Origin of the sequence: Pseudomonas sp. FYR_2, from assembly GCF_043106425.1 — a bacterium.
GTDB lineage: Bacteria > Pseudomonadota > Gammaproteobacteria > Pseudomonadales > Pseudomonadaceae > Aquipseudomonas > Aquipseudomonas monteilii.
Map to the genome: position 1 here is coordinate 1 of NZ_JBICMM010000045.1, position 57,671 is coordinate 57,671.

Sequence of the window (57,671 nt, forward strand, 5' to 3'; positions counted from 1 at the left end):
TAGTGCCGGTTACATGGTGACTTGAACTCACCATTTCTGCCGGCGTAAACCTGTAGCGATTGCCCCTGTAGGTGAAGGTATTACTTTCATCCTTTCTAGCCGGCACGATAATTAGCGAGGGAGAATTGGCTCTTCCACTCGCGAATTCCGACGATAGATCATGCATCAAAGAGTCCCTGACAGATCGCTTCGATAGCGTGGGGAGATCGTTTGCTCTCAATGCCTTACCTAATCCTGATGAAACCCTCAAAGGTAGCTTGACGCCTAAAATTTTGACATGCGCTTCCCCGGAAGGATCATGGAAGTTGATGGGATCTGCAGAGCAGTAGCAATAGGCATTCATACCCCCACGGTCAAAAGGGCTCTGCGAGTCAGGAGCAAGGAACCGCATGAGCCTTGGCCTATAAAGACGTTTACCTTGACCCAGCGGGTAACTGTCCATCAACACGTCGCGCCACTGCCCATTGAACCCCACCGGCGTCAGCGCTTGTCCCGACGACGACGCACCATATGGGGAATAAGCCTCCCGAGTTAAAATGCCTGACTCCCATACAGCGACCACAGAATTGCGCCCGATGGTTTGAACCAGCCCTGCTCTCTCTCGCTGCTGCGACAACAGCCGATCGTTTGCGTAGAGCAGCCGTGTGTGAGCAGTACCGACCTGACACACCAAAGACCGCCCCTCATAAAAAAGCTTTTCGACGTATTTCTTCATTTGTGTAATTCCCATACACAGCAATCCGAATGTCTGTTGCTTCATTATCCGGATATACTTGAGCATGTGGAACTAGCAGTTTTATCAGGCCCACTAACACTCTACGAATGCAACCGCCAAACCGCCGCGCGAAGTTTCCTTGTAATTGGCATGCATGTCCGCCCCGGTATCACGCATGGTGCGGATTACCCGGTCAAGTGAGATGAAGTGCTCGCCATCCCCACGCAACGCCATCTGTACGGCATTGATCGCCTTTACCGCAGCAATCGCATTGCGCTCGATGCACGGCACCTGCACCAGGCCACCGACCGGGTCGCAGGTCAGCCCGAGGTTGTGCTCCAGCGCAATCTCGGCGGCGTTCTCAAGTTGTGGCGGTGTTGCACCCAGCACTTGCGCCAGGCCGGCAGCGGCCATCGAACACGCTGAGCCCACCTCGCCCTGGCAACCGACTTCGGCCCCCGAAATCGACGCGTTTTTCTTGCACAAAATACCGACCGCTGCGGCGCCGAGCAGGAAGTCCACCACATCCGCGTCATTGGCACTGGGGTTGAACTTCATATAGTAGTGCAGCACCGCCGGGATAATACCGGCCGCACCGTTGGTTGGTGCAGTGACCATGCGCCCACCGGCAGCATTCTCTTCATTGACCGCCAGGGCGAACAGGTTCACCCACTCCATGGCGCTGAGGGTCGAGCCAATCACGTTGGGCTTGCCCAGTTCCTGCAAGCTGCGGTGCAGCCGCGCGGCGCGGCGTTTGACGTGCAGCCCACCCGGCAGGATGCCTTCGTTGCGCAGGCCGTTCTGAACGCACGCCTGCATGGCGGCCCAGATACGCAGCAAACCTTCACGCACTTCGGCTTCCGGGCGCCAGGCACGTTCGTTGGCCATCATCAGTTGCGCAACGCTCAAACCGTGCGTTTTGCACAAGGCCAGCAGCTGGGCCGCACTGTCGAATTCGTAGGGCAGGACCACTGCGTTGCTTTCGGCGGCAGGGGCATCGATTTCGGCCTGCTCGACGATAAATCCACCGCCCACTGAATAGTAGGTCTGGCACAGCAGGCTGCCCTGCCCGTCCAGCGCCTCCAGGCTCATGGCATTGGGGTGATAAGGCAGGTTTTCGTCGAGCAGCAACATGTCACGGCCATACTCGAAGGTCATCGGGTGGCTGCCATCCAATATCAGGCAATGCTCCTGCAGCACCTGGCTGATACGCGAATCGATGGTGGTCGGATCGATCCGGTCTGGCCATTGGCCCATCAGGCCCAGCAGGCAGGCGCGATCGGTGGCATGGCCAACCCCGGTAGCCGACAGCGAGCCATACAACCGCACTTCAACGCGCGTGACCCGCGTCAGCACCCCCAGCTCACGCAGGGCCTGGGCGAACGTCGCGGCTGCCCGCATCGGGCCGACGGTGTGAGAGCTGGACGGCCCGATGCCGATTTTGAAAAGGTCGAAAACACTGATAGCCATGCTAATGCCTGACCATGCCCTGAGATGAATCCACGGCACGGTTATCTGAAGAAATTGAGCGGTATTGCGATTTTGCGCGATACTGACGCGCTCATTCACGAATGACCAACGAATCTTTCTAAGCAAGGCTTTAGTGGTGCTAAACGATGCGACGACAACTCAATGGTCAGGTGTTCGTCTGGCTGCATGTATTCGCCTGCGCAGCCCGGCACCTGTCCTTCACCCGCTGCGCCGAAGAGCTGCACATTACCCCAGGTGCTGTCAGCCAGCAGATGCGCCAGCTGGAAGAGCGCCTGGGTTACCGGCTGTTCCTGCGTCGGGCACGGGGTGTGGAGCTGAGCGCCGAAGGGCAACGCCTGGCCCAGACGGTGACAGAAGCCTACGGCAGCATCGAGGCCGAATTGTTGCGCCTGGATGCCGGTGAAATCCGCGGCACCTTGCGCGTGCGCTCGATCCCGTCTTTTTTGGCCAAATGGCTCACCCCGCGCCTGCCGCGTTTTCAGCAGCGTTACCCGGACATCGAGCTGCGCCTGGTGGCCGAGGACAGTGCCCAGGCATTGACCCCAGGCGATTTCGACCTGGCTATCGACCTGAACGATGGCAGCTACCCTGGCATGCTCTCGACCCCGCTGCTGGACGAGCAGATCTTTCCGGTGTGCTCACCTACCCTGCTACGCGGGCGCCCGCCGCTGCATGGGCCGGCGGACCTGGCGCACTACCCGCTGCTGCACGACATCACGGCATGGCGTGGCAGTTCGGAGTATGCGGAGTGGGAGTTCTACCTGGAGGGTATTGGCGCCGCCGGCCTGGATGTGCGGCGTGGGCACACCTTCAACCGCAACCACCTGACCATCGAAGCGGCCATCGCCGGCATCGGCGTAGCGATCGCCCGTCGCACACTGTTGAATGACGAACTGGAGCGCGGCGCATTGATCGTGCCGTTCGGCGTGCCGATCGCCAACCACAAACGCTACGTGGTGCATTACCCGCCAGGCGGGTTGAACCAGCCTGGGGCCCGGGCGGTGCATGACTGGCTGGTGGAGGAAGCGCGAGGATTCCGGGAATTGCACCCGCTGAACAAGGAATAGCCAGCCTGTACACGGCCGCTCCTACAGGGATCTCGCCAGCTTTCAATAACTAGTAAGCCTGCTTGCCGGTAAAGGCATTAAGGGTGCGCACCAGAATCACGAAGTCCAGCCACAGCGACCAGTTGTTGATGTACTCGATGTCAGAGTCCACCCGCTGGATCATCTGCTCGATATCCTTGGTCTCTCCCCTGAAGCCACGTACCTGGGCCAAGCCGGTCATGCCCGGCTTGATGTTGTGGCGGGCAAAGTAATCAACGATGTCCTGGGAATACAAGGTGTCATGCTGCAGCGCATGCGGTCGCGGCCCGACCAGCGACATTTCCCCGGTCAGCACATTGAACAGCTGTGGCAATTCATCCAGGCTGGTGCGACGAATGAAGGCGCCAATCCGGGTAAGCCGCGGGTCATTCTTCTGTGCCTGCTTGACCACATCACCTTCGGGCTGGTGGACATGCATGCTCCTGAATTTCCAGATCCTGAACGACTCCCCGGTCCAGCCCGTGCGTTCCTGGCGGAAGAACACCGGGCCGGGGCTGGTGAGTTTGATGGCCAGCGCAACCGTCAGCAATACAGGCGAAGCGCACAGTAGAATGACTGCTGCCAGCACCCTGTCCTCAAGGTTTTTTAGAAAAAGGCTCATGCCCGTCAGGGGCGTTTCCGACAAGGTCAGCACAGGAATCCCGGCAATTTCCCGCACACTGTGGTTGATCAGGCGCAACGAAAAGATATCCGGCACCCAGTTCACCGCGATGCACTTGTCGAGCAACTTGAAGTACACATCGTTGATGACCTCGGAGCCACCGAGCGGCGTAACCAGGTAGACGGTGCGTATACCATGCTGGGCGACGATTTCATCCAGGTCTGCAATGTGCCCCAGCACAGGCAGGCGCTGCTTGCCCTCGCCGTTGTCACGCCCCTGCCCGTCGCCCTTGCCGAGCAGTACGCACCCCAATACCCGTTCACCAAACCAGGGGTTGTTGCTGATTTTCTGATAAAGAAAATTCGCCAGGTCGCCGTCGCCGATAATCAGCGCGTTATCCAGACGTGCATGGGCAGTAAAACGCTTTTGCAATTCACGAACGGTAAAGTGCAGGAACAACTGCGCGATGTAGCCAATGATGAACAACTGCACCACCAACAACCGCGAGTACGTTTCACTCTGCTTGGTCAGGAAGGCCATGACCACGAGAAAACAGAACGTTGCCGACCAGGCCTTGAACAGGCGGAAGGCTTTGATCGAAAGCCCGACATTGGTGCGGTAGATCGCATAATGGTCGTAAATGACGGCCAGTGCGCCAATCAGCAACAGCAGCATGATTACATAATCGGAGGTAATGTAACCAAACTGATCGTAGATGAGATACCAGGCAATACTGGTGACTGCAATGCCATCGAGCCCTGCCTGAATGGCGTTACTTACGCTGCTTCTTCTTTGGAGTAAGGAACGACTGCTTCTGGGTTCGAAAACCATTTCAGACCTCATGTGTGTGAGCGTAGCCAGTGCCTTCCATCAAGCATCAAGTCTTGAAAACAGCGTGTACAACGGCAGATAAGCAAGATCGTGCAGCCCCCAAGCCACTGCTCTCACTGTAGCAGCCACCCGCCATCAGCGCGGATTTTGGCCGATTCACACAGTGCCACTGGCCGAATCGGCGGCCTTGCGGTAAAGCAGGGTGCGCAGCAGGAACAGCGGGTTGCCCACCACATAGCGCATGAACAGGCGTTTTGGCTCGCGCAACAGCCGGTACGCCCACTCTCCCCCCAGCCGCCTTAGCCAATGCGGTGCCCGGCTGACCTTGCCGCCGAGAAAGTCCAGGATTGCCCCACCACACACGATCAGGCACGGCCCGCCAACGGCTGCCAACCTGGCCGCCACCGCCTCCTGCTTGGGCATGCCCATGCCCAGCACGATCAGTTCGGGCTGCTGTTCACGGGCCAGCTGCAGGTAGGTTTCGAGGCTGGCGAAACCGTCATGTACCGACACGGGTACTACACCAAACTCGGCTTCACACCGCTGCACGGCCTGGTTCAGGTAAGGTTGTCGGGTGCCCCAGAATGCGACCTTGCGCCCACGGTATGCGGCCATGAGCCTGGGAATGAAGTCAGTCCCGTTCATGTTAAGCCCGGGTGCTAGGCCCAGGCGCCGATACAGGATGGCCATGCCGGAGCCGTCCCGCAGCAGCACGTCGGCTGCCGACAGTGCCTGGCAGTAGGCGCCGTCACGGACCACCAGATTCATCGCATGGGCATTGACGAAGCCCAGCACGGTCGCGGCTTGCGGGGCAGCCAGCCTGTCGAGCAGGCGCTGTGCCGCGCCGCTGTCGGGCACCACCTCTAGCGCGTCGATTATGCGTTGCCAGCGATTCTGCCATTGCCACAGTGCCATCACTCGTCATCCCGTTTTGAGCGCACCCACTCGACCTGGCGCTTGATCAGGAACCCCAGGTACAAAGGGATTTTCTTTGCTGCGTAGAACGGTGCGTAAAGCAAGACGGAAAACGGGATCAACTCACGGCAGAAGCGCGCCCAGGCCAGCAATACCGCAAGGCTGAGCATGGCCAACGCTATCAGGGCGATCCACGCTGGCGCGGCAACATCGAACAGCAAGTACGCAAGCCAGGCCACCAGATTGAGCCCCAGCAGGGTCAGTACCAACAACGCCAAAGGCGGTACCAGCAAGTCGAGGGTCATGGCCAGCAAGCTGCCATTGCCTTGGCTCACGGCGGCCAACGCACGCTTGGGTGCATCGGCCAGCATCAAGCCCAGGTGACCATGCTCCCAGCGGGTGCGCTGGCTGTTCAGGCCTTGCTGGCTGGCAGGAAACTGGCTGGTGACCAATGCCTCAGGGCAGAACACGGGAGGCTTGCCCTGCTGACACAGGTCCAGGCCCAGTTTCACGTCCTCTACCAGGTGCCCATTGGCAAGGTTGATCAAGCTCAGGTCGTGCCAACCGAATGCCATGCCCGCACCCATCAATTGGCAGGGTAACCCCAGCCGCGCCCAGCCACGCGGGCGCACCAGGTTTTTTACCCGCCAGGCAAACTCGGCGACCTGCACTTTCAGCCCGGCCCCCCCGGGCGCACGCATCAGGTACAGCGCCTGTACCGGGCGCTGGGTCTGGTGATAGCGACGCGCGAGGCAGTCAATCGCCCCCTCACCCACCTGGCAATCGGCATCCACCACTATCACCACCTCGGGAGGCTGTTCAGCCAGGTGACGCACGCCGAAGTCCAGCGCATAGCCTTTGCCACGCAGCACCGAGTCGAAGCGTTCCACCACCTCGGCGCCGGCGTCGCGGGCCAGCTGCGCGGTGTCATCGGTGCAGTTGTCTGCCACCACCAGCAAGCGGTCACCCTCAAGCAATTGCGGGGCAATGCTCGCCAGCGTTGCGCGAATGATCGCAGCCTCATCGTGGGCAGGTACCAGCACCGCTACCCGGGGGCGCCGACTATGACCCAGATACTGCGAGCGTGGTGGCAGACATGCCAGCAGCATCTGTACAAAAAAAATCGACACAGGCACAAGGACGATGACCGTCAGCAGGCCCAGTAACCAACTCAATACACTTATCATGCGGATGCCTTGAAGTAAGCGGCCAGCCGGGCTGCTTCGGTGTCGATATCATGCCGCTGCAGCACACGCTGGTAGGCGGCCTCGCCCATGCGCTGCAGCACGTCGGCCGGTTGGCACAGGCAATCCGCCATGGCTTCAGCCAGCTCGTCGACAGCGCCAGCGGGGAACAGCCAGCCGTTCTCACCCGGGCGCACCAGTTCGGGGATGCCCGCCACATAGGTGGTCAGCACGGGCCGGCGCAAGGCCATGGCCTCCATGATCACTACCGGCAGGCCTTCGGCGAAGCTGGGCAATACCAGCGCGCGGGCGCCAAGGATTTCTTCGCGCACCTGTGCACTGCTGATCCAGCCAGTGATGCGTACGCGCTGCTGCAGGCCATGCCGGGCAATCAGGGCCTCGATCTGCTGGCGCATTTCACCGTCACCCGCCAACACCAGTTCGAAGTCAATCGACTGTGCAGCAAGCTGACGCGCCGCCTCAAGCAACAGCAGCTGGCCTTTCTGCTCACACAGGCGCCCCACGCAAACAAGCCGTGGTACCGACGGCACATCGACCGGCGCCACCTCATGGAAACCCCGCTCCAGGCCGCAATGCACCACCTTTACCTTGGGCCAATGCTCGTGCGCCACCCAGCGGAACAGTTGGCTGCGCCCGTACGAACTGACCGCTGCGACAAAGGCGGCTCGCCGCACCTTTTCACCCATGTGCAGGAACTGTGGTTTGTCGAACTCTTCCGGCCCATGCACGGTAAAACTGTAAGCCGGCCCGCCCAGTTGGTTGGTCAGCATGACCACCTCGGTGGAGTTGGTGCCGAAATGGGCATGCACGTGTTTCGCCTCACTGCCCTGCAGCCACTGCAGCACCTGGCAAGCTTCGGCCAGGTAGACCAAGTGGTAGGGCCAGGCGCGGTCGGCGCGAAGGCCAAGGCGCATGGCCAGCCACAGGGCCTGGAAAAACCGCCCGGGCTGTGCTCGCAGCACCTGTAACGTGGGCCTGAGCAAGCCCTTTACACCAGCCCGCAGCACATAACGGGTCTTGTCGCGCTCGGCCGTATCCTCGGCATCCTGCAACTCGGCGTCCCATCCCCGCAGGGCGATGCGTTGCACCTCTACACCCTGACGCTCCAGCGCCAGGATCTCGCGGCGGATGAAACTGTGGCTGACCTTCGGGTACTGATTGATGAAGTAAGCAATGCGCATACGAATCCAGATCCCAACCCGCTTGATGACCGGCCTCCCCTGGCAACCTTCACTTCAGGCTGTCGACTACGGGTGGTCTGTCTACTGCCGATGCACTCACAGCAAATGCATCCCCCTGTTTTCCTTGTAGTCCAAGGTTGTGACTGCTGCCCGGCAATGCGGCCTGCAGGCGGATAAAAACATCGTCGAGCAGCGCCTGGCGGCGGCGGTACATCGCACGCTTTTTGGCCGGGATGTCTTGCTCGGCCCGTTGTGCCGGTGCCAGGGTGATAGTGAAGAAGTCGTCGCGGTTCGACGCCGTAGCGCCATTTTCCTGCCAGATGACGTCGTAGTTGGCCGCCAGATCGTGGGCCTTGTCGCTGCCAAAGTACGGGTGGCGATGGTGCCGGCAGGCATCGCTGACGGCATACAGGTGCGCAACGCCCAGCATGCGGGCCAGGCATTTCAACGCTTCGAGCAGCAGGCTGCGCGGGCGCAGCCCTTCAAAGTCCTTGGTCAGGTCACGGTAGATGGCCAGCGAGGTTTCACTGTCGATGCCCTTGTGAATGCCCTGGACGGCACCGATGAACATCGACAGCACCCCCTGATCGCGGCACAGGGTAAACGCCAACGATGCCACGCGCAGGTCGCCCTGGAACAGATTCAGTACCAGTTCACCTTCGCGCTTGAACCAGATCGGCCGGTCCAGCACCAGGCGGCAGCCCGGCGAATAACTAGCCAGTTCGCACAGCGTCAGGCTTTCGTCTCGCCCCAGTAGCAACAGCGCCGGAAACTGCCCGGCCAGCACTTCGAAGTGCGAAGCCACCACCTCCATGCGCTGCGGGGCCTCCCAGCATTTGCTGAGGTAAGGCCACTGCACCACGCCGATGCAATCCACACCCAGCCGCTGCAGCCCCTGCTGACCCAGCGCCGCCGTCATGCGCTGCATGAAGGCGTTCAGCTCAGGCCATTGTCTGACAATCTCTCGGGTCAACTTGTACTTGTTGTTCAATGCCCGCAACGAGTAGCCCGGTTGCAGGGTAAACACGCTTTTCACGAGGGCGCCGAGCATCATGGGTCTCTCTCACTTGTACTCGATCAAAGCCGATTTGCCAGCCGCGAAGCGGTGGCGCATGAATTTCAGCTGGCCGAGCATTTCCGGGAACTTGCCCAGCACCAGGAATACCGCCTGCAGCCAGTTCTCGCGCGCCGATTTGCCACCACGCCGGGCCAGGCGCACAGCCTGCAGTGGATAAATCAATAGCAAAAGCAGGCACCAGCCACCCAACAGCAGGCAAGCCAGCACTATCACCACAGGAATGCCCAAGCCCCACAACCAGGCCCGGCGTGACTCGCGTAACCAGTGCTGCTCTGGCGGCTGCCCATGCAGGTAGGCCCCTTCGGCATAGGCATGGCCGGCACGCAGGCTGCGCCGCCACCATTGGCTGAAACGGGTCATGGCCGCGTCGTGCAGGGTCATCTCGGCGTCCAGGCGCCAGACTTTCCAGCCATGGCCTCGCAAGCGCACGCACAGCTCGGGCTCCTCGCCAGCGATCAGGTCAGCGCGGAAGCCGCCCGCGGCAGCGAAGGTATCTGCGCGCATCAACGCATCGCCGCCACAGGCCTTGGCTTCACCGATGGGGGTGTCCCATTCCAGATCGCACAACAGGTTGTACACCGATCGTTCCGGGAAGCGCTCACGGCGGCGGCCGCACACCACTGCCACCTCGGGGTGCTGATCGAGAAATGCCTGCGCCGTGGCCAGCCAGCGGGCATCCACCTCGCAGTCACCATCGACGAACTGTACCAGCTGCATCGACGGCAACAGCCGCTGCAAGGCGCTAAAGCCTTCGTTGCGGGCGCGCGCGGCAGTGAACGGAACACGCATGTCCAACGCCAGTACCTCCACACCCAGGCTGCGGGCCAGCTGCGGCGAACCGTCGGTGGAACCCGAGTCGACGTACACGACCTTGCCCACACCTTGCATCAGCGAACGCAGGCATCGCTCCAGGCGTACGCCTTCGTTGCGGCCGATGACCACCACACCGATTACCGTTGCCATAAGCCTCACTCAACGGGCGCCGTGCCAGCCGGCTGCCTGGTCTTGATGGTGGCCGGCACCCCTACCGCCAACGCGTTGTCCGGCACATCCACCAGTACCACGGCATTGGCGCCGATGATCACGTTGTTGCCTATGCGAATACTGCCCAGCACCTTGGCCCCGGTGCCGATATCGACGTTGTTGCCGAACACCGGGGCAATCGGCTCGTCGACATTCTTCAGGCCCACCACCACGCCGTTGCGGATGCGGCAGTCATCGCCAAAGCGGGCATAGCCGCTGACAACGATGCCGCCAAAATGGTCGATGACGAAGTTGCGGCCAATCACCACTTCGCACGGCAGTTCGATGCCGGTGATGATTTGCACGAATTTGAACAGCACCTTGTAGATCAACGAGCACAGCTTGCGCAGCAGCGCCGGGCGCACGGTATAGCGCCAGCGGCCAAAGCGATACACCAGCAGTACCCAAAACCCCTGGGCGCCCCAGTCACCGCCGTGGGCCCGCAGGTCAGCACGAATATTCTCGAACATGGCTCCACCTACCTTGTCGCCTGGCTGGCGTACCGGGTCTTGAACAACAATGACCAGGTTGCCTGGCAATGACGCCAGCAGGCCTGTATCGCGCCCCTGCCGCGTCGTTTCAACAGCGCCTTGAGTGCCAGCACCAGGTCACCCAAGGTGACCAGCAGCATGTGCAGGGCCAGCCCCGCCACTCCGTGGTGCTTGCGGAAGTACAGCAACTCGCTTTCGATCTGGTACGCTGAGATCTGTCGGCTTGCCGCCTCCAGCTCGGCCACCGATTTGGAGCTTTCACCGCCGATGTGCACCACGGTTGTATGCGGATAGAACACCACCTTCCAGCCCGCCGCCTTCACCCGCTTGCAGTGGTCCACCTCTTCGTAATAAAGGAAGTAGCGAGGGTCGAACAGGCCCACCTTGTCCAGCACTTCGCGGCGTACCAGGTAGAAGCAGCCGGGCAACCAGTCACATTCGCGAACCGATGCGTGGTCCCAGTTCATTTCGTCGACCATTTTCAGCCCCGGGAAAAACCGCCCCAACCCGGTACGCCCGACAAAAACATTGAGCGGCGTGGGGAAGTAGCGGCAACTGGGCTGCAGGTCACCGTCTCGGCCCTCAAGGCGCACTCCCAGCACGCCGCACTCCGGGTGGGCCTCCATGTAGTCCAGGGTTTTCTGCAAGGAGTCGGCGGCGACAAAGGCATCGGTATTGAGCAGCAACGCGTACTTGCCCTTCAGGTGTGCCAGCAGCTGGTTGTTGGCCCGGCCGAACCCCACATTCTGTTGGTTGCTCAGCAGCAGTGCTTCGGGACACACCTGGGCCATGCGCTGCACCGAGTCATCGCGTGATGCGTTGTCCACCACCAGGTAGCTGGCCAGCCGCTCGCCGTCGGCGCGGCGCAGGGCGTCGAACATCGGCTGCAGCAGCCCGGCGGTATTGAAGTTGACCACCATGACATCCACAGGTTTGCTAGCCATTTTTGCTGTCTCCGAAGAAATACTGACGCCTTTGCGCCATCAGCAGCGGCTCCACTTCCGGGTCGTAGGCGCCATTGCGCTGCTTGACCAGGTCGATCCACGGGTAGGCTTCGCAACGCGCTTCCACCCGTTGGATCAGCTGTTCGGTGGTACAGATGAATTCAGCCGGGTTGCCGCCGTAGACAGTGCCTGGCGGTACATCCTTAGTCACTACCGCGCCGGCAGCCACGATCGATTCCGGCCCGATGGTCACACGGGGCATGATGATCGCACCGTGGCCGATGAAGCAGTTGTCCTTGATATCGATGAACCCGACTGAATCCAGGTGCTTGCCGAAGCGATGCTCGATCAGCAATACCACCCCGTCATGACCGATCAGCGTGCAGTCGGAAAGGCCCACACTATTGCCAATGCGTACCAGCGACGGGTCGAGGAACTTGCAGCCTGTATTGACAAAGAAGTTGGTGCCGACCGAGTGAAAGTTGCCCCAGCGGGCGAGGTAAGCGCCCCATTCAAGCCCTGAAGGCCTGCAGAACCGCCTGTAGAACGTGCCGCCCCGCCCGGTTGCATGGGCATAATGCGCCACTGCCTTGCGTATCCATCCCTTCATACTGCCTGGCCTCGCAATCAAATCCGTCTGGAATGTCCCTGAGGCGTTCCGGTCTCGTTCTTCTGGTTGCTGACCGCAGCGCTCTCAACCCGTGTACAACTAGCGTCACGCCACGGCGCCTCTGGCCGCCGTCATCTTGGCATTGAGGTGGTCGGCCAGCCGCACGGCAAACTGCAGCAGCGGCATGGTCGGGTTGGAGGCGCCGCCCTTGGCGAAAATACTGCTGCCGGCGATGTACAGGTTTTCGGTACCGAACACCTTGCAGTTGGTATCGACCACACCGTACTGCGGCGAGGCGGCCATGCGCGTGGTGCCCATGTGATGGGCATGCGGGGCCATTTTCAGCGCGATCGACGTGTCGTAGACAAAGTCGTTGAGCTTGACGAAGCCCAGGTCCATGTCGGCGAACTGCTTGGCCAGCTCGCTGCCAATGCACTTGATGGTGTGCCGGTCATCGGCAGTCAGTGCCCAGTTGACATTGACCTTGGCAACGCCCAGTGCGTCCTTCTCGTCCAGCAGCGAAATACGGCTGTGCAGGTTGGGGAATTGCTCGATCATCGTACTGATCACGCCATCACCGGGGCAGCTGAACTTGGCAACGAACGCTACCTTGCTGGCGAAGCCCCAGTCACAGGCCAGGTTTTCGAGAAAATGTTTAACCTCGGCGGTACGCCCATAGGTTTGCACATCGGCCAGCAAGGCGGCGGTGACGTTGCCTTTGCCGGCCTTGTACTCATCGACGAAGGCATCGGTGGTGTAGTACTGGCGTGGCTCCGGGTCCTGCCCGGACTTGAGGATGAAGGTCCCCAGGTCGATGTTCAGGTGCTCCATGAAGCACCCGCCAACCAGCCCGTCCTTGTTCACCACGCCCGCGCCCACCAAGGTTTCACTGTTGAGCAACTGCCGGGCATTCTCGATGGCACCGGTGGCCAGAATGAAGTTGCTTGCCACCAGGCGCTGCCGATTGCGTTCGTAGTCGGACAGGATCACGGCGGCCAGGTGCCCGGACCCCTTGTCGAACTCCAGGTCCACGCAGTTGCAATTGATGAACACGTCCAGGCCTTTGGTCTGTTCAAGGGCCGTGGCGTATTTCTGCGCAAAGCGCGTGGGTGTGCTCAGCAGGAAACGATCGGGTTCGAAATCGCCACCGTTGAGGCCGGTATTCATGGCACGAAAATCCGCCCCGGCCGGCAGGTCGACGATATCCATGGCCGCAGGCAGGTAGCCTTCGATCTCCGAATAGGCGATGGGCCAGCCAGGCAGGTCGCCTGGCGGGGGGATAGAAAAGTCGGAGGGCGTAAAAGGACGACAGCGGCCAGCCCAATGGTTGGATGTACCGCCCAGGTAACGCAGGCGGGTTTCCTCGGCGTACAGTTCAAGGCCCGTGGACGCGCAGGCATACAAGCCTTGCGAGTGCGGCGCATACTCACGCCCGCCGCCCTCGGCGAGCAACACGCTCCAGCCCGCGGCGGCCAGGCGCAGGCCCAGGGTAATACCTGCCGGGCCAGCGCCGATGATGCAAAAATCGTAATGATCGCGCAGCACCTTATGCTGCTGATAGTCCTTGATCATGCTGGCTCGTTCCGGAAGTAACGGGACGGCAATACCCAGCCGTTGATCACCACGAACCCCGGCTTTTCGACAGGTTTGCCAGCAACGGCTGCAGAAGCGCCGAATACGGCGCCACCGACGCCCAGCAAGACACAACTCTGGAGAAAGCCCCTACGCCCCAGTTGCGCATTACAAAAAATAAGCTTCCCCATGATCCCGTGACCTGTACCCATTGAATTTACACCCAGCACGCTGCATCACAGCCAGTTGAAAAAGGCCGTCAACAGCGCCCCGCACAGTGCCCCGACCAGTAGCATCGGCAGCACCACCAGCTCACGTTTGAGACTGAAGATACCTAGCTTGCAATTCACGTACACAACCAGCACCAGCGTGGGCACGGTATGTAGGGCAACACCCCAGATGGCCCATTCCACACCGCCAATCGCCAACAGCAACGGTAGCAGCCCCCACAGCGAGACTAAGCGGATGATGTTGTCCATGGCCTGATACTTGGTCAGGCCCAAGGCGATCCACACCTGATGAGCCAAGGTATAGCGCAATACGATGAACGACAGCGAAAGAATCGCCAGCATCGAGCCTGCCTCACTGTATCGCTCGTCGTACATCCAGCCGATCAGCAGAGGGCTGGCGGTCAGGAAGCCACCGCAGATGAACAGCACCAGCAGGTCGACCAGCAGGCGGAAGCGGTGATACAGCGCTTTAAGCCGCTCTTTGTCAGCGGCCCGGGCCGCTTCGCTGAAGGCAGGAAGCGCCACGGCGCCGACAATCTTCATCAGTGCGGTCTGCACCGCGCCCAGGATCAGCACGGCAATCGAATACACCCCCAGCTGCGCCGCCGACATGCTCGCACCAAACAGGATGCGGTCGCCGTACATGGCCAGCACGCCCACCATCGACGACAGCAGGATCCAGCGGCCAAACACGATCAGTTCGGTAAGCGCCGTACGGTCCCAGCGCAGGTGGTTGTTCGGCCCCTCCAACGCCGTGTGCCCCAGCACGGTCCAGGCCACGGCAGACACCAGGCCGGCAATGACCAACGCCCAGATGGAATGGGTCAGCAAGCCCAGCACCAGCATCACCACCAAGCCGGCTGCTTGGGACGCCAGGTCTACCAGTACCACACGCTTCTGTTGGAAAGTGCGTACCGCCACGTCTATCTTGGTGGACTGGAACCCCCAGATGACCGCCGACAGCCCGGTAACCGCCAGCACCATCGGCAACACGGGCGCGGCATAGGTGGAATCTGCCGGCCACAGTTCTTCGACCTGCGCCACCCAGGCACACAAAGCCAGCAACAGGGTCAGGCCGAACAGTACGAAGCCGCGGATGATCTGCACGGTCCATGCGGTATTGAGAAAGTCCGGGTCGTCACCCCGTTGGCTCTGGATGATGTTCTGGCGCAGGCCGACATCGGACAGCAGGTGCAGCAGTACCGAAACGGTGGTGGCAATGACCATCACCCCGAACATTTCCGGCAGCAGCAAGCGGGCCATGATCAGGTTGCCGCCAAGGCGCATGACCTGTGACGCCACCTGCGACACCAGGTTCCAGGACCCGGCCCTCATGGCCCGCTGACGCAGGCTTGCGGTGGCTGACACATCAATCGACGGCATGACTTCAATCTCTGACTGATTGGCTAAAAGTCACTATAGTTTCAATTAGCCACGATGCTAGCCGTTGCCCACCGAGGGAAAGGTGTACATAGCCGATGCCTGAACATTTTCGTGCGTTGATCGTCATCCTGTTTTTGGCGAGCGTGGTCTTCCTGCTTGCGCGGCGCCCTGCCACCGACCTGATTCCGCTCGCGGATTTCAAGCGCCGGCGCAACTTGTGGTTCCTGCTGACGGTGCTGGCTTTCGTCTCGCACAGCTTCTGGCTTTATCTGGGCGCGGGCGCGGTCATCCTGCTGATTGCCGGGCGCCGCGAACACAACCCCATGGCACTGTTCTACATGCTGTTGTTCCTCATCCCGCCTGCGTCAGTGCAGGTGCCCGGATTCGGCGTGGTCAACTACCTGGTCGACCTGAACCACATCCGCCTGCTCACCCTGTGCGTGCTGCTGCCCGCCGCGCTGCAGCTAAGCCGCCAGGCAGGCACCCTGCGCTTTGGCCGCACCTGGGCCGACAAGCTGCTGGCGGCTGGCCTGGTGCTGATGAGCGTGCTGTATTTGCGCGAAACCACCCCCACCGACACCCTGCGCCAGGCGCTGTACTTGTATGTCGACGTCCTCCTGCCGTATTACGTGGCCAGCCGCGGCCTGCGCCAGATAAGCGACTTCAAGGACGCCATGCTGGCCTTCGTGCTCACGTCCTTCGTCATGGCACTGATCGCCGTGGCCGAATATGTACGCCACTGGCTGCTGTACAGCGCCCTGGTCGATGCCATGGGCGTGCCTTGGAGCATGTCGGGTTACCTCAGCCGCGGCGGCGCACTGCGGGCCAGCGTCACCACCGGCCAGGCGATTGCCCTGGGCTATGTGATGAGTGTGGCGATCGGCCTGTTCCTGTTCGTCCAGGGCTATGTGCAACGCCCGCTGCACAAAGCCATGGGCGCCCTGCTACTGGCCGCCGGGCTGTTCGCACCGTTGTCACGCGGCCCGTGGATCGGCGTCGTGGTCATCGTGGTGGTGTTCATTGCCCTGGGCAAAGGTGCCGTCAAGCGCCTGGCGCTACTGGGCGCAGCCGGCATGCTGGCCCTGCCCTTGCTCACCATCGTGCCCGGCGGCGAAAAGGTGCTGGACTTGCTGCCCTTCATTGGCAACCTGGAAAAAGAAAACATCACCTACCGCGAGCGGCTGATGGACAACGCCTGGATCGTTATCCAGCGCAACCCGCTGTTCGGCTCGTTCGACTTCCGCAACACCCCGGAAATGCAGTCGATGATCCAGGGCGAAGGCATCATCGACATCGTCAACACCTACATCAACCTGGCGCTGCGGGTCGGGCTGGTGGGGCTCGGGCTGTTCGTGGCGTTCTTTGCCGTGGTACTGCGCGGGATCCGCAGGGCCATGCTCAGCTTCGCCGACAAGGATGATGAACGACGACAGCTCGGCCGGGTGTTGCTGGCGACACTGATCGGCATTCTGGTGATCATCTTCACCGTCAGCAGCATCACCTTCATCCCGGTGGTGTACTGGTCCATCGCCGGGCTGGGCGTGGCTTACATCCAGATGGTTCGCCGGCTGCACGACAGCCAGGCCATGGAACTGGCCGAACCCGGCCTACAACCCAGGTAATGTTCATGAACGTGCTTTCCCTGCGTCATATCGTACGCCTTTCTGCCATTGCCGGCCTGGTCTTGCTGCCATTGGCCGGCTGGGGCTCCGGCTGGCAGGTCAGTGTCGACGAACAGAATGGGCTGCCCACCGTGACACACGGCGGTGGCCCGGTGATGAAGGCCAAGTTCGACTTCTGGGCCGCCAACTGGAGCTGGACCGGCTTCTATACCGACTTCAAGGTCAGTGGCCCCTATCAGTACACGCTGCGGGGCAAGAACAAAGAGCTGGACTTCGACCTGGCGGCTGATATCCGCAAGGAGCAAGCACAAACCCTGAGCTGGGCCTTCGACCTGGATGCCCATAGCCGGCAGACCGGGGTGATGGGTGGCGGCATGGTGTTCCAGTTCGACCCGGCGCAAATCGCCGGCGATATGGGTGCGCCCCAACTGCTGGCCGACAACCGCGGCTGGTCCTGGGGCAAGGCTGACCAAGGCCGGCGCATCGAGATGCGCTTCGACCCGCCGCTGGCCAAGGTGTATTTCGAGCGTGGCAACCCGTCCGAATTGCGTGCGTTCCTGTACAAAGACCTGATCAGCGCCGGCAAGCAACAACTCAAGGCTGTACTCAACGTGACCGGCGACATCGAGCTGGGGCCCACGCCCACTGAGCGCTTCGGCCTGGCCGACCCTGCCAGTTGGCCGGATGACCAGCTGGACTGGCGCACCTCGCCGGTGGACCTGTCGTTCCTCAACGCGGCGGAAAAACCCGCAGGCAAACATGGGTTCGTCAAGGCCGTGGGTGAACAACTGATGTTCGAAGACAACACCCCCGTGCGTTTCTGGGGCACCAACCTGTCTGCCTATTCGCTGTTCAAAAGCCCCGACGACGAAATTCGCCAACAGGCCAAGCGCCTGTCCGCCCTGGGGTTCAACCTGGTGCGCCTGCACCACCACGACTCGCCCTGGGTCAGCCCGAACGTGTTCGGCGACGGCACCCTGGTGCGCGACACCCAGCAGCTCAGCGCCGAGTCACTGCGCAAGCTCGACCTGTGGATCAAGGCGCTCAAGGACGAAGGCATCTACATCTGGCTGGACATGCACGTACAGCGCGCACTTACCGCCAACGACAACATTGACGATTTCGATGAGCTGCCCAAGAAGGATGACCGCGTCGACCTGAAGGGCTATGCCTATGTGAACAACAGTATTCAAGCGGCGATGAAGCGCTTTGCCGAGCAGTACCTGACCCATGTGAACGCGTACACGGGCCTTGCCTACAAGGACGACCCGGCCATCGCCGCCGTGCTGATCACCAACGAGAACGACCTTACCCAACACTACGGCAACGCCCTGATGCCGAACAAGGATGTACCGCGCCACAGCGAGCGCTACATGGCAGCGGCCAAAGCCTTCGCCAGGCAGTACAACCTGCCCGTCGACCAAACCTGGCACGCGTGGGAGCACGGCCCGTCGAAGCTGCTCCTCAACGACCTGGAACAGCGCTTCAACGCCGACATGATCGCTCACCTGCGCAGTGTGGGGGTAAAGGTGCCGATCGCCACCACCAGCACCTGGGGCGGCAATGGCCTGAGCGCATTGCCGGCCCTGACCGCAGGCGACGTCGTCGATGCCCACAGCTACGGCGCCATCGGCCAACTGGAGAAGAACCCGTTGACCAGCGACGGCATGATCGACTGGATCGCCGCCGCCCAGGTCGTGGGCAAACCACTGACCGTCACCGAATGGAACGCCGAGCCTTTCCCACTGCCCGACCGCCACTCGCTGCCGCTGTACGTGGCCGGCACTGCCAGCCACCAGGGCTGGGACGCGCTGATGCAATATGCCTACAGCCAGCAGGCCTTCAACCCGGGCTGGCGCACAGCGGACAACTGGCACGCCTACAACGACCCCGCGATGATCGCCACGCTGCCCGCTGCCGCCCTGCTCTATCGCCGTGCCGATGTGAAGCCTGCCACCACCCATTACGTATTCGCCCCGACGCCCGCCACCCTTTACAACCAAGAGATCACCCCACGAAACTCGCCTTTGTTGCGCACAGCCATGGAGAAGGGCCAACTGCAGATTGCCCTGCCGCAAACCCCGGAGTTGCCGTGGTTGAAACCGGCCGCCATTCCCGCAGGTGCGCAAGTGCTGCAAGACCCGGGGCAATCGCTGCTGGCCACCGATGCTACCGAGTCGGTAACCGACACCGGCGAGCTCAAGCGCAACTGGCAACAAGGCATCTACACCATCGATACACCACTGACCCAGGCCGCCACCGGCTGGCTGGGTGGCCGCTCGATCAGCCTGGGGGCCATTCAGGTGCAAACGAAAACGCCTTACGCCAGCGTCGCGGTACAGAGCCTGGACGGCAAACCGCTGGGCCAGTCACGGGAGCTGCTGCTGTCATTGGGTACCCGCGCCATGCCCAAGGCCGATGACAAGACGCCATTCAATGTCGAACCCTTCGAGGGCAGCCTGACCATCAAGGCACCCGCCGGGCTGAAGCTGTTCGCGCATGATGCGCAGATCCAACTCAAGCCGCTGCCGGCAACGTACAACGACGGGCATTACGTCATTACGCTCGACGGCAACTACATGTCCAACTGGCTGTTCTTGAAATAGGGCATCTGGCCATCTACGCTCAAGTCACCTGTAGCTGGCCAATTCACCTGTACTGTTCAGGGACGGTTCACTGCGTCTGTAAATCAGCGGGTCACAGGAGGTGCGGATGAAGTTCCTGGTTGTCGGTGGCGCCGGCTACATTGGCTCGCACATGGTCAAGCACTTGATCGCTGCAGGCCACGAGGTGGTGGTGGCTGACCTGGTTGCACCTGCACCTGGCGTCCAATGGGCCAAGCTGGATATCGCCGACGAGGCCGCACTGGATGTGTTGTTTGGCGTGTGCCGCTTTGATGCTGTCTTTCACTTTGCCTCGTTCATCCAGGTAGGTGAGTCGGTCAGCGCGCCTGGCAAGTACTACCAGAATAATGTCGCGGCCACCCTTAGCCTGCTGCAGGCCATGGTGAATGCCGGCATCAAGCATCTGGTGTTTTCTTCCAGCGCGGCCGTTTACGGTAACCCGCTCTATATTCCAATCGATGAAGCGCATACCAAGGGACCAATCAACCCGTATGGGCTGAGCAAATGGATGGTCGAGCAGATTCTCGAGGACTTCGACCGGGCCTATGGCTTGAAATCGGTTTGCCTGCGCTATTTCAATGCGGCAGGCGCTGACCCGGAGGGCCAGCTGGGAGAGCGCCACGAACCGGAAACCCACCTGATCCCGCTGATCCTTCAGGCTGCCTCGGGCCGACGTGAGGCGGTGACAGTGTTTGGCCGGGATTACGACACGCCGGATGGCACCTGTATACGCGACTACATCCATGTGGCCGACCTGGCGACGGCGCATGCACTGGCGGTGGACTATCTATTGGCGGGTGGCGATCGTACGGCGTTCAACCTCGGCAATGGCCATGGTTTTTCAGTGCAGGAAGTGATCGATACTGCCCGTGCGGTGACTGGGCGTGAAATCCACGTAATAGACGCCCCGCGTCGCGCCGGCGACCCGCCCCGGCTGGTGGCGGATGCCAGCAAGGCAATGAACGTATTGGGTTGGCGGCCGGAGTTTGTATCGCTGGAGCAGATTGTGCGGCATGCGTGGCAGTGGGAGTTGCAGCACCCCTGGACCCTGCATTAGGGCTGACATCCTTGGGGGCGCTTTGCGCCCCGAGGTCTTGAGCCTCAATAGTAGGTGCGCGGTTGCTCGTCAGCCTTGTTCAATACAGTCCCGATCAGGTTCACCTGCCCCAGGTGATGCAGGCAATCCTCGATTTCCTTCTTGTTGTTCATCCCGTTGGCCACCACCAGCAATACACAGTCGAACTTGGGTATCACGGTGATCGCATCATCAGAGCTAAGCAACGGTGGCAAGTCGAAAATACAGATGCGCGACTCGTAGCGGTTGCGCAAATCGCTGATCAGGTTGTTCACCTTGGGCGACGACAGCATCTCGGTCGACAACGGCACAGGTACCCGTGTAGGCAACACGACAAAGCGCGGCAGGGTCGGGTTGACCAGGCACTCCTGCAGTTCGGCCTTGTCCGTCAAAAACTCGTTCAGCGCGTGTTCCATGGGCAGCCCCAGGCTGCTGCCGACCTTGGGCCGGCGCAAGTCGAAGTCCACCAGCAGCGCCGTCTTGGTGGTGTGGTGGGCGATGCTCATGGCCAGGTTGATCGCCAGCACCGTCTTGCCCGCCTCAGGTGTGGGTGAGGTGATGGCCAGGGTGCGCCAGCCGTTTTCATCCATAAGCCTGAGTACCTGCGTGCGCAGCAGGTCGATCGGCCCATTCATGCTGGAGTTCTTGTTGTAGGCCACGATGCGGTGACGCTCAAGGTGCTCCGGGCGAAGCGGCACAACCTTGGTGTTCACGTAGTCGAACTGGCCAGGCACTTCCGCCAGTGCCGTCCCCGGGGCTGGTGACAAGGCCTGGGGAGTTCCCGGCGTCACCGGGTGAACGTTATTGCCAATAGCCGGCTTGATCCTGTCCATCACTGCTTTCCCTATGCAAACCGAGACATGACTTTGAACAACAGCACATCCAGTGGCATGTAGAACACGTGCACCAGCACTACCATGATAGCCGCCAGTACCAGCGCCGCCAGGATCAACCCGTTCCGCCAGCGTTTACGCCTGGCCACATCCGCTTTGGTATCGATGTACGGCACCGCCACCAACACGCGTTTGCCCAGCAGGTTTTCCAGGGCACCGACGCCGCGCACACGCTGGTTGAGCATTTCCAGCAGCATCACCAGCGCACCACCACCTGCCGGCGCCAGCACCAGCCCTAAGGCCGCGATTTTCTTGCGGTTGGGCTTGATCGGCTTCTCTGGCATCAACGGTGGTTCCAGCAGCACGAAGCGCTCGGCTTTGTTTTCCTGTTCCAGGCTTTCGGTAATCTTCGCGCCCATTTCCTTGGCGCGGATTTCTTCGTACTTCTTGCGGGCGTTGTCGTGGTCGCGCATCAAGGTCACCAGGCCACGTTCGACCTGCGGTGCTTCGAGGATCTCGGCCTCGTAGCCTTCCATCTTTTTGGTCAGTTCGCGCTTCTGATCGGCCAGCGAACTGATACGTTCCTGGGCTGCACTCATCTTGGCGCGCACGCGGGCAACGTCGAGGCTCACCGTGGAAGCCGCTGCCGTGCGACCACCCGTGGCTTCGAGTGCCTGAATCTTGCGTTTGATCGCCACCACATCCGGGTGAGCGTCTTTGTAGCGGGTCAGCAAGCGGGCGTATTCAGCCTTCAGGCTGGGCAGGTCCTCGGGCTGGTCGGCGCTCGCTGATTTACTGCCTTCGGTTGCCTTGGTGGCCAGGCCAGCATTGGCGGCAGACAATTCCAGCTCAAGGTAGCGCAGCTCTTCCTGGGCAGCCTTGTAGTCACGGTCGACTTCACGGAATTCCAGCTCCGAGCGTGACAGCATGTTCATGCGCAGGGTCTGGTGCTCGGGCAAGGCGTTGGCATGGGCTTGCTTGAAGTCGGCCAGCTGGTTTTCCAAGCTGGCCAACTCGGCGCCCAGCTTGTTGGCCTCCTGGGTGAGAAATTCGGTGGTTTCGTTGGCCCGCTCGGTGCGCTGCTTGAGGTTCTCGTTGAGGAACAGCGTCACCAGTTCGTCAGCCACTTCCTTGGCCACTTGCGCCTGCTTGTGTTCGAAGGACACATTGAACGCCACGGTGGCTTCACCCCGCCCGCGCACAAACGTGGTAAGGGTTTCGACCACGATAGCACTGCGCATCTGGTCGATCTTGTCGCTTTCGCTCAGGCGCTTGTCGGCGAACAGGTCGTACTTGCCGATGATGCGCAGCAGGTTCTCACGGGTCATCACCCGCTGGCGGATCACCTCGATGCGCTCATCGGCGAAGCTGGTGTTGTTGGTAGACACCAGCTCGGGTGAAATCTGCTGCGACTCCACCAGGATAGTGCCGGTCGACTGGTAGATCGGCGGCACCATCAACGCGACAGCCACGGTCGCGGCAAGAATGACTGCGGCACTCACCCCTAACACCAGGGCCCTGTCCTTGATAATGGCGATGTAATCCCTGAGGGAGAGTTCGTAGTCAGACTTCATGGGGCCACCTGCCTGAAGTTCAGATGTCGGGGTACCTGTACGTCAACGTCAAACCAACGATCGTCGCGGTTGCATCCGCTACATGGTCCTGCTGCCGTTCCTTGTACATCAGCGACAGGCGCAGGTCCCAGTACGGCGAAAACTGGCGGCTGGCCCATACGCTGTAAGTCTGCAACGTGTTGGGGCTCTGCCCCTTGCTGTCTTGCCAGGCCGCGTCCGCGCCCACCCGGTTCAGCTCGCTGACCGCGTAACTCCACACACCGCGTACCTGGTCCAGCTCGGCGAAGCCACCTTCGGCGCTGGCCACCGTGCTGCGTTCGGCAGTAAAACTGGCATCTGCGCGCACACCGGTGTACAGCAGCGATACGCCGCCCTCCCCGCGCCGGCCGCCTTCGTCACCGGATACTTCGTTGACGCCTACGTGCGCGTCGGCACTCAGGCGTTCCGAAAGCTGGTACTTGATCCCCACTGCTGGGGTGTAGCTATTGGAGGCTGTCGCGGTAAGGTCTTGCTCGGGCTCATACCGCCGCGCGCCGAAACGGGTGTAAAGGTCGGCCCGCTCGTTCCAGGCGTAGGTCCAAGTAAAGACGTTCGCCAATTCGTCGTAACCCGTCAGCGTACTTATGTCATAACGGGCACGGCTGTATGTGGTTTCGTTACTCAGGGTGCTGCGTTCGGTAACCGCCTGGCTCCAGTTGCCGGTCAGCGTATACAGCTTTTGTGTACCGTCGGTGGTGATCACACCAGTGTCCAGCACGGTTCCCGACAAGGTCGAGCTTTCGTTATAGCGTGCCACCAGGCCAAAACGCCCACGCTCGGTCGTGCGCTGCCAGCCCAGGCTCAGGTCAGGGTCTTCCCGGTCCTTGACTATGTCCGTGTCGGATGAGCGCAACACATGCATGCCCAACCCCAACCTCAGTTCGTCACGGTCGAAGGTACCGATCAGGGTGTAGTCCGGCGCAATGATCGTGCGCGTTATGCCCTTTTCCCCCGACGTCAGCAACAAAGGGTTGCTGTCGTATTCGACGGATGTCGGTACCACCACCGTGGACTGCCAATTTGCCGCCAGGACCGCGTCCGTGAACGGCAACACCAGAATTGCCGTTGCAATGCGTGTTGTTTTAAGAAGAGGCATTAAAAGTTCTTATTAAAGGCAAGATCAAGGAACGACCAGCGTGTCGCCAGCCTGAAGTTGGATGTTGGTGGACATGTCCCGCCCAGACACCAGGTCCTTATATCGCACGGGCAGGATCTTTTGGGAAGCGCCAGTGCCACGGACCACCTTGATTTCGCTTTCGTCCGCAAACTTGTCCAGGCCGCCCGACATGCTCAGGGCCTGAAGCACCGCCGTAGGGCCTGCCATTTGCACCGGGCCCGGCTTGATCACTTTGCCTTGGACATAGACCAGGTTGCCGGCGATGCTCTTGACGACAACGCTGACGTTCGGGTCGGGGAGGAACTTTTCGAGTTTGGCAGCGACTTGCTTTTCAACTGCAGTGACATCCAGCCCGGCAACATCGATGCGCCCGGCCAGGGGGAAGGTAATACTGCCATCGGGAAGTACGGTGGCTTCTTGACGCAGGCTGTCTTCCTGCCACACCGAAACCATGACGACATCACCGGGGCTAAGCAGGTATGCCGCACTACTCGGGGCTGCGCTGCTGACGCCAGACCACACCGTCAGCATGCAGAATGCGGCAATCAATGAACGCTTCATGAGGGTCCCTCCGGCCAAATGGCCCGACAAAGAGCACTGAATGAGAACAGCACACCAACTCTCGCTCCGCTTCGCGACCGACATCCGCCGCGATGGCCCCTACCTTCCTGGAGGCCTTTACCTTGACGCTGTATACGCAGGCTGCAACGTGCTGCAACCGTGGGCCTCATGGGCTAATGGGAATATAGCAACGGTTGGGGAATTCACAAGCCAGGCCCAAGGCTTGGGGCAACGCGTTGTACTTTATAAACGCGCCGATCAGGTTCAGATCTTTCTTCTGTTAGCCACCAGCACAAAGCCGACAACAGCAAACGCTAACAACCAGCCTGCGGTTGAAACAGGAATGATACTGTTTTGATTTACATACGAATCTGCTGCGCGAGCGGCACCACTCAGCAACACCAGCAAAAACATCGATTTGATAATCAGAGTCGTGCGCATACGCCCCTCCAAAAAACAGGAAAATCAATTAGTTATTGGCGTGGTGTGGCGGGAGTTGTTTCGCTGTTGAGTTGAGCTTATGGGCACAATGACACTACGTCAATGATCCGACACCATAATAAAATTCAATGGGAGATGGGCGATATCGTCAAAATATCGACACGCAGAATGTGCAGCGCCACGTTGTCGGAATGGCGGCTGTGGGTCACGGTCCAGAAGGCAGGGGGCCATGCCGCACGCCCGCTGCTGTTCATTCGTCCGCGTGGTGAACCACGACCAGCAACTGTGCCGGCTGCGCACTCACCGAGCGCAGCCGGTGGGGTGTCTGGGCGTTGAAATGCAGGGCATCGCCCTGTTCCAGCAGCACCCGCTCGTTCATGAAATCCACCTCGACCTGGCCGGCATGCACGAACAGGAACTCCTCGCCCTGATGCTCCTTGAACGTGGGGTCACTGAATTCGGAAGGCGGCTGGATCAGAAACGGCAACAGGCTGCGCTGCCCCACCTGGCTCGTGAGGGCCGCATACCCCGGCCCTTGCCCATCGCCGACCAAAGCCTGGCGTTCGCCATGGCGCACCAGGCTGTAGCGGCTCGCCCCTGTCTGTTCTTCGGCGAACAGCTCTTCAACATTGACGTTCAGCGCCCGCGCCAGCTTCAACGCGGCTGCGATCGAGGGTGTGTTGAGGCCACGCTCGACCTTGGACAGGTAGCTTTTGGTCATGCCGGTCTTTTCGGCCAGCATTTCCAGAGTCATCCCCAGTTTCTTACGCAGCAGTTTCAATCGGATAGACATGTGACGCGGGTTTCCCAGGCTGAGGCAGCCATGATACGCGTCTGAAAGCTGACGCCAAGCCTGAGCGCCCCTTTAACTACGGCATTACCGGCGGCACGTACTGCAGCGTCGTACCCAGTGCCCACAGCAACACCAGCACCAACGGCACATGCACCAGCAACTGGACGAAGGAAAAACCGATCAGGTCGCGCGCCTTGAGCCCTAGCACGCCCAGCAGCGGCAGCATGTAGAACGGGTTGATCAGGTTGGGCAGAGCTTCGGCAGCGTTGTAGATCTGCACCGCCCAGCCCAGATGGTACTGCAGGTCGTTGGCCACCAGCATCACGTAAGGCGCTTCGATGATCCACTTGCCACCGCCCGAAGGGATGAAGAAGCCCAGCACCGCCGAATACACGCCCATCAGCACGGCATAGGTGTCATGGGTGGCTATCTGGGTGAAGAACAGCGAGATGTGATGCGCAAGGGTCTGCTCATCCACACCCTTGACCTGGGTAAGGATGGCGGCAATCGAGCCATACAGCGGGAACTGGATCAGCACCCCGGTGGTGGTCGGCACAGCTCTCGCGACGGCGTCAAGAAAGCTGCGTGGGCGCCAGTGCAACAAGGCACCCAGCATGATGAACAACAGGTTGTAGGTGTTCAGCCCGGAAATCGCCGTGATCGCAGGTTTGGTGGCGAACTCCTGGTACAGCCAGCCAGCGGCCAGGGCCACCAGCAGCAGAATCAGGATCGGGCTGTGCTCCAGCCACTCCCCCGGGCGGGTACGTTGCGGTGCCGGTGGCGCGGTGAAACTGGGGTCAACACCGCAGTCTTCGGCGCTGCGCGCACTGTTTGGGCCGGGGGCCGTGGCGTAGGCAATCACCAGCGACACCACTACCAGCGCCGCCAGCATTACACCGGATTGCCAGAGGAAAATGGTTTCGGTGAACGGGATGACCCCGGTAATCGACAGGATCGAAGGGGGCAGGCTGGCCGGGTTGGCTTGCAGTTGAGCAGCCGATGACGACAGGCCCAGTGCCCATACCGCGCCCAGGCCCAGGTAGGCAGCAGCACCTGCGGCACGGTAGTCCATTTTCAGCTCGGTGCGCCGTGCCAGGGCGCGTACCAGGAGGCCACCGAATACCAACGACAGGCCCCAGTTGAGCAAGGACGCCAACATCGAGATCAGTGCGACCCAGCACACTGCCGAGCGACCATTCCCTGGGATGCGCGCCAGACGGTCGATCAGCCGTGCGGCAGGCGGCGAGCTGGCCACCACATAACCGCCGATCACCACGAAGGCCATCTGCATGGTGAACGGGATCAGGCTCCAGAAGCCATCGCCAAAGGCTTTGGCGGTGTCGGTCGGCTTGGCCCCCATGGCCAGCGCGCCGATGCACACCAGCAGCACCGCCAGCGCGGCGAACACCCAGGAATCGGGGAACCAGCGTTCCGCCCAGTTGGAACAACGCAAGGCAAAGCGGGCGGAGCGGCTGTCTTGGATTTCAGCGGCCACAGTTGAATTCCTTTTATTGGTTTTATGATGTGAAACCGTGTTGCCAGGCAACACAAAAACCTGTGGGAGCGGGTTTACCCACGAATGCGGCGGTGAATGTACCGACGCATTCGCGGGTAAACCCGCTCCCACAGGGTAGGATCGCGTGATGCCTTAGAAGGTCATTTCCTTCACATCATCCGGCACGATCAGCTTGCCGGCGGTTTTCTCGATGATTTCCTCGACGCTCACCCCTGGTGCGGTCTCGCGCAGGATGAAGGCGCCGTCTTCGATTTCCAGGTAGGCCAGGTCGGTCAGCACTTTGCGGATGCAGCCAGCCCCGGTGAGTGGCAGGCTGCACTGCGGCAGCAGCTTGGACTCGCCGTCCTTGGAGGCGTGGGTCATGGTGACGATGATGTTATCGGCGCCAGCCACCAGGTCCATGGCACCGCCCATGCCCTTGACCAGTTTGCCCGGGATCATCCACGAGGCGATGTTGCCCTGCACGTCCACTTCGAAGGCGCCCAGTACGGTCAGGTCGACGTGGCCGCCGCGGATCATGGCGAACGACTGCGCCGAATCGAAAATCGAGGCACCGCGGCGGGCGGTGACGGTTTGTTTGCCGGCGTTGATCATGTCGGCATCAATCGTACTTTCGGTCGGGAATTCGCCCATGCCGAGCAGGCCGTTTTCCGATTGCAGCATCACATCCATGTCGGCGGGTACGTAGTTGGCCACCAGGGTCGGGATGCCGATACCCAGGTTCACGTAGTAGCCGTCCTTCAGTTCACGGGCGACGCGTTGCGCCATCTGTTCGCGGGTCAGTGCCATGGTCAGGATCTCTTTGTTGTTCTGGTGGATGGCTCTCAGGCCTTGACGGTGCGCTTTTCGATACGCTTTTCGAAGGTGCCGACGATAACGCGGTCCACATAGATGCCTGGGGTGTGGATCTCGCTGGGCAACAGCACGCCTGGCTCGACGATTTCTTCCACTTCGACCACGGTGATCTTGCCGGCGGTGGCCGCCAGCGGGTTGAAGTTTTGCGCCGTGTTGCGGTACACCACGTTGCCGTAGTGGTCAGCCTTCCAGCCCTTGACGATGGCGAAGTCGCCTGTAATGGACGCTTCTAGGATGTACTTGCGGCCCTTGAACTCGCGCACTTCCTTGCCGTCGGCAACCGGGGTGCCGTAGCCGGTGGCGGTGTAGAACGCCGGAATACCGGCACCTCCTGCGCGCATTTTCTCGGCGAGGGTGCCCTGCGGAGTCAGCTCCACCTCCAGCTCGCCGCTGAGCAGCTGGCGTTCGAACTCGGCGTTTTCGCCCACGTAGGAAGCGATCATCTTGCGGATCTGCCGGTCTTCCAGCAGCACACCCAGGCCAAAGCCGTCGACGCCGCAGTTGTTGGAGACCACGGTCAGGCCCTTGACGCCGCGCCGCTTGATTTCGCCAATGAGGTTTTCCGGGATGCCGCACAGGCCGAAACCACCGGCCAGTACCGTCATGTTGTCGGTCAGGCCTTCAAGGGCCTGTTCATAGGTTGCAACGCGCTTGTCCAGTCCGGCCATGCTGATCCGCCTTTTGTAGTTGTTGAACCGACGAAGCTGTCGGTGAGCGTGTGCAGACATCTTCACCGCAAGCGACTGATTTGTTAATTTTGTTTTCGTCATCGATTGATAACTTTTACAAAACAAAAATAGGCCCGTCATGAACGTCAAGCAACTGCGTGCTTTTGTCGCCGTGGCCAAGTACCAAAGCTTTGCCCAGGCCGGAGAGCACCTGCATGTCTCACAGCCCGCCCTCAGCCTGACCATCAAGGCGCTGGAAGAAAACCTCGGCGGTGCCCTGCTCAGCCGCACCACGCGCAGCGTCAGCCTGACCGCCGAAGGCGAAGTGCTGCTGCCACTGGCACGGCGGCTTCTGGCCGATTGGGACGACACCGAGGAGATGCTGCGCCAGCGCTTTACCTTGCAACTGGGCCGCGTGGCGGTGGCAGCCATGCCGGCGTTCGCCGGCAACCTGCTGCCCCACTCGCTCAAGGTGTTTCGTCAACGCTACCCCAAGGTCAACGTCACCGTGCATGACGTGATCAATGAACAGGTGCAGGAACTGGTGCGCCATCGCCGCGTCGAACTGGGCATCGGCTTCGAGCCGGACAACATCGACGGGCTGGACTTCCACCCGTTGTACATGGACCGTTTCGTCGCGGTGGTGCCTGCCGACTCGCCCCTGGCACTGCTGCCCGAGGTGAGCTGGGCACAGCTGATGGCCGAAGACTTCGTCGCCCTGCAACGCCCTTCGGCAGTGCGCCTGCTGATGGAGCAGAATGTGGCACCCCAGCACGGCAAACTGGCCGTGGCCTTCGAAAGCCACCAGTTGGCGACCATCGGCCGCATGGTCGCCAGCGGCCTGGGGGTCAGTGCCGTACCGGCGCTGTGCATCAACCAGATGCAAGAGCTGGGCGCCCGTTGCGTAACTTTGGTGGAGCCCACGGTCGAGCGGCGCATCGGCGTGATTGCCCTTAGCGAACACAAGCTTTCCACCGCAGCGCAGGCGCTGCTTGAGGTTCTGTATTCCAATACCCGGATCCCGGAGGTGACATGCGTTACGTGAAACTGGCAGGCTCGAGCGTTCCGGCCATTGGCCAAGGTACCTGGTACATGGGGGAAGACCCTGGCCGCAAGGCTGCCGAGGTCGCGGCCCTGCAACAGGGCATCGAGCTGGGCCTGACCCTGATCGACACCGCCGAGATGTATGCTGAAGGCGGGGCAGAATCCGTGGTTGGCCAGGCGATTGCCGGGCGGCGCGACCAGGTATTTCTGGTCAGCAAGGTGTACCCGCACAATGCGAGTGCTCGCGGCATGGCAGCTGCCTGTGAGCGCAGCCTCACACGCTTGGGGACTGACTGCATTGACCTGTACCTGCTGCACTGGCGTGGCCAGCACCCGCTGGAAGAAACGGTCGATGCCTTCGAGCGATTGCGCGAGCAAGGCAAGATCAAGCGCTGGGGCGTGTCCAATTTCGACGTAGACGACCTGCGCGAACTGCACAATCCTGACTGTGCCACCAACCAGGTGCTGTACAACCCGGCTCAGCGTGGCATCGAGTTCGACCTGCTGCCGTGGTGCGAAAAACGTGCGCTGCCGACCATGGCCTACTGCCCGCTGGCTCAGGCCGGGCGCTTGTTGCAGCACCCCGTGCTGGCAGAAATCGCCGAGCGCCATGGTGCTACACCGGCCCAGGTCAGCCTGGCCTGGGTGACCCGCAACGACGGGGTGATCGCCATCCCCAAAGCCGTGACACCTGAGCATGTGCGGCTGAATGCTGCTGCGGGGTTATTGACCTTGAACAGTGAAGACCTGCGAGCGATCGACCGGGCGTTCCCGGCACCGACGCGCAAGCAGCGGTTGGCGATGGTGTAAGCACCCAGCCTTGAACATCTTGGGGCTGCGTTGCAGCCCCAATCACTTAATGGAAGTCGCGGCTGCGCACATCCAGCCCCTGCAACAGTGGGCTAACATCCTCCAGCCGCCGCGCAATCAGGTGCCTCACCCCCTCCTCCTGCTCCAGCCGCCCACTGACCTTCAGTAGCTGCGACCCCACCAGCGCCCGCCGTTGCCGCTCGGCAAGCTCCCGCCACACGACCACGTTGACCATCCCGTGCTCATCCTCCAGTGTGACGAAGGTGACCCCACTGGCAGTTTGCGGCCGCTGGCGGCCCACTACCAGCCCGGCCACCGCAATGTTGTCGCCATGCGCGACACCTTGCAGCTCACTCGAACTGCGACACCCCAACGCCCTCAGGCGTGAACGTAACAAGGCCAGCGGATGCGGGCCGAGCGTAGTGCCCAAGGTCTGGTAATCGGCCATCAGGTCCTCACCCACGCTTGGCACAGGCAAATCAACTGCGGCTTCAGGCACTGCTTCCACCTCTGCGAACAAGGGCAACTGCGGCTGCACCGCCGCCACCTGCCAGCGTGCCTGATGGCGGTCGCTGGCCAAGGTACGCAATGCCCCGCCATCAGCCAGACGGGCACGGGCGCGTTGGTCGAGGCCAGCACGCAAGCAAAGGTCTTCGACGTCGCGCCACGGCCGTTGCGCCCTCGCCTGCTGCACGCGCCTGGCATCGGCTTCGGCCAGGCCACGCACCAGCCGCAAGCCCATGCGAATGGCCAACACACCTTGAGCATCAGGTTCGAGGGTACAGTCCCAGTCGCTGTGGCATACGTCGACGGGCCGCACCTCGATACCTTGGCGGCGCGCCTCCTGCAGCAACTGGTCCGGGCTGTAGAAGCCCATGGGCCAGCTGTTGACCAGCGCGCAGGTGAAGATTGCCGGCTCATGGCACTTCAGCCAGCTGCTGGCATAACACAGCAAGGCAAAACTGGCCGCGTGCGACTCCGGGAAACCATAGCTGCCAAAGCCCTTGATCTGCTCGAAGATACGCTCGGCGAACGCCAGTTCGTAACCATTTCGCAGCATGCCTTGCAACAGCCGCTCGCGGTGCGGCTCCAGGCCACCGTGGCGTTTCCAGGCCGCCATGCTGCGACGTAGCTGGTCGGCCTCGCCCGGCGTGTAGTCGGCTGCGACCATGGCCAGTTCCATCACCTGTTCCTGAAACAATGGCACGCCCAAGGTCCGTGCGAAGACTGCCTTGAGCTTCGGCGACGGGTAGGTCACCGGCTCCTGCTTCAGGCGCCGGCGCAAGTAGGGGTGCACCATGTCACCCTGAATCGGCCCCGGGCGGACAATGGCCACTTCGATGACCAGGTCATAGAACGTTCGGGGTCGCAGCCGAGGCAGCATGGCCATCTGCGCACGCGACTCGATCTGGAACACCCCCATGGTCTCGGCGCGGCTGATCATCGCGTAAGTGGCCGGGCATTCGCTGGGGATGGTCGCCAGGGTCAGCTGGCGGCCACGGTGGCGTTGCAGCAGGTCGAAGCAACGGCGCAAGGCACTGAGCATACCCAGCGCCAGCACGTCGACCTTGAGCAAACCGACCATGTCCAGGTCGTCCTTGTCCCACTGGATCACCGTGCGCTCCGCCATTGCTGCATTCTCCACCGGCACCAGCTGGTCGAGCGGCTGCTGGGAAATAACGAAACCACCCGGGTGCTGCGAAAGGTGCCGAGGGAAGCCGATAAGCTCACCCGCCAGCACCAGCACCCGGCGCAACGACGGGCTGCCGGCCTCGAAGCCGGCTTCTGCCAGTCGCTGGTCGTCGGGTATGCGGTCGCTCCAGCGGCCACAGCATTTGGCCAGGGCATCCACCTGATCCATTGGCAAACCCAACACCCGCGCCACATCCCGCACCGCACCCGCTGCATGGTAAGTGTTGACCACCGCAGTCAGCGCGGCACGGTGCCGGCCATAGCGGCGGAACACATACTGAATCACTTCTTCGCGCCGGTCGTGCTCGAAGTCCACGTCGATATCGGGTGGCTCGTTGCGCTCGCGCGACAGGAAACGCTCGAACAACAGGTGGTGCTCCATGGGGTCGAGCTCGGTAATGCCCAGCACGAAACACACCACCGAGTTGGCAGCAGAGCCACGCCCTTGGCACAAGATGCGCTGGCTGCGGGCGAAGGCGACGATGTCGTGCACGGTCAGGAAGTAGCTCTCGTAACCCAGTGCTTCAATCAGCGCCAGTTCCTTGGCCAGCACATCACGCACCTTGTCACTGGGCCCCTGCGGCCAGCGCAACCGCAGGCCCTGCTCGCACAGCGCGTGCAACCAGCTTGCCGGGGTGTGGCCCTGGGGCACCAGTTCGCGCGGGTATTGGTACTTCAACTCGCGGAGGTCGAATTTGCAGCGCTGGGCAATGGCCAGGGTTTCGGCCAACAGGTCGAACGGGTACAGCTCGGCCAGTTGCGCCAGGCTACGCAAGTGGCGCTCGCCATTGGCAAACAGAAAGCGCCCGGCTTCGGACACCTGGCAATGCTGGCGGATGGCAGCCATGCAGTCCTGCAAGGCACGGCGGCCGCGCACGTGCATGTGCACGTCACCACAGGCCACGGCGCGGATCCCCACATCGGCCGCCAGTGCCCGTAGGCGTTGCAGGCGCATGGCATCGTCGTGGCCCCGGTGCAGGTGCACCGCCAGCCACAGGCGCTCATCGAACACACTTCGCAGCCACTCGCCGGTGGCCGTATTGTCACTGTCATCGGCCACCCACAAGGCCAGCAGACCCTGACCGTGCAGCTGCAGGTCGTCACGAAAAAGCTGGTATTCGCCCTTTTCTGCCCGCCGACGGGCACGGGTGATCAGTGCGCACAGGTTCTGGTAGCCGGCCAGGTTTTCGACCAGCAGCACCAGCTTGGGGCCGTCGTGCAACTGCACCTCGCTGCCGACGATCAGCCGCAACCCATGCGCCTTGGCGGCCTGCCAGGCGCGCACGATACCGGCCAGGGTACATTCGTCCGTGATCGCCAACGCCTGATAACCCTGTTCAGCTGCGCGGCGGAACAGCTCCTCGGCACTCGAAGCACCGCGTTGGAAGCTGAAGTTGGACAAGCAATGCAGCTCGGCATATCCCGACATGCTCATGCAAACCAGCCCTGCAACCACAGCGGGCCGGCCTGGCCCAGGTCGCGGTAGGCCCAGCCACGCAGGCCCTCACGGGTTTCGATGCGGTAGTAGTCGCGGCGCACATCGCCGCCATCCCACCAGCCCGATTCGATGCGTTCGGCATGGCCCTGCAACCGATAGCCGGCATCATCCAGCGCCATCGGTGCAGGCAGTAGCCAACCTGGGCGGCTGCCCGGGGCAACCGGCATGTTGCCTTTTGCGCCCTGCTCTGCCAGTTGCCAGGCGCATTCAGGGCGGTGATCTGCCGCTGCACGCACCCCCTTGACGGCCTCATCCCCCAGGCGGGCGCGCAGCCGCTCGCGCAATTGCTCCCAGGGTTGGGCCTGTTGTGCGCGTGGGTCGAACAACGGCTGATGCTGCGGCACGAAGGGCGGCAGGTCTTCGGCGACCAACCGCAGGTTGCGCACCGCTGCCGGTATACGCAGCGGCTCCAGGCGCCCACGGGCCAGTTCGAACAGCATCGCAGCATCGCGCTCAGCCGCCAGCAGGCCCACTTTGAGCAAGGTATCCGGCCCTTCGGCATGCTCCAGATGCAGGCAAAAGCGCTGCACGCCACAGTCGCGCCCGGCGAGAAATGCAGCCAGGTCGTTGAGCATGCGCCGCAGCGGGAACAGCAGCGCTTGGTGTGATTCAACGTCGAAATTCAGCTCCAGCCGGGTTTCGAAACGGTCCGGTGGCTGGTAGAAGTCCAGCCCCAGGTTGCGCAGGCCGAGCAACTGATCGAGGTGCAGCTGAACCTGGGCCGCAAAGCGCCTGGCCAAGGTATCGCGCGGCAAGGCCAGTACCTGGCCCAGTTGACGCAAGCCCATGCGGGCAAAGGCTTCGGCAGCCTCTGCCGGCAAGCCGATTCGCGTGATGGGCATGGCCAGCAACGCTGCGCGAGTTGCATCGGCATCGCTCACCGCCAAACCGTCGTGGCCATTGGCGAGCATACGTGCCGCCACCGGGTTGCTGGCCAGGACGATGCGTTGGCGCAAGCCCAGGTCTGCCAGTTCCTGGCGCAGACGCGCCTCGAACAAGGGCCACGGGCCGAACAGTTGCAGGCTGGAGCCTACTTCCAACAACAGCGCCCGAGGGTAATGCACGCTGACCTGGGCACTGAAACGGTAGGCCCAGGCCGCCAGCAACTGCTGCACCTGCTCGATGCGCTTGGGGTCGCTTTCGACACAGGTGAAGCCATCCGCCAGGGCACGCGCTGCGGTCAGGGTTTGCCCGGCCCGCAAGCCAAGTGCAGCGGCCGCCGGGTTGACCGCCTGCACCACACGGCGCTGGGTAGGCCCACCAACAAGCACCAGAGGCGTATCAGGGTCGTCACGCTCACGCAGGACGGTGTCCAGCGCCAGCTGCGGCAGCAGGATGCAGGCCCAGAGCATGGTGCATCAGCCCCGGCCCGGGCAGGCGATGGGCAGCGCTGGCGGCATGCCGCCACGGCTCTTCAGCACACGCCATTGCGACGGGCGCGTGTCAACGGCAATGCGCAGTGCTGCAGGTGAAGGGTTGTGCGCCGCCTGCTGCGGCCTGCAGGCGAATGCCAGTGCCTGGCCGGTTTCAGCGGCCACCTGCAAGCGCCTCAGGGCGCGGTCATCGGCACGTTCCGGCCAGCATAGCACTGCCGCACAACTGCCCGAGCGCAGGCACTGTTCGGCGGCCCACAGGGCATCGGTGGGTTCGGCATCCACCTGTACCAGCCAGCGCAGGTCCACTCCCGCCGCCTGCCAGGCCGGTGCATACGGGATGAACGGCGGTGCCACCAGCACCACGCGGCTGGCGTCAGCGCTTAGCCGGGCCAGGGTTGGCCACAGCAACTGCAATTCGCCACAACCGGGGCTGGCCAGCAACAGCTCGCTCAGTGCGGCCGCTGGCCAGCCACCTTCCGGCAAGCGCTCGTCAAGGGCCGTATGGCCGGTGGGCTGCAACCCGAGTGGCCGCGCCTGGGCCTGCCGCCCGCGCCATACCCGGCGCTGGTCGAGCAGCCTGTCGAGGTCGACCACCGCGCCCATCAGTCACGCCTCAGCAAGCCGCAGAACACGCCTTCGATGAAAAACGCCTGTTCAGGCTTCACATCGATAGGCGCGTAGGCCGGGTTGCGCGGCAACAGCCGGTAATGGCTGCCTTTGCGTTGCAGGCGCTTGATGGTGACTTCACCGTCCAGGCGCGCAACCACGATCTGGCCATCGCGGGCGTCGGCCTGCTGAAGAATGCCGACCAGATCACCGTCGAAAATGCCATCGTCGATCATCGAGTCGCCACGCACCTTCAGCAGGTAATCCGGTGTACGGCGGAACAGACTGGGGTCGAGCAGCAATTGTTCGTGAATGCCCAGATCCGGGCCTATGGGGGCACCTGCCGCTACCTGGCCCAGCACCGGTACTTCGAGGATTTCTGGCCGGCGCAACGGTTCAGCCAGGCGGATGCCCCGCGCCTGGTTCGGAGTGACATCGATGTAGCCGGCCTGGCACAGGGCAGTGATGTGCTTGCGCGCGACGCTGCGCGAGGCAAAACCGAAGCGCGTGGCGATATCGGCCAGGCTTGGCGGCTGGCCATGGTTGGCAATGCGCTCACGAATGAATTCGAAAATGGCGCGGCGTTTGGGGGTTAGATTGTCCATGGAGCACATTTGTACTCTTTTCAGGGCACGCTGAACAGCCCCCTTTGTCGCCAGCTTTGGTTATGATCCCCTGGCTTGTGTTTTTTGACCTGGATATCTCATGCTGACCGCTCTGCTGTTCGACCTCGACGGAACCCTCACCGACACCGATACCCTGCACCTGCAAGCCTTTCGCCAGCTGCTGCGTGAGCACGATGGCCGCGAGCTTAGCCAGGCGCAGTTCGATGCCCAGGTCAGCGGCCGCGCCAACGGCGAGCTGTTCGCCGAGCTGTTCAGCGACGCCAGCGCCGAACAGTGCAAGGCGCTGGCCGACCGCAAGGAAGCGCTGTTCCGCGACATATCGCCTTCCCTTGAACCCATGCCGGGCCTGCTGCGCTTGCTGGCACATGCCCAGGCGCGCAGCATCGGCATGTGCGTGGTCACCAACGCACCCCGGCTGAATGCCGAACACATGTTGAATGCTATGGGCCTTGGCCAGCGCTTCGCGCATGTGCTGGTGGCCGAGGAACTGGCGCGGCCCAAGCCAGACCCGCTGCCCTACCTCACCGGGTTGCAGCGGCTGGGCGCCGAAGCCGCGCAAGCGCTGGCCTTCGAGGATTCATTACCAGGCGTGGCCGCGGCCAGTGGCGCAGGCATCTTCACCGTAGGCGTGGCCACGACGCAAACGCCGGAGCGGTTGCTGGCGGCGGGGGCCAGGCTGGTTGTGAATGACTTCGATGACCCGGCGTTGTGGGCATTGATCGAATCCATGCAATGACCGCCCAAGGCCGCCCATGCTGATCGACGAAGAACTCACCCTCAAAAAGCTGGAAACCTTCCTCGCCTTCATGCGCACCGGCAACCTCGGCCGCGCCGCGGCTGAGCTGTCCACCAGTGCGGTCAGTGTGCATCGCGCCATCCACTCACTGGAAAGCGCCCTGCGCTGCCCGTTGTTCAAGCACGAAGGCCGCCAGCTGATCCCGCTGGAAAGTGCTTACGTGCTGGAAAAGAAGGCCCGGCAGCTGATCCAGGACGCTGAGCAGATGGTGCGCCAGACCCGTGAGGCCGCCGGCTTCTATGCTGAGCGCTTCCGCCTGGGCGCGCTCTACTCGCTAACCGTGAAGACCGTGCCCAAGCTGGTCATGGGCCTGAAACTGCGCCGCAGCGAACTGAACATCGACCTCACCCTGGGCTCCAACATCGACTTGCTGCAGCGCCTGAAGAACCACGAACTGGAGGCCATTCTGGTCTCCCTTGATGAAAGCGTCAGCGACCCGGCCTGCGAGCAGTTGCCGCTGTTCTCCGACGATATCTTCCTCGCGGTCCCCACCGACTCGCCTTTCGCCGAGCAAGCCGAGGTGGACCTGGCAGACCTGGCCGACTCCACGTTCATTACCCTGACCCAGGGCTTCGCCACCCACCGCGATGGTGCACGGGTGTTCCAGCAGGCCGGCTTTGAACCGAAGGTGGCCATGCAGGTGAACGATATCTTCACATTGCTGAGCATGGTCAGCTCGGGGGTGGGCTTTGCCCTGCTGCCCGGGCGCATCGCCGCGGTATACGAGAACCGCGTCCGGTTGATTGCCTTGAAGCCGCAATATCGCTTGCAGCAGCATATCGGTGTGGTGTTTCTGAAAGCCCGGGAGCGGGAGCCGAACCTGCTGGCGTTGCTGGCGGAGTGCCGGATGTACAGCCTGGAGCGGTAAGCCAGTGTGCGCCATGCCGACCTTGCTGCCACGGTGCCAACGCCGAAACCTCAAACCGACAATGCCCGCTGCACCTCGCCCACGGTAGTCGCCAGGCTGTTCAGGTGCAGGTTCAACACCCGCTCGACCGGCGCCTGGTCCAGTGGCCAGTGTAAGGCAATGCTCCCGGCCAGGCGCCCTTCGGCACGCACCGGCAAGGCGATGGCGCGAATCAGGAACGGCAACCGCACCGGATACTCCCAGTGCCCTTCGGTCCGCTGGCCAAAGCCCTTGTGTGCGTCTTCCTCGATATTGCGCAGCACTGTGTCATCACCCAGCTGCTCGTGGATCGCCAGGCGCTGCACTTCGTCCTCCGCCAGCTCACCCAGACAGGCCCGTCCCATCGCCGAATGGAACAGGCTGGCATGGTGCCCAACAATCTGGCAGGTGTGCGGATAACGCTTGCGCAATACTTGGGGGATGGCACTTTCCATCACCTCCAGCCGTTCGCCGTCGAAGCACGACAGGTCCGCTACCAGCCCGGTGCGTTCGCTCAGCTCCAGCAGCATGGGCGCAGCGCTCTCCACCAGGCGCCGCTTGAAACGCAACTGGCGGTCGCCGAACAGGCGCCGCGCGCACAGCCGGTAGCGCCGGTCGCTCAGGCCACGGTACACCCAGCCTTGCTCCTGCAAGGTGGCAAGCATGCGCGATACCGTGGCCTTGGGCAGCGCCGTCAGGTAATGCAGTTCCTCCAGGCCCAGTGCCTGGTGTTCGCCCAACAGGTCGACAATGGCCAACGCCCGTTCCACGGAACGCACGCCGCCACTGTCTGCCGTGATGCCCATGGGTTTGACCTCCTTGTTGGGGGATGGTCAGCATAGCCAGCAAGATCCGCGCCTGCTCGCTGCTTTCATCAAACCTGCAGGCACTGGGGTGGGCAACGCTCCACCCACCGGGTGAGCTGTTCATGGGCATACGCCAACTGCAACACGGCATGGTCAGCCTGGGCCGGGCCTATGATTTGCAGGCCCATGGGCAACCCGGCCGCACTGAACCCGACCGGTACGCTGATGCTCGGCAAGCCGGCCAGGGTCGGCCCGATCACCACCTCCATCCAGCGGTGGTAGGTGTCCATCGCCCGCCCCCCAACCACCGTTGGCCATGGCTGGCGTGCATCGAAAGGGAACACCTGGGCCGATGGCAACAGCAGGAAATCGTAACGTTCGAACAGATGGGCCAACGCACGGTACCAGTCGCTACGGTCCAGCGAAGCCTGGTACAGCGCTGCCGCACTCAGTTGCAAGCCCCCTTCCACTTCCCACTGTGCCTCAGGCTTGAGCCGTGCGCGCTTGACCGGGTCGGCATAGGCCGCCCCGAGGTTGCCGTGCACCAGGAAGTGGCGATGGGTCAGCCAGCATTGCCACAACCGCGCGGGGTCGAATGCCGGCTGGCAAGCCTCCACCCGGCAGCCCAGTTCGGCAAAATCGGCCAGCGCCGACTCGCACAGGCTCATCACCCCGTCATCCATGGGCAGGTAGCCGTTGTAATCACCCAGCCAGCCGACCCGCACGCCCCGGAAATCACGCTGCAAACCAGCAGCAAAGTCACGCCGACCTTCACTCAGCGACAGCGGTGCCCGTGCGTCAACGCCAGCCTGTATCGACAGCAACCGCGCCACGTCAACCACGCTACGGCCCATGGGCCCCTCGGTGGCCAGCTGCTGCACGAACAGTTCGGGCGCCGGCCCATGGGGCACTCGGCCCTGTGAGGGGCGCAGGCCGAACACATTGTTGAACGCCGCCGGGTTGCGCAGCGAGCCCATCATGTCGCTCCCGTCGGCGACCGGCAGCAGGCGCATGGCCAGCGCCGCTGCCGCCCCGCCACTGCTGCCACCGGCCACACGCTGCGGGTCGTAGGCATTGGTGGTGGTACCGAACAGGGTGTTGTAGGTTTGCGAGCCGAGGCCGAACTCGGGCACGTTGCTCTTGCCCACGATCAGCGCCCCGCTCGCCCGCACCCGCGCAACACTGATCGCGTCCTGCTCAGGGACCTGTTCGGCAAACAAGGGGGAGCCAAGGGTGGTGCGCAGCCCGGCAGTGGCTGCCAGGTCCTTGATCGCCTGCGGCATGCCATGCATCCAGCCCCGCGAATGGCCACGGACCAGTTCACGGTCACGCTCATCGGCCTCGGCCAGCAGCGCTTCGGCCGGGCGCAGTGACACCAGCGCATTGACTACAGGGTTGCAGCGTTCGATGTGCAGCAGGTAGGCCTGCATCACGTCCCGACACGACACCTGGCGGGCATGGATGGCCTGGGACAATGCCTCGGCATCGAGGGCTACGATGGGGTCGATGGCTAGCGGCTTCACGGTTTTACTCCAAGGTTGAAGGCGGCAGGCTTGGCCAACCGAGGTGCTTCTTTCAGGCAGTAGGTACCCAGCAGCGTCAGCAGGCAGGCGAACAGCACATAAAACGAAGGCGCCACCGGGGTGCCGAGCACCTTGCTCAGCCAGGTCACGATCAACGGGGCAAAGCCGCCGAACACCATCACAGCCACGTTATAGGCCACCGACACACCGGTGGAGCGCACCTCAACCGGGAACTGCTCGGCCAATGCAGTGGGTGCCGGGCCGAAGAAGCCGCCGATGGCGGTGCACAGCAGCAGTTGCATGATCAGCAGGCGCTCCACGGACGGCGCGGCGGCCACCCACACATAAAGTGGGTAGACCATCACGAAGAACGCCAGCGTGAAGGCCATCAACACCGGGCGCCTCCCCAGCCGGTCAGACAGCGCGCCAGACAACGGAATCACCACGGTCATCAGCCCCACGGCCAGAATCTGCACCAGCAGCACCTGGTCCAGCGGCAGCCCGAGGTTCTTGTGGGCGAAGGTCGGCATGTTCACCAGCACCACGTAGAACGACACCGTCGCGCCACAGGCCAGGCCCATCGACACCAGCAGGCTGCGCCGGTGCTCACGCAACACCTGCCACAGGCTGGGCGACTGGCCCTTGGCCTGGCGGCGCGCTTCGACGAACTCTTCGGGCTCTTCCATGTGCTTGCGAATCCACAGCCCCACCGGGCCGATCAGCAGGCCGAGCACGAACGGAATGCGCCAACCCCAGCTGTCCAGTGCCTCAGGCGAACACAGGTGCGTCACCAGGGCGACCATCGCCGCCCCGGAAAACACCGCCAGGCATTGCCCCACCAGTTGCCACGAGCCATACAGCCCCTTGCGGTGGGCCGGCGCGCTTTCTACCAGAAACGCTGTCGCGCTGGCGTATTCGCCACCGGTAGCAAAGCCCTGCAGCATGCGGGCCACCACGATCAGCATCGGTGCGGCCATGCCTATGGCCAGGTAATCGGGGGCAAAAGCGATCATGGCGATCGACACGGTCATCAGCCGGATGATCATCTGCATGGCCGCCTTCCGGCCCTTGCGATCGGAATACATGCCCAGCAACACGCCACCCACCGGGCGCATGAAAAAGCCGACGCCGAAGGTAGCCAGGGCCATCAGCAGCGAGGCGTACTCATCGTCGGACGGGAAAAACTGCCGGGCAATGATGCTGGCCAGAAAGCCATACACGATAAAGTCATACCACTCCAGGGCATTGCCGATAACGGCAGCGACCACCTGCCGGGTACGCGACACGCCAGTGCTCGAAGTCTGCATAGGGGAACACTCCACACAATGATTGGGTGATCACCCGGGCGCGGTCGCACCCGGGTTCCAGCGGCAGTCGTAAATGGGAAGGTCAGGCGGGCGCGAGCCAGCGCTCTGCCAGCGCGCCCCAGTAGGCGGCGCCGGTCAGCAGGATGTCGTCGTTGAAGTCGTAGGCCGGGTTGTGCACCATCGGCCGCGATACCCCATTGCCGATGAACAGGTAAGCGCCCGGGCAACGTTGCAGCATCCAGGCGAAGTCTTCGCTGCCCATCAGCTTGCGGGTGTTGGCATCCACCGCCTCGGCACCCAGCAGTTCCACCCCGACCTGCGTGGCGAAGGCGTTCTCTGCGCCATGGTTGACCAGCACCGGGTAAGCCGGACGGTGTTCGATGCTGGCACTGCAGCCAAAGCTTTCGGCCTGGCTGACAATGATCGCCCGCACCCGTTCCAGGGTCTGTGCCCGCACCTCGGCGTTCAGCGCGCGCAGGCTAAGCCGCAGCAGGGCCTGCTGCGGGATCACGTTGGCCGCTTCACCGGCCTGCAGGGCACCCACCGTGACAACAGCCGCTTCCTGCGCATCGATATTGCGCGCCACCACGGTTTGCAGCGCCATCACCACACTGGCTGCCGCCACCAGCGGATCGACGGTCAGGTGTGGCATCGAGCCATGGCCGCCAACCCCGTCGAGGGTCACCGTCAGCAAGTCTTGCGAGGCCATCATCGGGCCCTCGCGAAAGCCCAGGTGCCCGGCTGGCAGGCCCGGCATGTTGTGCATGCCGAACAGTGCATCGCAAGGGAAGTGCTCCAGCAAGCCGTCGGCCAGCATCGCCTCGGCGCCGCCCTGGCCCTCCTCGGCCGGCTGGAAGATCAGCGTCAGCGTGCCGTCGAACTGCCGGGTCGCCGCCAGGTAGCGCGCGGCGCCGAGCAGCATGGTGGTGTGACCGTCATGGCCGCAGGCGTGCATGCAACCCTGGTGCTGGCTGCTGTACGTCGCACCCGTGGCCTCGTGGATGGGCAGCGCGTCCATGTCGGCGCGCAGGCCCAGACGGCGTGGGCTGCTGCCATTGCGTAGCACGCCGACCACGCCAGTCTTGCCGATGCCGGTGTGCACCTCATAGCCCCACGCATCAAGCAACCGGGCGACCAGCGCCGACGTGCGGTTTTCTTCAAAACCCAGTTCCGGGTGAGCGTGGATATCGTGACGGATCGCGTGCAGCTCGCTTGCCACATCGTCAAGCCAGGCCAGGATGTGCTGATGTCGGGACATGTAGAGTCTCCTCGCGCGGGTGGTTTCCCGTTCTTGTTGTTCGCCTTGAGGTCACGACGGCAGAGGCAGGTCGTGCTTGCGAACAGATAAGCGCGAGGAGCGATGAAGCACAATCAAATCTGGTTTCACAGCGTGGAACCGAAAGCGCCGATCAGGGCTGCCATTGCTTGCAACGGCAAGCACTACTTCATGGCGGGGAAGCGAACTAATAATACTTGTTCAGGCAAGGGTTCGAGGACGGCCGATTCCTGGCCACGTAATCGGTTCCAGCCGGTGGCTTCCTTGATGGACTCCAATACCAACTTGCCCAGTGGCAATCTGTTCGATCTGGCTTCCTGATAAGTCGATCTGACATCGTTGAACAGCTGCCTCAGCTTGCCCACTCCTGCGAGAGAGCTTGCGGCTATTCCGGCCCCGGTCATCAGTTCAGCCCCCACTGACTCAAAGGGCGCTGAAAAAGAAAACACTGCACTGGGTGCCTTGACGACGGTACCCGCCAGGCCGCCGACAAATATCATTGCATTATTGGTACGGCTTGAATTGTTGAACTCCTTCGGTATTGGCGTTCCGTTGGCCTTGGCAATTGAACGTTTGACGATTGCTTTGGATGCCTTGTTCAGTGAAGACAACATACCCACCGTTCCCCAGACAAGTCCTGTTGCTTGCCCGACTACCCGTGTGGGCGAATGACCATCACGGTCGACCTTGTTAACCGGGTCCCCCGTACAGTAGGCATAGGCATTAAGCCCACCACGACCAAACGGGCTGAATACATCCGGGCTGTGAAAACGCATTGTCCCGGTTTGATAGGCACGCTTGCCGTTGCCAAGTAAATAACCCTGCGGCAGAAGCGCGCCAGCCTCTCCGGCAAAGGCCAACAACGGGCAGCCCTTGCCCCCCTGATAGCCATAGGGTGTATAGGGCCGCAGCAGAACGTTATTACTTGTGTGCACGGAGGCCTGTTGGTCAATGGCCAATAAATATGAAGCTCGCATGTTTTTCAGTTCCTGTTAGTGTTACTTGCCCCTTCACACTAACCCCACCATCCTTAATCAATAACTCGCAGAATTGCTGAGCGGAAACATTACCCACACACGATGGCTGCAATAGCTGTTACCTTGGGCGCACTGTTCCGAAACAGCCAAGGACTGCGTCATGCCCCCACGCCCAACCACCCCAAACGGCTTCGTCCGTGTGCGGGGCGCCCGCGAGCACAACCTGAAGAACATTGATGTCGATATCCCCCGCGATGCGCTGGTGGTGTTTACCGGCGTATCTGGCTCAGGCAAATCGTCACTGGCCTTCTCCACGTTGTACGCCGAAGCCCAGCGCCGCTACTTCGAATCAGTGGCGCCCTATGCCCGGCGCCTGATCGACCAGGTTGGCGTGCCAGACGTAGATGCGATCGAAGGCCTGCCTCCAGCCGTGGCCCTGCAGCAGCAACGTGGCACACCCAGTGCGCGTTCCTCGGTGGGCAGCGTGACCACCTTGTCCAGCTCGATCCGCATGCTCTACTCACGCGCCGGCCACTACCCGGCCGGGCAAGCGATGCTGTATGCCGAAGACTTTTCGCCAAACACGCCCCAGGGCGCGTGCCCGGAGTGCCATGGCATGGGCCGGGTCTTCGAGGTGACCGAAGCGACCATGGTCCCCGACCCGTCACTGACCATTCGCGAACGCGCGGTGGCCGCGTGGCCGATGGCCTGGCAGGGGCAGAACCAGCGCGACATTCTGGTAACGCTGGGCTATGACGTCGATATCCCTTGGCGCGACTTGCCCCAGGCGCAACGCGACTGGATCCTGTTCACCGAAGAAACGCCTACCGCGCCGGTGTATGCCGGCCTGACGCCCGCGCAGACCCGCGCCGCACTCAAGCGCAAGCAGGAGCCTAGTTACCAAGGCACGTTCATGGGTGCCCGGCGTTACGTGCTGCATACCTTCATGCACTCGCAGAGCGCACAGATGCGTAAACGCGTGGCCCAGTACATGCGCCCCAGCCCTTGCCCGCTGTGCCAGGGTAAGCGCTTGAAGCGCGAGGCGCTGGGCGTGACCTTTGCCGGCCTGGATATCGCCGAACTGTCGCACTTGTCACTGCAGGCGTTGGCCGAGGTGTTCCGCAAAGTGGCGGCAGCTGACTACCTGGCCCACCCGCAAGACGACCTGACCCTGGAAAAGCGCCTGGCGGCACAGCGCATCGCCAAGGAGTTGCTGGAGCGCATCGACACGCTGCTCGACCTTGGCCTCGGTTACCTGGCCCTGGAACGCAGCACCCCCACCTTGTCCTCGGGTGAGCTGCAACGCTTGCGCCTGGCCACCCAGCTCAACTCACAGCTGTTCGGTGTGATCTACGTGCTCGACGAGCCCTCGGCCGGCTTGCACCCGGCCGACAGCGAAGCGTTGTTCGACGCCCTGCAACGCCTGAAACACGCGGGCAACTCGGTGTACGTGGTGGAGCACGACCTGGACACCATGCGCCGCGCCGACTGGCTGGTGGATGTAGGGCCGGCTGCCGGCGAGCAGGGTGGCACCATCCTCTACAGCGGGCCGCCCGCAGGCCTGGCCGAGGTCGAGCCATCATGCACCCGCACCTACCTGTTCAATGCCCAGTCCCGGGCCACACACACGCCACGCCAGGCCCGAGACTGGCTCACACTTGAAGGCATTACCCGCAACAACCTCAACAACCTCAGCGCCGCCTTCCCGCTGGGCTGCTTTACCGCCGTTACGGGCATTTCCGGCTCGGGCAAGTCCAGCCTGGTCAGCCAGGCCCTGTTGGAGCTGGTCGGTGCGCACCTGGGCCATGCCGAGCAACGCAGCGAGCCCGAAGAACCAAACCTGGAGGACGCGCCTGAGCAGACCGGCAGTGGGCATGTCAGCGCTGGGCTGGACGGCATCAAGCGCCTGGTACAGGTCGACCAGAAGCCGATCGGTCGAACGCCTCGCTCCAACCTGGCCACCTACACCGGCCTGTTCGACCACGTGCGCAAGCTGTTCGCGGCCACTGAGCAGGCCAAGGCACAGGGCTTCGACGCAGGGCGCTTCTCCTTCAACGTTGCCAAGGGGCGCTGCGCCAATTGTGAAGGCGAAGGCTTCGTCAGCGTTGAGCTGCTGTTCATGCCCAGTGTCTACGCCCCCTGCCCGACCTGCCATGGCGCCCGCTACAACCCTGAAACCCTGGCGGTAAGCTGGCAAGGCATGAACATTGCCCAAGTGCTGCAGCTGACTGTCGAGCAGGCCCTGCAGGTCTTTGCCGAACAGCCACCGGCGCGGCGTTGCCTGCAAGTGTTGCAGGACATCGGCCTGGGCTACCTTCGCCTGGGCCAGCCGGCTACCGAACTGTCCGGTGGTGAAGCGCAACGGATCAAACTGGCGACCGAGCTGCAACGCACGGCCCGCGGGGCAACGCTGTATGTGCTGGACGAGCCCACCAACGGCTTGCACCCGCAAGACATCGATCGGTTGCTGGTGCAACTGAACCGCCTGGTCGACGGCGGGCACAGCGTGGTGGTGGTCGAACATGACATGCGTGTGGTAGCGCAAAGCGACTGGGTGATCGATATCGGGCCGGGTGCCGGCGATGCCGGGGGCAAGGTGGTGGTGAGTGGCACGCCGCAGGTGGTGGCTGGGTGTGCGGCAAGCCGCACAGCGGCGTTTTTGGCCGAGGCCTTGTAAAAGCGCGCATTGCCAGGTTCCAGGCAGGGCCACAGATTGCGATCAATTCTTGATTGCACCCCTCTCCCGGAACCTCGCGCCTGCCATGCCGCCCGCCGACCTACCCTCAACCTGCAGGTCCAGACGCTGTACACCGAGCACCACGGCTGACTGCAGGGTTGGCTAGGGCAGTTGCAGTAGGGCACCGCTGACCGTGGGCGTAAGCCGGCAATCGATCAGCGTCGACAGCTGGGCGACCGGCACCGGTGCGCGCAACACGCCTTACGACGAATCCATCACTCCCCCGGTGTATGGCCTGGTGATCAAGCCCTGCGAACATGTGTCGTTCGCAGCAGGACACCTTCAACATGGACGGCGAACAGGTCAACAAGGGGGTGGGGGTGGAGCTGAATGTGTTCGGTGAGCCGGTGGACGGCCTGCGGCTGCTGACCGGTGCGATGTTCATGCACACGATCTCAATGCCACCACAAAAACCAAGGCATGCACCTAGCAGCAGCAACCGCCGCTCAAGTACAGTCTGCCCATGGACAAGTACGCCCCACGCCAGTGGCTCCCCCACGAAAAACCCAGCCTGCCGGGCTCCCCCTCCACGCCCCTGCATTCGCCAGCCAAGCGCCTGGCCTACGGTGTGGTCGGCCTGCTGGTCGCAATCACCGGTGGCCTTGGCAACGCGTTGGTCACCGCCAACCTGGTGTTCCTGCAAGGCGCCTTGGGCGCGACCACGGCAGAAATGGCCTGGCTGCCTGCCGCCTACGTCATGACCAACGTGTCCATCAACCTGCTGCTGGTGAAGTTTCGCCAACAATTCGGCCTGCGTGCCTTCACCGAGGTGTTCCTGGTGCTGTACGCCCTGGTCACCTTCGCCCACCTGCTGGTCAACGACCTCAACTCGGCCATCGCGGTACGCGCGGCCCACGGCATGGTCGGTGCCGCGCTCAGCTCGCTGGGGCTGTATTACATGATCCAGGCGTTCCCGGCGCAATGGCGGCTCAAGGCAATGGTGCTGGGCCTGGGCGCCTCGCAGCTGGCACTGCCGCTGGCACGCATCTTTTCCGAAGACCTGCTGCAAATCGCCGAATGGCGTGGCCTGTACCTGTTCGAGCTGGGCCTGGCGCTGGCCGCGCTGGGTTGCGTGTTGATGCTCAAGTTGCCACCCGGTGACCGTTTCAAGACCTTCGAGCCCCTGGACTTCCTCACCTTCACCCTGATCGCCAGTGGCACAGCCCTGCTTTGCGCCGTGCTGTCGCTGGGGCGCATCGACTGGTGGCTGGAGGCGCCGTGGATCGGCGTGGCGCTGGCGGCCTCGATCGGCCTGCTCTTCAGCGGCCTGGCCATCGAGCACAACCGGCAGAACCCGTTGTTGATGACCCATTGGCTGGGCAGCGGTGCAGTCATTCGCCTGGCGCTGTGCGTGGTGTTGATCCGCATGGTCACGTCCGAACAGTCCACGGGCGCAGTCGGCTTTTTGCAGGCGCTGAACATGGGCAGCGAGCAAATGCGCACGCTGTACTGGATCATGCTGCTGGGTGCCTTGGCAGGCCTGGCCAGCAGCGCTCTCACCATCAACCCCAACCACTTGGTGATTCCGCTGTTCGTCTCGTTGCTGGCCATGGCTGCCGGCGCCTTCATGGACAGCAGCTCCAGCAACCTCACGCGCCCGGCACAAATGTACTTCAGCCAGTTTCTGCTGGCCTTTGGCAGCACCTTCTTTCTCGGCCCGTCGATGGCCTTGGGCATCAGCCATGTGCGCGCCAACCCACGCAACCTGGTGAGCTTTTCGGTACTGTTCGGCATCTGCAACAACCTCGGTGGCCTGATTGGCGCGGCGTTGCTGGGCACCTTCCAGACCTGGCGGGAAAAATTCCATTCCAGTCACCTGATGGACCGCCTCAGCTACCTCGAACCCTTGGTCAATGCGCGTGTGCAGAGCGGCGGCAGCGGTTACGGCGGCATCATCGCCGACCCGGCCCTGCGTAGCGAAGCCGGCATGCGCCTGCTGGCCAGCGCCGCCACCCGCGAGGCGAACATCATGGCCTACAACGACGTGTTCGTGCTGATTGGCGGTATCGCTATCCTGACAATGATCTGGATCTGCATCCGTAGCACCTGGCTCTGGTACACAAAACGCCAGGCCGCCCTCACCGACTCCACCCCCGGCGCGCCCAACCGATGACCGACGACACCCGCACCACGACCACCACCGCCATCGCCGAAACCCCGGAAGGTGCCACACCACCCAGCGAGCCTACCAGCCCGGTACGTTCGCGGCGGGTACGCATCCTCTCGTCAATCAGTTTCGCCTGTGTGGCCCTGGCCGGCATCCTGCTGGTGCTGTATGCCTGGCGCCTGCCACCGTTCGGCAGCGCCATCGAAAGTACCGAAAATGCGCTGGTACGCGGCCAGGTGACCATCATCGGCCCACAACTGAGTGGCTACATTGTCGACGTGCCGGTGCACGACTTCCAGTTCGTCAAGGCCGGTGACCTCCTGGTGCAACTGGACGACCGCATCTACAAACAGCGCCTGGCACAGGCCATTGCCCAACTGCAGCAACAACAGGCAGCACTGGCCAACAACCTGCAGCAGCGCAACAGTGCCGAAGCCACCATCGCCCAGCGCCAGGCGGCCATCGGCGATGCGATGGCCCAGGCGATCAAGGCCAAAGCCGACCTGAGCCGCAACCAGGCGCTGGTCAACGACGGCTCGGTGTCGCGGCGCGACCTGGACCTGGCCCGTGCCAGCGAAGCGGCAGCGGTCGCCAGCCTGGCCCAGGCCAAGGCAGCGCTGGAAATCGCCCACCAGGACCGTGAAACGGTGGTGGTCAACCGGGCCGCGCTGGAAGCATCGGTGGAGAATGCCAAGGCGGCCGTGGAACTGGCGCGCATCGACCTCGACAATACCCGCGTCACCGCCCCGCGCGACGGCCAGCTGGGGCAGATCGGCACACGCCTGGGGGCTTATGTGAATTCTGGCGCGCAGCTGATGGCGCTGGTACCCGACACCTTGTGGGTCATCGCCAACATGAAGGAAACCCAGATGGCCAATGTACGCATCGGCCAGCCGGCGACGTTCACCGTGGATGCCCTGAACCACCTGAAGTTGCAAGGGCATGTACAGCAGATATCGCCAGCCACCGGCTCGGAGTTCGCCCTGCTGCAGGCGGACAATGCCACCGGCAACTTCGTCAAGATTGCCCAGCGAATTCCAGTGCGCATTACTGTGGATGCCGGCCAGGACGACGCCAGGCGACTGCGCCCAGGCATGTCGGTGGTCGTCAGTATCGATACCCGAGGTGAGCCATAGCGATGCCGTCTTGCCACGATTGCGCCGCTCTAACCCGTGGGTCTAATCTTCAGCCATCGGTTTTATCTTCGCCATTCAAGGACGTTTCACCATGTACAGGAAGATCATGCCGCTGGCGCTGCTGGCAACCCTGACAGGTTGCTCCGACAGCAGTGACACCCCCGAGGCCGGTTTCAGGAAAGCCGCCCAGGCCTACCTCGACACCCAGTATCCGCACTGCTTCGTCATCAGCTCATTTCCCACCAAGACCCAGGACTTCGACCTGCACGGCACCAACAAGGCGCTGCATGCCTTGGCCAGGGTGGGCGTGGTCAGTGAGAAGGAAATCTCGCGCACCGAGGTGCCTGCCCGGCTGTGGCAACCGGCACGTACGGACATCTACTATGCCTACGCGCTTACCGACGAAGGCCGCAAGTATTACAAGGCGGACCACGGCCTGTGCTTTGGCAAGGCGCAGGTAACAGCGATCGAACAGTTCAGCGCGCCAAGCGAAGCCACGGGACAGAAGACATCGAATGTGACCTATGCCTACACGATTACCGGGCTACCGGCATGGGCCGGTGATGAACAGGTCAAAGCCAGCATTGCCGAACTGGGCAAGGCTGTGGCCAGTCATGATGCGCCGCTCAAAGATACCCGGGCCATGGTGCTGACCCATCAGGGATGGCAACTGCGGGACAGGTAGTGGCTTGCCGGGTTTGCCCTGCAGCACTGGCTTGTCTGCCACAGACACATTCATGTCGCCCACAGACTGCGGCGTCTCGTCGCATACCACTGCCCCTTGGGCAAAACTGCGCAAGCCCGTAGAATCGCGCCTCCTTTTCGCCCGTCGCCTTGAACGGTGGCAACCGGCAGCAATGACAGAGTCCGTGCCTGAACACATGAACGCACATGTGAAATAGGCTCAACCCTCCCCGCGCGGCCCATTTCCCAAAGGGCCCAGCGGTTGAGTCTTGCCCAGGTCGCATCCGTGTAGCCACTCGCCCCTTGCCGGGTCGGGCCGGTGTGCGCGTCCGAGAAGGCGCTCATTCCGCTCATCCAACTAGAGGTACGTATGTCTCCGCGTTTGCTGGCCATGGCGCTGGCGCCCCTGCTCGGGTTGTTCATCATTGCCCTGGGCAACGGCTTCATGTCTTCCCTGACCACCCTGCGCCTGGGCGCTGCCGGTGAATCAGCCACCACCATCGGTATTGTCTCGTCGACCTACTTCATCGGCCTGACCCTGGGTGCAATCTTCAACGACCGGCTGATCTTGCGCATCGGCCATATCCGCGCCTACACCAGCTTCGCTTCGCTGATAGCCGCGACCATCCTGCTGCAAGGGTTGTTCTACGACGTCACCTGGTGGTCTGTGCTGCGCCTGATCAACGGCTGGGCAGCGGTCGGCGTGTTCCTGGTGATCGAAAGCTGGCTGCTGCTGGCCGGCGACGCCAAGATCCGCGGCCGCCTGCTTGCGCTGTACATGATCGCCTTCTACGGCGCCGGGGTAATCGCCCAGGCCGGCCTTGGCGAAATCACGCAGCTGGGTGACACCGCCCCCTTCATGCTGGCTGGCGTGCTGGCTTCACTTTCGGTGCTGCCCATCGTGATCTTGCCGCGGGTATCGCCCCTGCTGGACCAGGTCGAACCGCTCAAACCCCGCCAGCTGCTGGGTGTGGCACCGTCGGGCCTGGTGGGCTGCTTCGGCTCGGGCGTGGCCATTGCCGGGATCTATTCCCTGCTGCCGCTGTATTTGCAACGCATCGGCCTGGAGGTGGGTGAGGTCGGTAACATGATGGCTTGGGTGATCCTCGGCGCCATGCTGCTGCAATACCCGGTCGGGCGCTGGTCCGACCGCAAGGACCGCCAGGATGTGCTGATCGCCCTGGCCGCGCTGTGTGTGGTGCTGTCACTGGTCACGGTGTTCCTGCCGTCGGACTCGTTCCTGCTGCCAGCCATGCTCTTCCTGCTGGGGGGCGGCGTGTTCACGCTGTACCCGGTGGCGGTCAGCCACGCCGCCGACCGGGCACCGTCCGATGCGCTGGTACCGATGATTCAGGGCCTGCTGCTGATCAACTCGCTGGGCTCCGCCATGGCGCCGGTCGCCATGTCGCCGATGATGACCGAATTTGGCGAGGCCGGCCTGTTCTGGGCCTTTGCCGTGGTCAACCTGGGCATGGTGTGCTTCTTCATGTGGCGCCGTGGCAAACGCCCGGCGGCGGAGCACCCGGCGCCGTTTACGGCTTCGACCACGTTCTCGCCAACCGGCGCCGAACTGCGCGTGACCGAAGACCTGATGCACGCCGCGCAGGAGCATCCGCCGCTGGAGCCGGTAGAAAACCCGGCACCAGCACAGCGCTCGGAATATCATTGATCCCAGGGGCCGCTTTGCGGCCCCTGAAGTTACCGCTCGTCGCCCAAAGCGCACCCCGCTCCCCGCACTTGGCCAAACGAATGACAGACCATCCGCAAAGGAGACTTTCCATGATCCGCATTCGTCCGCTCTCCCTGTACCTCGCGCTGGCCCTGGCCAGCCTCACCGGCACCGCCTTCGCTGCCACCAACACCGATACACACACCAACACCGACGGTCGCCCACAGACCGATCAGTCTGGCGGCAAGACGGCGGGTGAGGGCAGCAGCGTCAACAGCCCCGGCAGTGGTAAAAGCAACGACAGCAGCGACACCGGCAGCAACACCGATGCCGCCGACGGCGCGAGCGGTGGCTCCAATAGCACCGGCGAGGCGACCGGCTCCGGTGCGGGGCACACCGGAGGCACTGCAGAGGACCAAGACAGCCACTAGCTCGGGCGTTATGGCCATTGAACCAACCAGTACAAAAACTAATGATTACCCCAATAGCATTTATCCATTGAATGGCCCGAACGAACTGAAGTAAGCTCGGGCTCATTCACTGGAGAGCAACATGCCGAAACACACCCGCAACCACGCCAACCACACCGGTCGCACCCTGCGCCCTGTGCTGGCCGTTGCTGGCTGCGTGGCACTTGCCAGCTATTACTTTGGGTATTGGTTTAGCCACTAGGCGCCGATACCCACACGGCGCCCACCTTCGAGGGGCCGCCGAACATGAGAATACTCAAACCCCCGGTCGGCTCCCCGACCGGGGGTTTTGCTTTTCAGGCCTTTGAACAACACCGATTCACATTGAGGACAGATTCATGAACTACGCCACTTATTACTACGCAAACACCTATGCCTGGCGATTTAGCCAATCCCGTTCGGGCCAGCCTGCCGCCTCCGACCGGTCTTCCACAGGTGGCAATGCAGCAGCCAATACGAATTCAACGATCTGTCGAACACCTCGATAGGGCCGACCACGCGGGCCAGAACCCGCCGTCCGCCCAGGGAAAAACGCCATGCAAGCTTCCAGCCTCGCCCTGCCCCTGACCCAGCCGCAAGCAGCCAACACCACCGTCAGCAAGCGCCTGCCCAGCCCGCACCTGCTCAAGCAGCAAATGCCGCTGTCCAGCGAACTCACCCAGCAAGTCCATGCCCACCGCCAGGCCATCCGCGACATCCTCGAAGGCCGCGATCCGCGCCTGTTGGTGATTGTCGGCCCCTGCTCGATCCACGACCCTCGCTCAGCCCTGGAATACGCCGACCGCCTCGCCGCTCTCAGCCGTGAAGTCAGCAACAAGCTGCTGCTGGTGATGCGCGCCTACGTCGAAAAACCGCGCACTACCGTGGGCTGGAAAGGCCTCGCTTACGACCCGCACCTCGATGGCAGTGACGACATGCACTCGGGCATCGCGTTGTCCCGTGGGTTGATGCTGAGCATCATCGAACGCGGCCTGCCGATCGCCACCGAGCTGCTGCAACCGATGGCCGCCGGCTACTTCGACGACCTGCTGGCCTGGGCCGCAATTGGCGCACGCACCACCGAATCGCAGATTCACCGGGAAATGGTCAGTGGCCTGGAGCTGCCAGTCGGCTTCAAGAACGGCACCGACGGCGGCATCGCCATCGCCAGCGACGCCATGCGCAGCGCCGCCCACCCGCACCGCCACTTCGGCATGGATGCGCAGGGCCACCCGGCGATCATCGAAACCCTGGGCAACCCGGACACGCACCTGGTACTGCGCGGTGGCCACAAAGGCCCCAACTACGATGCCAACAGCATCGCCATGGCCCGTCAGGCACTGGCCAAGGTTGGATTGCACGCAAGCATCATGGTCGATTGCAGCCACGCCAACAGCGGCAAGGACCCGGCGCGTCAGCCCGCCGTGTTCAACGATGTGCTGGCGCAGCGCCTGGCCGGCGATCGCTCGATCATCGGCGTGATGATCGAAGGGCACCTGTTCGATGGCTGTCAGGCGCTGGGCAAGGGCGCACTGAAATACGGCGTGTCGATCACCGACGGCTGCCTGGGCTGGGCCTCGACCGAAACCCTGTTGCGCGAAGCGGCACAAAAACTGTAAGGCGAAGCTTGCAAGCCTGGCGAGACATACCCCAAGCAAGTGCGCTAGGCTTGCCTTTTTACCCCAAGGAGCAGTACCCATGGCCCGTGCAACCGCCCGCCACATCTTGGTCGCCACCGAAGATAAGTGCAACGAACTCAAAGCCCAGATCGAAGCAGGCGCCGACTTCGCTGAAATCGCCAAAGCCAACTCCACCTGCCCGTCCAGCCGTCAGGGCGGTGACCTGGGCTCGTTCGGCCCAGGCCAGATGGTCAAGGAATTCGACACCGTGGTGTTCAGCGCACCGGTCAACACCGTGCAAGGCCCGGTGAAAACCCAGTTCGGCTACCACCTGCTGGAAGTGACCAGCCGCCAGGACTAAGTCCTCGCAGCCGATGAAAGTCCGTGTGGGAGCGGGCTTGCCCGCGAATAGGCCAGACCAGACAACCTCGTTGCCTGGGCCGACGCATTCGCGGGCACGCCCGCTCCTACAGGGTTTGTGGGGCCTGTTCTTGCTTTGTCTGGCTTTCAATACCCAAGCCGCCCCCACCCACGCACTCACCGTCTACGGTGAAGCCCCCCGCTACAACGCCAGCTTCCAGCACTTCGACTACGTCAACCCCAACGCCCCCAAGGGCGGCATCCTGCGCCGCTCGGCCATCGAGATCGGCCAGTTCGACCACATTCTGCCATACATCGACAAAGGCATTGGCGTCAGCGAAGTGGATGGCCTGTTGTATGCGCCACTGGCCGTGCGCTCCTTCGATGAACCCTATACCGTCTATGGCCTGATCGCCCATAGTATGGAGCGCGGCCCCGACGATGCCTGGCTGCGTTTCAATATCGACCCGCGTGCCACCTTCGCCGATGGCAAACCGGTGCGCGCCGACGATGTACGTTTCACCTTCGAGCTGTTGATGAACAAAGGCAGCCTCAAGTACCGCACCCAGTTCGCCGAGGTCACTGGCGTGACCGTGGAAAACCCGCACAGCGTGCGCTTCGACTTCAAGCCCGGGCACGGTCGCACCCTGGCCCTGGACCTCGCCAGCCTGCCGGTACTGCCCGAACACGACTGGCAGCAACGCGACTTCGCCAACGGTGCCGGCTTTGACAAGCCAGTCGGCAGCGGCCCTTACCGCATCGGGCGCATCGACAACGGCCGCAGCATCACCTTCGAACGCGACCCCACCTGGTGGGCGCGCGACCTCCCCGCCAGCCGTGGCCGCTACAATTTCGACACGCTGCGCATCGAGTACTTCGGCGATACCGAGGTGGCCCGGCAGGTGCTCAAAGGCGGGGGTTACGACTACAACCGCGAGTTCTCCGCCACCGCTTACACCCTGGGTTACAACGGCGCGCAACTGGAGGATGGTCGCCTGCAACGCGCCCACCTTGGCCCGGCCAAACCGCAAGTAGCCCAAGGCTTCGTGTTCAACCTCGACCAGCCGCAGTTCAAGGACCGCCGGGTGCGCCAGGCGCTGGGCATGTTGTGGGACTACGAGTGGAGCAACCGGCAGATGATGCGCAATATGTACATCCGCCAACAAAGCGTGTTCTCCAACACCCCGCTGGCGGCCCGCAAGCTGCCGGATGCCGGCGAGCTGAAGCTGCTTGAGCCGTTGCGCGGCAACGTACCGGAAGAAGTGTTCACCACCGTGTTCAGCGCCCCGGTCACCGACGGGTCCGGGATCATCCGCAAACAACAGTTGCAGGCCCTGGCCCTGCTTGAACAAGCCGGTTGGCACCCCGAAGGCGACCGCCTGGTGAACAGCGACGGCACACCATTGGCCTTCACCTTCCTCAACGGCCAGTCGGGCATGGAGCGCCTGCTACTGCCTTGGAAGCGCAACCTGGCCCAGATAGGCGTCACCCTGAACATCCGCAATGTCGACCCTGCCCAGTACGTCAACCGGCTGATGGCGCGTGACTACGACATGATCGTCACCGGCTACCCGGTTACCCTGTCGCCGGGTGCCGAGTTGTACAACTACTTTGGTTCGGCAGCCGCCCACGACCCCGGCTCGAACAACCTGATGGTGCTGCAAGACCCGGCCGTGGACCGCCTGATCGATGGCCTGGTGCGTGCCGACACCCAGGCCGACATGCTGCAGCACGCACGCGCCCTGGACCGAGTGCTGCAATGGAACTACTACTGGATCCCCAACTACTACCCGCCAGGTAGCTCCACCGCCTGGTGGAACCGCTTTGGCCTGCCCAAGGTCCAGGCGGCCTATGACGAAGGCCTGGACACCTGGTGGGAGATAAGCCCCACCCCGCTGACCAACGCGCAAATGGCTGAACGCCAGAAGGCCTTGCCATGACCACCTACATCCTGCGCCGTCTGTTGTTGATCATCCCGACCTTGCTGGCGATCCTGCTGGTCAACTTCGCCATCGTCCAGGCTGCGCCGGGTGGCCCGGTAGAACAGGCCGTGGCGCGCCTGCAAGGGCTTGGCGGCGGCGCACCCGGCGCACGGGCCGAAGTGGTGCACGGTGACTCCCGCGCCACACGAGGCCTGGACCCGAAACTGATCGAGGCGATCAAGCGCCAGTACGGTTTCGACAAGTCCGCCCCCGAGCGCCTGTGGCTGATGCTGGGCCAGTATGCCCGGCTGGACTTCGGCAACAGTTTCTTCCGCGGCACCACGGTCACGGACCTGATCCTGGACAAGTTGCCGGTGACCCTTTCGCTGGGTTTCTGGGCCACGCTGATCACCTATCTGGTGTCGATCCCGCTGGGCATTCGCAAGGCGGTGCGCCACGGCAGCCGCTTCGATGCCTGGAGCAGCGCGCTGATCGTGGTCGGCTATGCCCTGCCCTCGTTCCTTTTCGCCCTGCTGCTGATCGTGCTGTTCGCCGGTGGTACCTCGCTCAACTGGTTTCCGGTGCGCGGCCTGGTTTCGGATAACTTCGATGAACTCAGCCTGCTGGGCAAGGTTGCCGACTACTTCTGGCACCTGGTGCTGCCCGTCGGC

Annotated in this window: 49 protein-coding genes and 2 pseudogenes (1 of these 51 running past the window's edge); 20 read left to right on the forward strand and 31 right to left on the reverse strand. The window is 62.4% G+C overall.

All coding sequences use genetic code 11. The features are described from left to right. Positions 1-715 (reverse strand): RHS repeat-associated core domain-containing protein (locus ACF8R4_RS18980; protein WP_392493190.1); only part of this gene is annotated, 715 nt, incomplete at its 3' end. A 93-nt stretch (positions 716-808) separates the two neighbouring features. After that, on the reverse strand, positions 809-2,185 hold the full coding sequence (locus ACF8R4_RS18985) for an L-serine ammonia-lyase (protein WP_104834740.1): 1,377 nt from the start codon (positions 2,183-2,185) through the stop codon (positions 809-811). 146 nt (positions 2,186-2,331) lie between these two features. On the opposite strand from ACF8R4_RS18985, the gene ACF8R4_RS18990 reads away from it, so the two are divergent. Beyond that, positions 2,332-3,273 (forward strand): LysR substrate-binding domain-containing protein, encoded by a 942-nt coding sequence (locus ACF8R4_RS18990; protein WP_060499355.1) that lies wholly within the window; start codon positions 2,332-2,334, stop codon positions 3,271-3,273. A 49-nt stretch (positions 3,274-3,322) separates the two neighbouring features. On the opposite strand, the gene ACF8R4_RS18995 is transcribed toward ACF8R4_RS18990, so the two are convergent. The 11 genes from ACF8R4_RS18995 to ACF8R4_RS19045 all read right to left on the reverse strand — a co-directional run bounded on the left by ACF8R4_RS18995 (position 3,323) and on the right by ACF8R4_RS19045 (position 15,376). After that, positions 3,323-4,744, reverse strand: coding sequence for an undecaprenyl-phosphate glucose phosphotransferase (locus ACF8R4_RS18995; protein ID WP_156866957.1), 1,422 nt, complete (start codon positions 4,742-4,744; stop codon positions 3,323-3,325). A gap of 156 nt (positions 4,745-4,900) precedes the next feature. After that, positions 4,901-5,659, reverse strand: a complete 759-nt coding sequence (locus ACF8R4_RS19000; RefSeq protein ID WP_374754799.1) for a WecB/TagA/CpsF family glycosyltransferase — start codon at positions 5,657-5,659, stop codon at positions 4,901-4,903. Next, on the reverse strand, positions 5,659-6,846 hold the full coding sequence (locus ACF8R4_RS19005) for a glycosyltransferase family 2 protein (protein ID WP_060499353.1): 1,188 nt from the start codon (positions 6,844-6,846) through the stop codon (positions 5,659-5,661). Before ACF8R4_RS19005 ends, ACF8R4_RS19000 begins: the two co-directional genes overlap by 1 nt. After that, positions 6,843-8,045 (reverse strand): glycosyltransferase, encoded by a 1,203-nt coding sequence (locus ACF8R4_RS19010; protein WP_060499352.1) that lies wholly within the window; start codon positions 8,043-8,045, stop codon positions 6,843-6,845. Before ACF8R4_RS19010 ends, ACF8R4_RS19005 begins: the two co-directional genes overlap by 4 nt. Before the next feature lie 49 nt (positions 8,046-8,094). Beyond that, positions 8,095-9,099 carry a VirK/YbjX family protein gene (locus tag ACF8R4_RS19015; RefSeq protein ID WP_060499351.1) on the reverse strand — a complete coding sequence of 335 codons (1,005 nt, stop codon included), beginning with the start codon at positions 9,097-9,099 and terminating at the stop codon, positions 8,095-8,097. A 9-nt stretch (positions 9,100-9,108) separates the two neighbouring features. Then, positions 9,109-10,086, reverse strand: a complete 978-nt coding sequence (locus ACF8R4_RS19020) for a glycosyltransferase family 2 protein (RefSeq protein ID WP_060499350.1) — start codon at positions 10,084-10,086, stop codon at positions 9,109-9,111. A 5-nt stretch (positions 10,087-10,091) separates the two neighbouring features. Next, entirely contained in the window at positions 10,092-10,616 is a 525-nt protein-coding gene (locus ACF8R4_RS19025; protein ID WP_060499349.1) for a serine O-acetyltransferase, read from the reverse strand. An 8-nt stretch (positions 10,617-10,624) separates the two neighbouring features. Beyond that, entirely contained in the window at positions 10,625-11,581 is a 957-nt protein-coding gene (locus ACF8R4_RS19030) for a glycosyltransferase family 2 protein (RefSeq protein ID WP_392493193.1), read from the reverse strand. Beyond that, positions 11,574-12,191 carry an acyltransferase gene (locus ACF8R4_RS19035; RefSeq protein ID WP_060499347.1) on the reverse strand — a complete coding sequence of 206 codons (618 nt, stop codon included), beginning with the start codon at positions 12,189-12,191 and terminating at the stop codon, positions 11,574-11,576. The genes ACF8R4_RS19030 and ACF8R4_RS19035 overlap by 8 nt, the downstream gene beginning before the upstream one ends. 105 nt (positions 12,192-12,296) lie before the next feature. Further along, positions 12,297-13,763 (reverse strand): FAD-dependent oxidoreductase, encoded by a 1,467-nt coding sequence (locus ACF8R4_RS19040; RefSeq protein ID WP_392493195.1) that lies wholly within the window; start codon positions 13,761-13,763, stop codon positions 12,297-12,299. Positions 13,764-13,999: 236 nt separating this feature from the next. Next, the gene (locus tag ACF8R4_RS19045) at positions 14,000-15,376 is read right to left on the reverse strand and encodes an oligosaccharide flippase family protein (protein ID WP_060499344.1); all 1,377 of its coding nucleotides are present in this window, start codon (positions 15,374-15,376) and stop codon (positions 14,000-14,002) included. A 95-nt stretch (positions 15,377-15,471) separates the two neighbouring features. On the opposite strand from ACF8R4_RS19045, the gene ACF8R4_RS19050 reads away from it, so the two are divergent. From ACF8R4_RS19050 to galE, 3 genes are all read left to right on the forward strand, one after another. Further along, positions 15,472-16,998 (forward strand): O-antigen ligase, encoded by a 1,527-nt coding sequence (locus ACF8R4_RS19050; RefSeq protein WP_060499343.1) that lies wholly within the window; start codon positions 15,472-15,474, stop codon positions 16,996-16,998. A 5-nt stretch (positions 16,999-17,003) separates the two neighbouring features. Then, complete coding sequence (locus ACF8R4_RS19055) at positions 17,004-19,604, forward strand: glycosyl hydrolase family 5 (RefSeq protein WP_392493197.1); 2,601 nt, start codon at positions 17,004-17,006, stop codon at positions 19,602-19,604. A gap of 106 nt (positions 19,605-19,710) precedes the next feature. Further along, positions 19,711-20,679: a UDP-glucose 4-epimerase GalE gene (gene galE / locus ACF8R4_RS19060; protein ID WP_156866961.1), complete on the forward strand. Its 969-nt coding sequence runs from the start codon at positions 19,711-19,713 to the stop codon at positions 20,677-20,679. A 44-nt stretch (positions 20,680-20,723) separates the two neighbouring features. On the opposite strand, the gene ACF8R4_RS19065 is transcribed toward galE, so the two are convergent. The 9 genes from ACF8R4_RS19065 to ACF8R4_RS19105 all read right to left on the reverse strand — a co-directional run bounded on the left by ACF8R4_RS19065 (position 20,724) and on the right by ACF8R4_RS19105 (position 29,094). After that, a complete protein-coding gene (locus ACF8R4_RS19065; protein WP_392493199.1) occupies positions 20,724-21,530 on the reverse strand; it encodes a CpsD/CapB family tyrosine-protein kinase in 807 nt (268 codons plus the stop codon). Between the two features lie 11 nt (positions 21,531-21,541). Continuing rightward, complete coding sequence (locus ACF8R4_RS19070; RefSeq protein ID WP_060499340.1) at positions 21,542-23,104, reverse strand: Wzz/FepE/Etk N-terminal domain-containing protein; 1,563 nt, start codon at positions 23,102-23,104, stop codon at positions 21,542-21,544. Between the two features lie 19 nt (positions 23,105-23,123). Further along, positions 23,124-24,239, reverse strand: coding sequence for a hypothetical protein (locus ACF8R4_RS19075; protein ID WP_060499339.1), 1,116 nt, complete (start codon positions 24,237-24,239; stop codon positions 23,124-23,126). A gap of 24 nt (positions 24,240-24,263) precedes the next feature. Beyond that, positions 24,264-24,821, reverse strand: a complete 558-nt coding sequence (locus ACF8R4_RS19080) for a polysaccharide biosynthesis/export family protein (protein WP_060499338.1) — start codon at positions 24,819-24,821, stop codon at positions 24,264-24,266. A gap of 264 nt (positions 24,822-25,085) precedes the next feature. After that, complete coding sequence (eppA, locus tag ACF8R4_RS19085; protein WP_016487266.1) at positions 25,086-25,262, reverse strand: EPS-associated small membrane protein EppA; 177 nt, start codon at positions 25,260-25,262, stop codon at positions 25,086-25,088. A 250-nt stretch (positions 25,263-25,512) separates the two neighbouring features. Beyond that, a complete protein-coding gene (locus ACF8R4_RS19090) occupies positions 25,513-26,055 on the reverse strand; it encodes a helix-turn-helix domain-containing protein (protein WP_060499336.1) in 543 nt (180 codons plus the stop codon). Between the two features lie 76 nt (positions 26,056-26,131). Next, a complete protein-coding gene (locus ACF8R4_RS19095) occupies positions 26,132-27,550 on the reverse strand; it encodes a short-chain fatty acid transporter (RefSeq protein WP_016715302.1) in 1,419 nt (472 codons plus the stop codon). A 153-nt stretch (positions 27,551-27,703) separates the two neighbouring features. Continuing rightward, on the reverse strand, positions 27,704-28,360 hold the full coding sequence (locus tag ACF8R4_RS19100; protein ID WP_012272371.1) for a CoA transferase subunit B: 657 nt from the start codon (positions 28,358-28,360) through the stop codon (positions 27,704-27,706). 35 nt (positions 28,361-28,395) lie between these two features. After that, positions 28,396-29,094, reverse strand: a complete 699-nt coding sequence (locus tag ACF8R4_RS19105; protein WP_060499335.1) for a CoA transferase subunit A — start codon at positions 29,092-29,094, stop codon at positions 28,396-28,398. A gap of 139 nt (positions 29,095-29,233) precedes the next feature. On the opposite strand from ACF8R4_RS19105, the gene ACF8R4_RS19110 reads away from it, so the two are divergent. Beyond that, positions 29,234-30,139, forward strand: coding sequence for a LysR family transcriptional regulator (locus ACF8R4_RS19110; RefSeq protein WP_060499334.1), 906 nt, complete (start codon positions 29,234-29,236; stop codon positions 30,137-30,139). After that, positions 30,127-30,948 carry an aldo/keto reductase gene (locus ACF8R4_RS19115; protein ID WP_104834751.1) on the forward strand — a complete coding sequence of 274 codons (822 nt, stop codon included), beginning with the start codon at positions 30,127-30,129 and terminating at the stop codon, positions 30,946-30,948. Before ACF8R4_RS19110 ends, ACF8R4_RS19115 begins: the two co-directional genes overlap by 13 nt. A gap of 46 nt (positions 30,949-30,994) precedes the next feature. On the opposite strand, the gene ACF8R4_RS19120 is transcribed toward ACF8R4_RS19115, so the two are convergent. From ACF8R4_RS19120 to lexA, 4 genes are read right to left on the reverse strand one after another with little or no spacing between them, the layout of a single operon-like run. Then, complete coding sequence (locus ACF8R4_RS19120) at positions 30,995-34,075, reverse strand: error-prone DNA polymerase (protein ID WP_392493204.1); 3,081 nt, start codon at positions 34,073-34,075, stop codon at positions 30,995-30,997. Further along, the gene (locus ACF8R4_RS19125; RefSeq protein ID WP_104834754.1) at positions 34,072-35,490 is read right to left on the reverse strand and encodes a DNA polymerase Y family protein; all 1,419 of its coding nucleotides are present in this window, start codon (positions 35,488-35,490) and stop codon (positions 34,072-34,074) included. The genes ACF8R4_RS19120 and ACF8R4_RS19125 overlap by 4 nt, the downstream gene beginning before the upstream one ends. 6 nt (positions 35,491-35,496) lie before the next feature. Then, positions 35,497-36,117 carry a translesion DNA synthesis-associated protein ImuA gene (imuA, locus tag ACF8R4_RS19130; protein WP_392493205.1) on the reverse strand — a complete coding sequence of 207 codons (621 nt, stop codon included), beginning with the start codon at positions 36,115-36,117 and terminating at the stop codon, positions 35,497-35,499. Then, on the reverse strand, positions 36,117-36,734 hold the full coding sequence (gene lexA, locus ACF8R4_RS19135; protein ID WP_060499329.1) for a transcriptional repressor LexA: 618 nt from the start codon (positions 36,732-36,734) through the stop codon (positions 36,117-36,119). Before lexA ends, imuA begins: the two co-directional genes overlap by 1 nt. 91 nt (positions 36,735-36,825) lie before the next feature. Here lexA and ACF8R4_RS19140 point away from each other — a divergent pair, with 91 nt between their 5' ends. Then, positions 36,826-37,482, forward strand: coding sequence for an HAD family phosphatase (locus tag ACF8R4_RS19140; protein WP_104834756.1), 657 nt, complete (start codon positions 36,826-36,828; stop codon positions 37,480-37,482). 16 nt (positions 37,483-37,498) lie between these two features. Beyond that, positions 37,499-38,410 (forward strand): LysR substrate-binding domain-containing protein, encoded by a 912-nt coding sequence (locus ACF8R4_RS19145; protein WP_016715311.1) that lies wholly within the window; start codon positions 37,499-37,501, stop codon positions 38,408-38,410. Between the two features lie 50 nt (positions 38,411-38,460). Here ACF8R4_RS19145 and ACF8R4_RS19150 read toward each other — a convergent pair whose 3' ends face one another. From ACF8R4_RS19150 to ACF8R4_RS19170, 5 genes are all read right to left on the reverse strand, one after another. Further along, positions 38,461-39,234, reverse strand: coding sequence for an IclR family transcriptional regulator (locus tag ACF8R4_RS19150; RefSeq protein ID WP_392493208.1), 774 nt, complete (start codon positions 39,232-39,234; stop codon positions 38,461-38,463). 68 nt (positions 39,235-39,302) lie between these two features. Further along, positions 39,303-40,757 (reverse strand): amidase, encoded by a 1,455-nt coding sequence (locus ACF8R4_RS19155; RefSeq protein ID WP_392493209.1) that lies wholly within the window; start codon positions 40,755-40,757, stop codon positions 39,303-39,305. Beyond that, the gene (locus tag ACF8R4_RS19160; RefSeq protein WP_392493211.1) at positions 40,754-42,064 is read right to left on the reverse strand and encodes a citrate-proton symporter; all 1,311 of its coding nucleotides are present in this window, start codon (positions 42,062-42,064) and stop codon (positions 40,754-40,756) included. The genes ACF8R4_RS19155 and ACF8R4_RS19160 overlap by 4 nt, the downstream gene beginning before the upstream one ends. A gap of 82 nt (positions 42,065-42,146) precedes the next feature. Then, complete coding sequence (locus ACF8R4_RS19165) at positions 42,147-43,322, reverse strand: M20 aminoacylase family protein (protein ID WP_060499323.1); 1,176 nt, start codon at positions 43,320-43,322, stop codon at positions 42,147-42,149. Positions 43,323-43,504: 182 nt separating this feature from the next. Beyond that, the gene (locus ACF8R4_RS19170; RefSeq protein WP_104834764.1) at positions 43,505-44,317 is read right to left on the reverse strand and encodes an RHS repeat-associated core domain-containing protein; all 813 of its coding nucleotides are present in this window, start codon (positions 44,315-44,317) and stop codon (positions 43,505-43,507) included. Positions 44,318-44,477: 160 nt separating this feature from the next. Here ACF8R4_RS19170 and ACF8R4_RS19175 point away from each other — a divergent pair, with 160 nt between their 5' ends. The 12 genes and pseudogenes from ACF8R4_RS19175 to ACF8R4_RS19230 form a co-directional block, all read left to right on the forward strand. Next, a complete protein-coding gene (locus tag ACF8R4_RS19175; RefSeq protein WP_164524516.1) occupies positions 44,478-46,994 on the forward strand; it encodes an excinuclease ABC subunit UvrA in 2,517 nt (838 codons plus the stop codon). Between the two features lie 85 nt (positions 46,995-47,079). Next, a pseudogene (locus ACF8R4_RS19180) lies at positions 47,080-47,141 on the forward strand (RNA polymerase subunit sigma); the annotation flags it as partial. Positions 47,142-47,172: 31 nt separating this feature from the next. Beyond that, a pseudogene (locus ACF8R4_RS19185) lies at positions 47,173-47,446 on the forward strand (TonB-dependent siderophore receptor); the annotation flags it as partial. Positions 47,447-47,517: 71 nt separating this feature from the next. Next, positions 47,518-49,167, forward strand: a complete 1,650-nt coding sequence (locus ACF8R4_RS19190) for an MFS transporter (protein WP_060499320.1) — start codon at positions 47,518-47,520, stop codon at positions 49,165-49,167. Then, the gene (locus ACF8R4_RS19195) at positions 49,164-50,297 is read left to right on the forward strand and encodes an HlyD family secretion protein (protein ID WP_392493213.1); all 1,134 of its coding nucleotides are present in this window, start codon (positions 49,164-49,166) and stop codon (positions 50,295-50,297) included. The genes ACF8R4_RS19190 and ACF8R4_RS19195 overlap by 4 nt, the downstream gene beginning before the upstream one ends. 91 nt (positions 50,298-50,388) lie before the next feature. After that, complete coding sequence (locus ACF8R4_RS19200; RefSeq protein WP_164524515.1) at positions 50,389-50,982, forward strand: hypothetical protein; 594 nt, start codon at positions 50,389-50,391, stop codon at positions 50,980-50,982. A gap of 369 nt (positions 50,983-51,351) precedes the next feature. After that, positions 51,352-52,650, forward strand: coding sequence for an MFS transporter (locus tag ACF8R4_RS19205; RefSeq protein ID WP_060499317.1), 1,299 nt, complete (start codon positions 51,352-51,354; stop codon positions 52,648-52,650). Positions 52,651-52,760: 110 nt separating this feature from the next. Beyond that, the gene (locus ACF8R4_RS19210; protein WP_060499316.1) at positions 52,761-53,081 is read left to right on the forward strand and encodes a hypothetical protein; all 321 of its coding nucleotides are present in this window, start codon (positions 52,761-52,763) and stop codon (positions 53,079-53,081) included. A 575-nt stretch (positions 53,082-53,656) separates the two neighbouring features. Further along, on the forward strand, positions 53,657-54,718 hold the full coding sequence (locus ACF8R4_RS19215) for a 3-deoxy-7-phosphoheptulonate synthase (protein WP_392493216.1): 1,062 nt from the start codon (positions 53,657-53,659) through the stop codon (positions 54,716-54,718). Between the two features lie 79 nt (positions 54,719-54,797). Beyond that, on the forward strand, positions 54,798-55,079 hold the full coding sequence (locus ACF8R4_RS19220; RefSeq protein ID WP_054884552.1) for a peptidylprolyl isomerase: 282 nt from the start codon (positions 54,798-54,800) through the stop codon (positions 55,077-55,079). Positions 55,080-55,218: 139 nt separating this feature from the next. Further along, positions 55,219-57,018 (forward strand): extracellular solute-binding protein, encoded by a 1,800-nt coding sequence (locus ACF8R4_RS19225; protein ID WP_060499423.1) that lies wholly within the window; start codon positions 55,219-55,221, stop codon positions 57,016-57,018. Then, positions 57,015-57,671: the 5' portion of a microcin C ABC transporter permease YejB gene (locus ACF8R4_RS19230; RefSeq protein ID WP_060499314.1), read on the forward strand. The gene runs 402 nt beyond the window's last position; 657 of the gene's 1,059 nt are visible here — the first part of the coding sequence; the start codon lies at positions 57,015-57,017; the stop codon falls past the right edge of the window. Before ACF8R4_RS19225 ends, ACF8R4_RS19230 begins: the two co-directional genes overlap by 4 nt.

What these genes read in the sequence shown, in the direction of transcription:
- ACF8R4_RS18985 (WP_104834740.1), bottom strand. Translation starts at nt 2,185, where the DNA reads ATGGCTATCAGTGTTTTCGACCTTTTCAAAATCGGCATCGGGCCGTCC.
- ACF8R4_RS18990 (WP_060499355.1), top strand. Translation starts at nt 2,332, where the DNA reads ATGCGACGACAACTCAATGGTCAGGTGTTCGTCTGGCTGCATGTATTC.
- ACF8R4_RS18995 (WP_156866957.1), bottom strand. Translation starts at nt 4,744, where the DNA reads ATGGTTTTCGAACCCAGAAGCAGTCGTTCCTTACTCCAAAGAAGAAGC.
- ACF8R4_RS19000 (WP_374754799.1), bottom strand. Translation starts at nt 5,659, where the DNA reads ATGGCACTGTGGCAATGGCAGAATCGCTGGCAACGCATAATCGACGCG.
- ACF8R4_RS19005 (WP_060499353.1), bottom strand. Translation starts at nt 6,846, where the DNA reads ATGATAAGTGTATTGAGTTGGTTACTGGGCCTGCTGACGGTCATCGTC.
- ACF8R4_RS19010 (WP_060499352.1), bottom strand. Translation starts at nt 8,045, where the DNA reads ATGCGCATTGCTTACTTCATCAATCAGTACCCGAAGGTCAGCCACAGT.
- ACF8R4_RS19015 (WP_060499351.1), bottom strand. Translation starts at nt 9,099, where the DNA reads ATGATGCTCGGCGCCCTCGTGAAAAGCGTGTTTACCCTGCAACCGGGC.
- ACF8R4_RS19020 (WP_060499350.1), bottom strand. Translation starts at nt 10,086, where the DNA reads ATGGCAACGGTAATCGGTGTGGTGGTCATCGGCCGCAACGAAGGCGTA.
- ACF8R4_RS19025 (WP_060499349.1), bottom strand. Translation starts at nt 10,616, where the DNA reads ATGTTCGAGAATATTCGTGCTGACCTGCGGGCCCACGGCGGTGACTGG.
- ACF8R4_RS19030 (WP_392493193.1), bottom strand. Translation starts at nt 11,581, where the DNA reads ATGGCTAGCAAACCTGTGGATGTCATGGTGGTCAACTTCAATACCGCC.
- ACF8R4_RS19035 (WP_060499347.1), bottom strand. Translation starts at nt 12,191, where the DNA reads ATGAAGGGATGGATACGCAAGGCAGTGGCGCATTATGCCCATGCAACC.
- ACF8R4_RS19040 (WP_392493195.1), bottom strand. Translation starts at nt 13,763, where the DNA reads ATGATCAAGGACTATCAGCAGCATAAGGTGCTGCGCGATCATTACGAT.
- ACF8R4_RS19045 (WP_060499344.1), bottom strand. Translation starts at nt 15,376, where the DNA reads ATGCCGTCGATTGATGTGTCAGCCACCGCAAGCCTGCGTCAGCGGGCC.
- ACF8R4_RS19050 (WP_060499343.1), top strand. Translation starts at nt 15,472, where the DNA reads ATGCCTGAACATTTTCGTGCGTTGATCGTCATCCTGTTTTTGGCGAGC.
- ACF8R4_RS19055 (WP_392493197.1), top strand. Translation starts at nt 17,004, where the DNA reads ATGAACGTGCTTTCCCTGCGTCATATCGTACGCCTTTCTGCCATTGCC.
- galE (WP_156866961.1), top strand. Translation starts at nt 19,711, where the DNA reads ATGAAGTTCCTGGTTGTCGGTGGCGCCGGCTACATTGGCTCGCACATG.
- ACF8R4_RS19065 (WP_392493199.1), bottom strand. Translation starts at nt 21,530, where the DNA reads ATGGACAGGATCAAGCCGGCTATTGGCAATAACGTTCACCCGGTGACG.
- ACF8R4_RS19070 (WP_060499340.1), bottom strand. Translation starts at nt 23,104, where the DNA reads ATGAAGTCTGACTACGAACTCTCCCTCAGGGATTACATCGCCATTATC.
- ACF8R4_RS19075 (WP_060499339.1), bottom strand. Translation starts at nt 24,239, where the DNA reads ATGCCTCTTCTTAAAACAACACGCATTGCAACGGCAATTCTGGTGTTG.
- ACF8R4_RS19080 (WP_060499338.1), bottom strand. Translation starts at nt 24,821, where the DNA reads ATGAAGCGTTCATTGATTGCCGCATTCTGCATGCTGACGGTGTGGTCT.
- eppA (WP_016487266.1), bottom strand. Translation starts at nt 25,262, where the DNA reads ATGCGCACGACTCTGATTATCAAATCGATGTTTTTGCTGGTGTTGCTG.
- ACF8R4_RS19090 (WP_060499336.1), bottom strand. Translation starts at nt 26,055, where the DNA reads ATGTCTATCCGATTGAAACTGCTGCGTAAGAAACTGGGGATGACTCTG.
- ACF8R4_RS19100 (WP_012272371.1), bottom strand. Translation starts at nt 28,360, where the DNA reads ATGGCACTGACCCGCGAACAGATGGCGCAACGCGTCGCCCGTGAACTG.
- ACF8R4_RS19105 (WP_060499335.1), bottom strand. Translation starts at nt 29,094, where the DNA reads ATGGCCGGACTGGACAAGCGCGTTGCAACCTATGAACAGGCCCTTGAA.
- ACF8R4_RS19110 (WP_060499334.1), top strand. Translation starts at nt 29,234, where the DNA reads ATGAACGTCAAGCAACTGCGTGCTTTTGTCGCCGTGGCCAAGTACCAA.
- ACF8R4_RS19115 (WP_104834751.1), top strand. Translation starts at nt 30,127, where the DNA reads ATGCGTTACGTGAAACTGGCAGGCTCGAGCGTTCCGGCCATTGGCCAA.
- ACF8R4_RS19120 (WP_392493204.1), bottom strand. Translation starts at nt 34,075, where the DNA reads ATGAGCATGTCGGGATATGCCGAGCTGCATTGCTTGTCCAACTTCAGC.
- ACF8R4_RS19125 (WP_104834754.1), bottom strand. Translation starts at nt 35,490, where the DNA reads ATGCTCTGGGCCTGCATCCTGCTGCCGCAGCTGGCGCTGGACACCGTC.
- imuA (WP_392493205.1), bottom strand. Translation starts at nt 36,117, where the DNA reads ATGGGCGCGGTGGTCGACCTCGACAGGCTGCTCGACCAGCGCCGGGTA.
- lexA (WP_060499329.1), bottom strand. Translation starts at nt 36,734, where the DNA reads ATGTGCTCCATGGACAATCTAACCCCCAAACGCCGCGCCATTTTCGAA.
- ACF8R4_RS19140 (WP_104834756.1), top strand. Translation starts at nt 36,826, where the DNA reads ATGCTGACCGCTCTGCTGTTCGACCTCGACGGAACCCTCACCGACACC.
- ACF8R4_RS19145 (WP_016715311.1), top strand. Translation starts at nt 37,499, where the DNA reads ATGCTGATCGACGAAGAACTCACCCTCAAAAAGCTGGAAACCTTCCTC.
- ACF8R4_RS19150 (WP_392493208.1), bottom strand. Translation starts at nt 39,234, where the DNA reads ATGGGCATCACGGCAGACAGTGGCGGCGTGCGTTCCGTGGAACGGGCG.
- ACF8R4_RS19160 (WP_392493211.1), bottom strand. Translation starts at nt 42,064, where the DNA reads ATGCAGACTTCGAGCACTGGCGTGTCGCGTACCCGGCAGGTGGTCGCT.
- ACF8R4_RS19165 (WP_060499323.1), bottom strand. Translation starts at nt 43,322, where the DNA reads ATGTCCCGACATCAGCACATCCTGGCCTGGCTTGACGATGTGGCAAGC.
- ACF8R4_RS19170 (WP_104834764.1), bottom strand. Translation starts at nt 44,317, where the DNA reads ATGCGAGCTTCATATTTATTGGCCATTGACCAACAGGCCTCCGTGCAC.
- ACF8R4_RS19175 (WP_164524516.1), top strand. Translation starts at nt 44,478, where the DNA reads ATGCCCCCACGCCCAACCACCCCAAACGGCTTCGTCCGTGTGCGGGGC.
- ACF8R4_RS19190 (WP_060499320.1), top strand. Translation starts at nt 47,518, where the DNA reads ATGGACAAGTACGCCCCACGCCAGTGGCTCCCCCACGAAAAACCCAGC.
- ACF8R4_RS19195 (WP_392493213.1), top strand. Translation starts at nt 49,164, where the DNA reads ATGACCGACGACACCCGCACCACGACCACCACCGCCATCGCCGAAACC.
- ACF8R4_RS19200 (WP_164524515.1), top strand. Translation starts at nt 50,389, where the DNA reads ATGTACAGGAAGATCATGCCGCTGGCGCTGCTGGCAACCCTGACAGGT.
- ACF8R4_RS19205 (WP_060499317.1), top strand. Translation starts at nt 51,352, where the DNA reads ATGTCTCCGCGTTTGCTGGCCATGGCGCTGGCGCCCCTGCTCGGGTTG.
- ACF8R4_RS19210 (WP_060499316.1), top strand. Translation starts at nt 52,761, where the DNA reads ATGATCCGCATTCGTCCGCTCTCCCTGTACCTCGCGCTGGCCCTGGCC.
- ACF8R4_RS19215 (WP_392493216.1), top strand. Translation starts at nt 53,657, where the DNA reads ATGCAAGCTTCCAGCCTCGCCCTGCCCCTGACCCAGCCGCAAGCAGCC.
- ACF8R4_RS19220 (WP_054884552.1), top strand. Translation starts at nt 54,798, where the DNA reads ATGGCCCGTGCAACCGCCCGCCACATCTTGGTCGCCACCGAAGATAAG.